The organism is Arsenophonus nasoniae DSM 15247 (assembly GCF_000429565.1).
Taxonomy (GTDB): Bacteria; Pseudomonadota; Gammaproteobacteria; order Enterobacterales; family Enterobacteriaceae; genus Arsenophonus; species Arsenophonus nasoniae.
The window spans coordinates 1-51,101 of record NZ_AUCC01000015.1 but is presented as its reverse complement, the minus strand read 5'-3'; the positions used below and the strand labels follow the sequence as shown (position 1 = coordinate 51,101).

General features: G+C 36.5%; 39 protein-coding genes, 1 tRNA gene and 1 pseudogene. 24 read left to right on the top strand and 17 right to left on the bottom strand.

Annotated elements, in window-relative coordinates:
• Positions 1 to 380: 380 nt before the first annotated feature.
• The 3 genes from ldtD (at position 381) to G468_RS0105525 (ending at position 3,669) form a co-directional block, all read left to right on the top strand.
• On the top strand, positions 381 to 2,072 hold the full coding sequence (ldtD, locus tag G468_RS0105535) for a L,D-transpeptidase (RefSeq protein ID WP_026822282.1): 1,692 nt from the start codon (positions 381 to 383) through the stop codon (positions 2,070 to 2,072).
• A 398-nt stretch (positions 2,073 to 2,470) separates the two neighbouring features.
• A complete protein-coding gene (mepK, locus tag G468_RS0105530; protein WP_026822281.1) occupies positions 2,471 to 2,986 on the top strand; it encodes a peptidoglycan L,D-endopeptidase MepK in 516 nt (171 codons plus the stop codon).
• A 50-nt stretch (positions 2,987 to 3,036) separates the two neighbouring features.
• On the top strand, positions 3,037 to 3,669 hold the full coding sequence (locus G468_RS0105525; RefSeq protein ID WP_026822280.1) for an MBL fold metallo-hydrolase: 633 nt from the start codon (positions 3,037 to 3,039) through the stop codon (positions 3,667 to 3,669).
• 100 nt (positions 3,670 to 3,769) lie between these two features.
• On the opposite strand, the gene G468_RS0105520 is transcribed toward G468_RS0105525, so the two are convergent.
• The 4 genes from G468_RS0105520 to pncB form a co-directional block, all read right to left on the bottom strand.
• Positions 3,770 to 4,960 carry an amino acid aminotransferase gene (locus G468_RS0105520; RefSeq protein WP_026822279.1) on the bottom strand — a complete coding sequence of 397 codons (1,191 nt, stop codon included), beginning with the start codon at positions 4,958 to 4,960 and terminating at the stop codon, positions 3,770 to 3,772.
• A gap of 247 nt (positions 4,961 to 5,207) precedes the next feature.
• The gene (locus G468_RS0105515) at positions 5,208 to 6,347 is read right to left on the bottom strand and encodes a porin (protein ID WP_276324658.1); all 1,140 of its coding nucleotides are present in this window, start codon (positions 6,345 to 6,347) and stop codon (positions 5,208 to 5,210) included.
• Between the two features lie 306 nt (positions 6,348 to 6,653).
• Complete coding sequence (gene asnS / locus G468_RS0105510; RefSeq protein WP_026822277.1) at positions 6,654 to 8,054, bottom strand: asparagine--tRNA ligase; 1,401 nt, start codon at positions 8,052 to 8,054, stop codon at positions 6,654 to 6,656.
• Between the two features lie 196 nt (positions 8,055 to 8,250).
• The gene (pncB, locus tag G468_RS0105505) at positions 8,251 to 9,480 is read right to left on the bottom strand and encodes a nicotinate phosphoribosyltransferase (protein ID WP_026822276.1); all 1,230 of its coding nucleotides are present in this window, start codon (positions 9,478 to 9,480) and stop codon (positions 8,251 to 8,253) included.
• A 335-nt stretch (positions 9,481 to 9,815) separates the two neighbouring features.
• On the opposite strand from pncB, the gene pepN reads away from it, so the two are divergent.
• The 3 genes from pepN (at position 9,816) to G468_RS0105490 (ending at position 14,529) form a co-directional block, all read left to right on the top strand.
• The gene (gene pepN, locus G468_RS0105500; RefSeq protein ID WP_026822275.1) at positions 9,816 to 12,437 is read left to right on the top strand and encodes an aminopeptidase N; all 2,622 of its coding nucleotides are present in this window, start codon (positions 9,816 to 9,818) and stop codon (positions 12,435 to 12,437) included.
• Positions 12,438 to 12,741: 304 nt separating this feature from the next.
• Positions 12,742 to 13,752 carry a quinone-dependent dihydroorotate dehydrogenase gene (pyrD, locus tag G468_RS0105495; protein WP_026822274.1) on the top strand — a complete coding sequence of 337 codons (1,011 nt, stop codon included), beginning with the start codon at positions 12,742 to 12,744 and terminating at the stop codon, positions 13,750 to 13,752.
• A gap of 228 nt (positions 13,753 to 13,980) precedes the next feature.
• On the top strand, positions 13,981 to 14,529 hold the full coding sequence (locus tag G468_RS0105490) for a cell division protein ZapC (protein WP_026822273.1): 549 nt from the start codon (positions 13,981 to 13,983) through the stop codon (positions 14,527 to 14,529).
• A 112-nt stretch (positions 14,530 to 14,641) separates the two neighbouring features.
• Here the strand turns inward: G468_RS0105490 and G468_RS0105485 are convergent, their stop codons facing one another.
• A complete protein-coding gene (locus G468_RS0105485) occupies positions 14,642 to 15,751 on the bottom strand; it encodes a YcbX family protein (protein ID WP_026822272.1) in 1,110 nt (369 codons plus the stop codon).
• A 102-nt stretch (positions 15,752 to 15,853) separates the two neighbouring features.
• Between G468_RS0105485 and rlmKL the strand changes: the two genes are divergently transcribed.
• From rlmKL to pqiC, 5 genes are read left to right on the top strand one after another with little or no spacing between them, the layout of a single operon-like run.
• Entirely contained in the window at positions 15,854 to 17,971 is a 2,118-nt protein-coding gene (gene rlmKL / locus G468_RS0105480; protein WP_026822271.1) for a bifunctional 23S rRNA (guanine(2069)-N(7))-methyltransferase RlmK/23S rRNA (guanine(2445)-N(2))-methyltransferase RlmL, read from the top strand.
• 3 nt (positions 17,972 to 17,974) lie between these two features.
• Complete coding sequence (locus G468_RS0105475) at positions 17,975 to 19,885, top strand: ABC transporter ATP-binding protein (protein WP_026822270.1); 1,911 nt, start codon at positions 17,975 to 17,977, stop codon at positions 19,883 to 19,885.
• A 33-nt stretch (positions 19,886 to 19,918) separates the two neighbouring features.
• Entirely contained in the window at positions 19,919 to 21,211 is a 1,293-nt protein-coding gene (pqiA, locus tag G468_RS0105470; RefSeq protein WP_051296958.1) for a membrane integrity-associated transporter subunit PqiA, read from the top strand.
• Positions 21,204 to 22,841 (top strand): intermembrane transport protein PqiB, encoded by a 1,638-nt coding sequence (gene pqiB / locus G468_RS0105465; RefSeq protein WP_026822268.1) that lies wholly within the window; start codon positions 21,204 to 21,206, stop codon positions 22,839 to 22,841. Before pqiA ends, pqiB begins: the two co-directional genes overlap by 8 nt.
• A complete protein-coding gene (pqiC, locus tag G468_RS0105460) occupies positions 22,841 to 23,398 on the top strand; it encodes a membrane integrity-associated transporter subunit PqiC (protein ID WP_026822267.1) in 558 nt (185 codons plus the stop codon). Before pqiB ends, pqiC begins: the two co-directional genes overlap by 1 nt.
• 76 nt (positions 23,399 to 23,474) lie before the next feature.
• Here pqiC and fabA read toward each other — a convergent pair whose 3' ends face one another.
• Positions 23,475 to 23,993 carry a bifunctional 3-hydroxydecanoyl-ACP dehydratase/trans-2-decenoyl-ACP isomerase gene (gene fabA / locus G468_RS0105455; protein WP_026822266.1) on the bottom strand — a complete coding sequence of 173 codons (519 nt, stop codon included), beginning with the start codon at positions 23,991 to 23,993 and terminating at the stop codon, positions 23,475 to 23,477.
• An 88-nt stretch (positions 23,994 to 24,081) separates the two neighbouring features.
• The gene (locus tag G468_RS0105450) at positions 24,082 to 25,821 is read right to left on the bottom strand and encodes an AAA family ATPase (protein WP_026822265.1); all 1,740 of its coding nucleotides are present in this window, start codon (positions 25,819 to 25,821) and stop codon (positions 24,082 to 24,084) included.
• 546 nt (positions 25,822 to 26,367) lie between these two features.
• Here G468_RS0105450 and matP point away from each other — a divergent pair.
• Positions 26,368 to 26,817 (top strand): macrodomain Ter protein MatP, encoded by a 450-nt coding sequence (gene matP / locus G468_RS0105445; protein ID WP_026822264.1) that lies wholly within the window; start codon positions 26,368 to 26,370, stop codon positions 26,815 to 26,817.
• 121 nt (positions 26,818 to 26,938) lie between these two features.
• Here the strand turns inward: matP and ompA are convergent, their stop codons facing one another.
• Entirely contained in the window at positions 26,939 to 27,982 is a 1,044-nt protein-coding gene (ompA, locus tag G468_RS0105440; protein WP_026822263.1) for a porin OmpA, read from the bottom strand.
• Between the two features lie 378 nt (positions 27,983 to 28,360).
• Positions 28,361 to 28,876, bottom strand: a complete 516-nt coding sequence (gene sulA, locus G468_RS0105435) for an SOS-induced cell division inhibitor SulA (RefSeq protein WP_051296957.1) — start codon at positions 28,874 to 28,876, stop codon at positions 28,361 to 28,363.
• A gap of 484 nt (positions 28,877 to 29,360) precedes the next feature.
• Here sulA and G468_RS0105430 point away from each other — a divergent pair, with 484 nt between their 5' ends.
• Positions 29,361 to 29,960: a TfoX/Sxy family DNA transformation protein gene (locus G468_RS0105430; RefSeq protein WP_026822261.1), complete on the top strand. Its 600-nt coding sequence runs from the start codon at positions 29,361 to 29,363 to the stop codon at positions 29,958 to 29,960.
• A gap of 69 nt (positions 29,961 to 30,029) precedes the next feature.
• Here the strand turns inward: G468_RS0105430 and yccS are convergent, their stop codons facing one another.
• Positions 30,030 to 32,177 (bottom strand): YccS family putative transporter, encoded by a 2,148-nt coding sequence (yccS, locus tag G468_RS0105425; RefSeq protein ID WP_026822260.1) that lies wholly within the window; start codon positions 32,175 to 32,177, stop codon positions 30,030 to 30,032.
• A 128-nt stretch (positions 32,178 to 32,305) separates the two neighbouring features.
• Here yccS and helD point away from each other — a divergent pair, with 128 nt between their 5' ends.
• Positions 32,306 to 34,360, top strand: coding sequence for a DNA helicase IV (gene helD / locus G468_RS0105420; RefSeq protein WP_026822259.1), 2,055 nt, complete (start codon positions 32,306 to 32,308; stop codon positions 34,358 to 34,360).
• 87 nt (positions 34,361 to 34,447) lie between these two features.
• On the opposite strand, the gene G468_RS0105415 is transcribed toward helD, so the two are convergent.
• Positions 34,448 to 34,906, bottom strand: coding sequence for a methylglyoxal synthase (locus G468_RS0105415; RefSeq protein ID WP_026822258.1), 459 nt, complete (start codon positions 34,904 to 34,906; stop codon positions 34,448 to 34,450).
• A gap of 160 nt (positions 34,907 to 35,066) precedes the next feature.
• Between G468_RS0105415 and G468_RS0105410 the strand changes: the two genes are divergently transcribed.
• Entirely contained in the window at positions 35,067 to 35,480 is a 414-nt protein-coding gene (locus G468_RS0105410; protein WP_026822257.1) for a CoA-binding protein, read from the top strand.
• A gap of 51 nt (positions 35,481 to 35,531) precedes the next feature.
• Here G468_RS0105410 and hspQ read toward each other — a convergent pair whose 3' ends face one another.
• Positions 35,532 to 35,852, bottom strand: a complete 321-nt coding sequence (hspQ, locus tag G468_RS0105405) for a heat shock protein HspQ (RefSeq protein ID WP_026822256.1) — start codon at positions 35,850 to 35,852, stop codon at positions 35,532 to 35,534.
• 201 nt (positions 35,853 to 36,053) lie between these two features.
• Here hspQ and yccX point away from each other — a divergent pair, with 201 nt between their 5' ends.
• Positions 36,054 to 36,341 (top strand): acylphosphatase, encoded by a 288-nt coding sequence (gene yccX / locus G468_RS0105400; RefSeq protein WP_026822255.1) that lies wholly within the window; start codon positions 36,054 to 36,056, stop codon positions 36,339 to 36,341.
• Positions 36,342 to 36,344: 3 nt separating this feature from the next.
• Here the strand turns inward: yccX and tusE are convergent, their stop codons facing one another.
• Entirely contained in the window at positions 36,345 to 36,674 is a 330-nt protein-coding gene (gene tusE, locus G468_RS0105395; protein WP_026822254.1) for a sulfurtransferase TusE, read from the bottom strand.
• A 183-nt stretch (positions 36,675 to 36,857) separates the two neighbouring features.
• Between tusE and G468_RS0105390 the strand changes: the two genes are divergently transcribed.
• Positions 36,858 to 36,945, top strand: a tRNA-Ser gene (locus G468_RS0105390).
• A gap of 380 nt (positions 36,946 to 37,325) precedes the next feature.
• On the opposite strand, the gene G468_RS0105385 is transcribed toward G468_RS0105390, so the two are convergent.
• A complete protein-coding gene (locus G468_RS0105385; protein WP_026822253.1) occupies positions 37,326 to 37,742 on the bottom strand; it encodes a hypothetical protein in 417 nt (138 codons plus the stop codon).
• Between the two features lie 1,583 nt (positions 37,743 to 39,325).
• Between G468_RS0105385 and G468_RS19790 the strand changes: the two genes are divergently transcribed.
• From G468_RS19790 to G468_RS22290, 3 genes are all read left to right on the top strand, one after another.
• Entirely contained in the window at positions 39,326 to 41,641 is a 2,316-nt protein-coding gene (locus G468_RS19790) for a LodA/GoxA family CTQ-dependent oxidase (protein WP_081700626.1), read from the top strand.
• Positions 41,614 to 42,723: an NAD(P)/FAD-dependent oxidoreductase gene (locus G468_RS0105375; protein WP_051296956.1), complete on the top strand. Its 1,110-nt coding sequence runs from the start codon at positions 41,614 to 41,616 to the stop codon at positions 42,721 to 42,723. The genes G468_RS19790 and G468_RS0105375 overlap by 28 nt, the downstream gene beginning before the upstream one ends.
• A gap of 129 nt (positions 42,724 to 42,852) precedes the next feature.
• Positions 42,853 to 44,634 (top strand): hypothetical protein, encoded by a 1,782-nt coding sequence (locus G468_RS22290; RefSeq protein WP_051296955.1) that lies wholly within the window; start codon positions 42,853 to 42,855, stop codon positions 44,632 to 44,634.
• A gap of 252 nt (positions 44,635 to 44,886) precedes the next feature.
• Here the strand turns inward: G468_RS22290 and G468_RS0105365 are convergent, their stop codons facing one another.
• Entirely contained in the window at positions 44,887 to 45,105 is a 219-nt protein-coding gene (locus tag G468_RS0105365; protein ID WP_026822251.1) for a hypothetical protein, read from the bottom strand.
• Between the two features lie 161 nt (positions 45,106 to 45,266).
• On the bottom strand, positions 45,267 to 45,578 hold the full coding sequence (locus tag G468_RS0105360) for a hypothetical protein (protein ID WP_026822250.1): 312 nt from the start codon (positions 45,576 to 45,578) through the stop codon (positions 45,267 to 45,269).
• Between the two features lie 456 nt (positions 45,579 to 46,034).
• On the opposite strand from G468_RS0105360, the gene G468_RS0105355 reads away from it, so the two are divergent.
• From G468_RS0105355 to G468_RS0105340, 4 genes are all read left to right on the top strand, one after another.
• Positions 46,035 to 47,015, top strand: coding sequence for a hypothetical protein (locus tag G468_RS0105355; protein ID WP_026822249.1), 981 nt, complete (start codon positions 46,035 to 46,037; stop codon positions 47,013 to 47,015).
• A 197-nt stretch (positions 47,016 to 47,212) separates the two neighbouring features.
• The gene (locus G468_RS0105350; RefSeq protein ID WP_026822248.1) at positions 47,213 to 47,893 is read left to right on the top strand and encodes a hypothetical protein; all 681 of its coding nucleotides are present in this window, start codon (positions 47,213 to 47,215) and stop codon (positions 47,891 to 47,893) included.
• Positions 47,894 to 48,422: 529 nt separating this feature from the next.
• Complete coding sequence (locus G468_RS22285) at positions 48,423 to 50,042, top strand: gp53-like domain-containing protein (RefSeq protein WP_051296954.1); 1,620 nt, start codon at positions 48,423 to 48,425, stop codon at positions 50,040 to 50,042.
• A gap of 2 nt (positions 50,043 to 50,044) precedes the next feature.
• On the top strand, positions 50,045 to 50,482 hold the full coding sequence (locus G468_RS0105340; protein WP_246067362.1) for a tail fiber assembly protein: 438 nt from the start codon (positions 50,045 to 50,047) through the stop codon (positions 50,480 to 50,482).
• 464 nt (positions 50,483 to 50,946) lie between these two features.
• Here the strand turns inward: G468_RS0105340 and G468_RS25270 are convergent.
• Positions 50,947 to 51,101: pseudogene (locus G468_RS25270) on the bottom strand (IS91 family transposase); the annotation flags it as partial.

Here is a 51,101-nt window from a genome sequence, read left to right as displayed (position 1 = left end):
GATTCAATCTGGAATCAGCAACACGCGCAAACCAAATAGCCCCATCACAGGGGCATCCTATTAGCAGCATTGGTGGAAGTTGTTAACCATTAACTGTTAGTTGCGTGTAAGTGGCTTTGTGTGAGATAGCGGTTTTGCTCTAAGCATAATGGTAAAGATAGCACACGGGGGTGAAAAATTAATTTGTACATAACTGTGTATATAAAAATAACTTTAATTACCATAATATTAATTAGTTCATTGATTATTAATATTATTTTTAAACAAAGATTTATTTTTGTATCAAATAAAAGACAACAAATTAGTTAATTTTAACCTGCTAAAGATAAATTTTTTACTCTGCTATTAAAACAATAAAAATGAAATAAAAAGGTGATATTATGGCGAATAAAAGAGTGAACACTTTGCGTGCTTCACTAATATGCTGTGTAATATTAGCAATAACACCAGCATCTGCTGAGTTGGCGCAAATAGACACGATCACAAATACCCAAGTCCCTTTAACAAATTTGGTTTCTGAGCAGAAAAATATCACTGCGCCAGAGATACAAAAAAGCCGTCAGCAACTGCAAGGCTGGTTATCACCTGGTACTAATTTAGTCTACATAGACAGGTTAGCGAAGCTCTATGCTGAAAATAATATGCAACCTTTATGGGATGATGAACCTGCGGTATTAGAATTTAAACAGCAATTAGCAGAATTAGCACTGGCTGGTTTTCAGCCTCAGTTTGGTAAATGGCTATCGTTATTAGTAAAAAATAAACAACTCAATCAGATTGAACGAGATGTTATTTTGTCAGATGCGATGTTAGGTTATTTATATTTTATATGTAATGTAAAATATAATGGCAAAGATTGGTTATATCAAAAAACACCTTTTCAACTCCGCGAGCCAACGATTGGCGGTGTTTCTCAGTGGCAAACGGCAATTAATTCTAAACAATTAGCCAGTTGGATCAAAACATTAGCGCCACAACACGCCTCATATCTACCGATGAGAACGAAAATGTTGGCTTATTTAGCAGATCAACAAATATGGCCAAAAATAAATACGGTGAGTCTATTAAAACCAGGGCAAACAAGCAATGATCTTGTTTCTTTAAGTGAAATTTTAACCCGCAATGGGTTATTAACGCAGGATGCCGATACAGATAATACTCGTCATTATGGTGGCTTATTAGTTGATGCGGTTAAACAATTTCAGCGAATGTATGGATTAGAGCCGGATGGTATTATTGGTAACGCAACATTAAAATGGCTAAATACTTCTCCTACCGATCGTGCTGGTTTACTGGCGATTAATATCCAGCGCTTAAGAATTATTCCTAATGAAGGTGGCTCTGGCATCTTAGTTAATATTCCAGCTTATACTTTACATTTTTACTTAAATAATCAATTGATTATAGATTCTAAAGTCATTGTGGGTCGCCCTGATCGTAAAACCCCGATAATGAGCAGTGAACTTAATAGTGTTGTTATTAATCCACCTTGGAATGTCCCTACCAGCATGGTGCGTAAAGATATTTTGCCTCAAGCTAGAAGGGATCCGGGCTATTTTGCTCGCCGAGGTTTTACGGTTTTATCCGGATGGGAGCGTAATGCCTATCCTATTGATCCTTACTCGATTAATTGGAATGCCATCTCATCTTCCTCCTTTCCCTATCGTGTACGCCAGGCACCCGGTCCATCCAATGCCCTAGGCCGCTATAAATTCAACATGCCAAGTTCTGACGCAATTTACTTACATGATACCCCTAACCATAGTTTATTTAATCGGCAAAATCGTTCAATTAGCTCGGGTTGCGTTAGAGTGAATAAGGCATCAGTTTTAGCATCAATTTTACTTGCGCGTGCCAGTTGGGATCAAAAGCGTATTGACGGTGCACTTCAATTAGGTGAGACACGTTATATTAATATTCCGGGTCGAATACCTATTTATCTTTATTATCAAACTGCCTGGGTTGATAACAAAAATATCGCTAATTTTCGCGATGACATCTATGGCTATGACAATGTTATTTATGGGGCGATGAATTATTTAAATGAAATAAGAACCTCTCTTAACCAATGAATAAAAATAATATAAAAGAGGCAAAAACTTCTTTTATATTAAATGATAATCACAGATTATTTTTTACCCATTAAGTATAGATGCATAAATATCGCTGTTAATGGTAAATTATGCTTTTTTCAAGATAACAGACTAAACGTAGGTCGCTAACAAAATTGATTGATAATCAGCCTAATATAAGTATGATTTGTATAAATATTGAACAATTTGATGTGCTTATCGCAATAATAGATTATAATAATGTTATTTGTATTTATAATTAATATGTATTAATTGTGATATTCTATAGCGTTACATGAATATTTTTTACATAATTATACAAAATTAGTGAAATAAATTCGGTATAATTATCGTACATATTGATTATTATTTTTTCTTTTTATTTGAGTTAAGTGGCTATGGACAATATTGATCAGAATCGACGAAAATGGCTAGGTTATGGCGCGATAACACTAGGTTTTAGCTTATTACCTAGCCATGCCTTTGCGGCATTAACCACCCCGCGACCCAAAATTTTGCGCTTTGAAAATCTTCATACTGGTGAATTTCTTAAGACTGAATTGACCCGATTGAATCACTTATTCCGTGATCATCGTAATAATAAAATTAAAACTATTGATCCGAAATTATTTGATCAGATTTATTTGTTGCAAATGTTAATGGGAACCAATAAACCTGTTCAACTCGTTTCTGGTTATCGTTCTGTCGAAACCAATAATGCACTGCGACGTAAAAGTAGTGGAGTTGCTAAAAATAGCTATCATACCCATGGTCGTGCAATGGATTTTCATATTAAAGGGATCGAACTTAGTCATATCCGTAAAGCAGCATTAAAGATGCGCGCGGGTGGAGTAGGCTATTATCCTAATAGTAATTTTGTCCATATTGATACAGGACCGGTCAGAAAATGGTAATCTATTAGATATTAAATAAATTTTTATTTAAATAATGGATTTACAACTATATGAAATTCAAAATTATTCCTGTAACCGATTTTAGGCAGAATTGTACGCTAATTTGGGATGAAAACAGCTTAGATGCCGTTATTGTTGATCCTGGTGGTGAAGCAGCAAAACTAATTGCTGAAATTGAAAAGCGTTCATTAAATTTACACTATATCTTGTTAACTCATGGTCATTTTGATCACGTAGGTGCTTGTGCCGAGATAGCAGCACATTTTTCGGTGCCCATTTATGGCCCGCAAAAAGAAGATGAATTTTTGATCAAAGGATTGGCAGTGCAAAGTCAAATGTTTGGCGTTGCACAATGCCCTGACTTTACGCCTGATCGCTACTTGCAGGAAGGAGATGAAATTCGTTTTGCTGATATCAAACTGTCGGTCTTACATTGCCCAGGGCATACGCCTGGACATATTATCTTTGTTAATCATGCGGATAAGCTAATTTCGATGGGAGATGTACTTTTCCAGGGCAGCGTTGGGCGCACTGATTTTCCACAAGGTGATCATGCAACATTAATCCATTCAATTAAAACAAAAATTTTGCCCCTCGGTGATGATTATCAATTTATTCCTGGCCATGGAGCAATGTCTAATTTGGCTGCTGAGCGACAATTTAATCCCTTCTTGCAAGACTAGTTTTATCCAGATCCGATAAATTTGATGTTGGCTGTGAATAATAAAAAACCGATTAGGGCATTGGCCTAATCGGTATCTATCTGAATTAAAAGATGTTTCTTTACAATACGTCAATGATAGCTTTGCATAAAGGAACCATATTCTCTAACGTTAAGCCAGCAACATTAATTCGACCTGAACTAATTGCATAAATTGCATGCTTTTCACGTAACTGAGCTACCTGTTCTTCATTAAGTCCACTAAAAGAGAACATGCCGTTTTGTTTGCTAATAAAACTAAAATCTTGCTTAGCGCCTTTTTCTTGTAATGTATTGACAAATAATTGCCGCATCCGTTGGATACGTTGCCGCATAGTTGTTAGCTCTTCGATCCATTCTTTTTTTAGTAATTCATCAGATAAAATCGTAGTAACAATAGCTGCACCGTGGGCGGGGGGATTAGAGTAGTTGGCGCGAATAATCGATTTTATTTGACTAAATGCTCGTTCTGCTTGCTCACTATTATTGGCAATAATTGTACAGGCACCAACCCGTTCATTATATAAACCAAAATTTTTCGAGTAGGAACTGGCAATGATAATTTCAGGATTTTTGTTGGTAAAAATACGTAAACCTTGCGCATCTTCGTCCAAGCCTTTAGCAAAGCCTTGATAGGCAAAATCAAAAACCGGCAGTAAGCTTTTCTCTGCTGCCAGCGTAGAGAGTATTTCCCACTGTTCTGGCGTTGGGTCGATACCGGTAGGGTTATGGCAGCAACCATGCAGTAATAGAACATCACCTGGTTTTGCATCTTCCAAGCTGGTTAACATGCCGGCAAAATCCAGATTGTGCTTTTCAGCGTCATAGTAATGGTAATAACAGCTTGTCAGGCCGGCCGCTTTAAATATATTCTCGTGATTTGGCCACGTTGGTTGGCTGATCCAGACGCGTTGGGCAGTGGTCTGTTTAGCAATAAATTCAGCCGCGATCCGCAATGCTCCGGTTCCGCCTGGTGCCTGTGACGTGCGGGCACGGTTTTCGGCAATAACCGGATGGTTGTTGCCGAAAAGCAATGCTTGCGTAACGGTGGCAAATTCCGCTATCCCACTAATAGCAAGATAATTTTTAGTCACTTCCTGCTCTAACAGATATTTTTCTGCTTTTTTGACGGAAGTAAGAATGGGGGTTTTCCCTGACTCATCCTTGTAAACACCAATACCTAAATTGATTTTTTGTTTACGCGGATCAGCATTAAAACTCTCTGCTAAACCTAAGATAGGATCCGCAGGAGCCGCAATAATATTTTCCAACATATTTATAATTCCAGTAACTCAATTGTTATTTGGTAATCGAGGGATCTCAGGTTAACGCGATGAAAATGATTTGCCAACACTCTGCGATAAAAATAAGGCAAACTTGTGATATTAGTTTAGGTTGGTATTGTCTGATAGGTAACAATATTTTAACAGTTAACATGAACTACTAAAAAAAGCAGCGCTTATGCGCTGCTTTTTAGATTTACGTTTTCACTTTTACTGTTAAATCACCGCTAAGCGATAATTAGAACTGGTAAACTAAGCCTAAACCAACCAGGTTGTCTCTGCCAATACCATATTTATCAGCAAAGCCATTGCTGCCATTGATTAGGTTAATTTTGTAATCAACAACTGCGGTCAGGTTTTTGTTGAAATAGTAGAAAGCACCTAAAGAAACGTATTTCACTAAGTCTTGCTTCTGCGAGTAGGCAGGATCAGTTAAATCTTTACCTTTAGACTGCACATAGGCAATAGATGGTTTCAGACCAATTTCGTCAAACAGATACTGACCAACCAATTCAAAGTTCTCAGTTTTGTTAGCGACGCGAGTTAGACTAAGATCAGTAACAGGATCTACACCTCTACCAAAACGGGTCATATTACGGGTTTCACCGTACATAGCTGCCAGATACAGGTTGTTGGCATCATATTTGATACCGGCGTTCCAACCTTCCGCACTGTTACCGCCAGCCCCACTGTCAGTTTTTTGCTGATCAGTCAGGCCACGATTGGATTTAGCATAACCCGCACCCAGCGCCACGCCCCAGCCGATATCATAGTTAGCAGCCAAACCGAAGCCATCACCGTTATTTTTCAGAACCTCTTTGCTATCTGATTTATTGCTTTCCGTATTTTTGCCTTGGTATTGTAGGGCGAAGTTCAAGCCATCGACCAGACCAAAGAAATCAGTGCTACGGTAAGTTAACAGGTTACGGTTACGGCCAGTCAGATAGCTGTCAGCCTGAGACATAGAGTCTGCACCATAAAGAGGCAGCACGTCAGTCCAAGCGTTGACATCATACAGAACACCGTAGTTGCGACCATAGTCTATTGAACCAAAGTCAGCAATTTTCAAACCGGCATAAGCTAGACGGTTTGTGTTTTCGTTCTCAGCTTCACTTTTGTTGGTTTTAGTTTCCCATTCGAAACGACCAAAACCAGTCAGCTGATCAGAGATTTGAGTATCACCTTTAATACCAAGACGAACACGCGAATCATCGCCTTCATCGCCACCACTGCTTTTGCCAAAGAAGTGACGAACGTCAACTTTACCGTATAGATCCAGTTTGTTGCCGTCTTTGTTATAGATTTCAGCTGCGTTTGCTGTACCAGCTCCAGCTATCAACGCCGGGATAACTATTGCAAGAATATTGCGCTTCATCATTATTATTACCCTCATTGGTGTTATTCGGAGACCTGCCACTGCCAAAAATAAATTCCCAACCATTGGGAACTATCTCTAAGAGTTTAGTGTCGTCTCGTTTCTGCGTCCAGTGTTCCATTGGTAAATATTTTTATCTACCCTGAAAATGATACAAAAATACAATATTTGTAACAAAAAGAAATTATATGTTTCAAAATGTAAATAAAGGGGAACTTTTTGATATTTATCATAAATAGAAATAAAAAGACCAGCGGTATACTGGCCAGTTATGATTAAAATATTTATTCGTTTTATAAGATTAAATATTTAAAAGCTCGCGTTACGTGGAGTGCGCGGGAAGGCGATGGTTTCACGGATATTTTGTACCCCAGTGACATAAGCAACTAGGCGTTCAAATCCAAGACCAAATCCAGCATGGGGTACGGTACCATAGCGACGCAGATCGCGATACCAACTATAATCTTGTTGGTTAAGCCCCATTTCGTCCATGCGAGCATCCAGTTTATGCAATCGCTCTTCACGCTGAGAGCCACCAATAATTTCGCCAATACTTGGCGCTAATACATCCATAGCAGCAACGGTTTTATTATCATCATTCAGACGCATATAAAAAGCTTTGATATCTTTTGGGTAATTTTTAACCACCACGGGGGCTTTGAAGTGTTGTTCTGCTAAATAACGTTCATGTTCCGAAGAGAGATCAATACCCCAAGCCACTGGGTTTTCAAAGGTTTTGCCCGATTGCTCTAGCACTTTAATGGCATCGGTATAGTCGATTTGGGCAAAATCAGAGACAATAAATTTTTCCAACCGGCTGATCACCTCTTTATCAATCCGTTCGGCAAAAAAGGTTAAATCATCATGGCGTTCTTGCAAAACCGATTTGAAGACATACTTTAACATTTTCTCGGCCAGCGACGCGATATCGTTCAAATCGGCAAAAGCCACTTCTGGTTCAACCATCCAGAATTCGGCTAAATGGCGGCTGGTATTTGAGTTTTCTGCCCGAAACGTTGGGCCAAAGGTATAAATTTTGCTTAAGGCACAAGCATAAGCTTCGCCATTTAGCTGACCGGATACGGTTAGAAATGCTTCTCGGCCAAAAAAGTCTTTATCAAAATTAATATCACCTTTTTCAGTTCGAGGAATATTCTGTAAATCTAACGTTGAGACCCGAAACATCTCACCGGCACCTTCGGTATCGGAGGCGGTGATAATGGGGGTTGAGACCCAAAGGTAGCCTTCTTCATGAAAGAAACGGTGAATCGCTTGGGCTAGCGTATTGCGAACACGGGCAATGGCGCCGATAAGATTGGTGCGCGGACGTAAATGTGCCACTTCGCGTAAATATTCAACGCTATGACGCTTGGCAGCCATCGGATAACTATCCGGGTTTTCTACTATACCGACGACGACAACCTGAGTAGCAGATAATTCAAATTGTTGTCCTTGACCTTCCGATGGCTTGACAATGCCGGTTACTTCAACCGAACAGCCGGTGGTCAGGTGTAAAACGTCGTTTTCATAATTATCTAGTTCTTTATTTACAATAGCCTGTAATGGATTAAAGCAGGAACCGTCATAGATAGCGAGGAATGAGAAACCGGCTTTTGAATCTCTCCTTGTACGTACCCAGCCACGAACGGTGACTTCTTCGCCTACCGCTACACGGCCTTGTAGTACTTCGACTACAGGCGCTATGTTCATAAAATACTCTCTTTTGCAATTTAGTTGTTTAAAGTTGTTTGATCCCGTTTGGGAAAGGCTTTATGTTACTTGTCCACACGTAGGAAACAAGTAAAAATAGCAATTTTAAAATGGGAATAACCAGATGAAAAGACCTTTGTAATAAGAATTTAATTTACCTTGACGCGCCAATCAACAAAATAGCTTGCCATAATAATCAGTTAGGTTTGTTATCAACCCGCTTAGTTATATTGGGAATATCAAAGGCTTTTTTCAAGCGATCAATAAATTCATCGTCATCACAGATCGTTTTTCCTGGACTATCAGACAACTTAGCAACTGGCTTACCATTACATTCCACTAATTTAATCACAATATTAAGCGGTTTTACCTGAGGAATGTTGCAGGTTAAACGGGTTCCAATACCAAAAATAAGGTTAATACGTTTATAAAAATGTTTATAAAGGATCAACGCTTTTTGTAGGTCAAGGTTATCTGAAAAAACCAGTGTTTTACTCATCGGATCGATGGCCAGTTTTTTATAATGACGAATTGCCTTTTCACCCCATTCTAATGGATCGCCTGAGTCATGCCGCAATCCTTGATAACGATTAGCAAAGGTAATATCGAAGTCACGCAGGAAAGCATCCATTGTAATGCAATCTGTTAGCGCAATACCTAATTGATCGGGATATTCATCCAGCCAACTTTGCAGCGCAACGCGTTGGCTATTAGCCAAATCCTCACTAATTTGCTGATGAGCTTGAAACCACTCATGAGCTTGAGTACCCACCGGTCTAAGTTGTAGTTGTTCAGCCAACTTATAATTACTTGTACCCGTAAAATAAGGGAAATGGTTTTTGAGCTCATTAACAATAGCGAATTGCACCGTACGAGAAAAACGCCGACGAGTGCCAAAATCCATTAATTTAAAGTTTGCTAAATCGATATTTTGCATTTTTGCGTCTTGGTAAAAATGCTTAATCAATTTGTGTAACTGTTCAATGGCATCTTTGGCTGTTACAGTGGGCGAACGGGAGCGGTGAACCAGTTCGCTGATTAAGGCTAATAGAGGGACTTCCCAAAGAATGACTTCACGCCATGGACCACTAATTCTGAGTGCTAATTGATTTTCTGGCGTGGTATAAACGTTAACCTGCCTGGGATTGAAGCGAAACGCCTTTAACCAATCAAGATAATCAGTTTTAAAAAAAGGCAGACCACGCAGATAGTGGTATTCAGTTGGCGTTAATGCAACGTGCGCCATTAAATCTATTTGTTGGCGTACAGCTTGGGCATAGTTACCAAGTCGTTCATCACTACGGCAACGAAATTCTGCCACTACCGATACATGGTTATAGTGATGAAAAACGGCTTGTTGCATATGCAGTTTATAAGCATCAGTATCTAGTAGTGATGTAATGATAGGTGGTGCATCTAAATTCATAATGCGTTAGCTATCCTCGCGGAAGCATTACTCTCGACTTAAAGATAAAATATGCCAGAGTATACCTGTTGATGCTAGTAAGAGTGAAGGCTGTTGTATATATTTCTGGCGTAGTTATAAAAATTCTAATCATCTATTTGATATTATCAACTTATTTTTATATTGGCAGTGTTTTTTGCCGCAATAAATAACCTATTAATCAGGACTAGCAAGCTTGAATATTAATTACAGGTAAATGATTTATGATCAAAAGAAACAAGTTTTAAGATATCATTATTGCCAAATAATTGACCACATTGAGAAATAACAATAATTAATACAGGTAAAAATTTATTATGACGCAACAGCGACAAGAGAAATATCGTCAGGATTATCAGGCGCCCGATTACACTATTACAGATATTGAATTGGATTTTGAGCTTGATCCAGCAACAACCATCGTTACCGCTATTAGCCAAGTAAAACGATTAAATTCGCAGGCTAATCGGTTGATACTCGATGGTGAAAACTTGATTTTGCGTACGATCCATATTGATGATGAACCGTGGAGCGCCTATCGTGAAGAGGCCGGAAAACTGATTATTGAGTCAGTGCCTGATACTTTTGTTCTTAAGATCGTTAATGAAATAAACCCATTAAAAAATACCGCGCTAGAGGGGCTTTATGTGTCAGCTGATGTGCTTTGCACTCAGTGTGAGGCAGAAGGTTTCCGCCATATTACCTATTATTTAGATCGGCCAGATGTCTTAGCGCGTTTTACAACCTCTATTACTGCCGATAAAACTCGTTATCCTTATTTGCTTTCTAATGGCAATCAAATTGATAAAGGAGAAAAGGAAGATGGCCGTCATTGGGTAAAATGGCAAGATCCGTTCCCTAAGCCAAGCTATCTTTTCGCCCTGGTAGCCGGTGATTTTGATGTTCTATATGATAATTTTGTTAGCCAAAGTGGTCGTAATGTAACGTTAGCCCTTTTTGTCGATAAGGGTAATCTAGATCGTGCCGACTGGGCAATGGTGTCGTTGAAAAATGCCATGCGGTGGGATGAGACACGTTTTGGTTACGAATATGATTTAGATATTTACATGATTGTTGCTGTTGATTTCTTTAATATGGGGGCGATGGAAAATAAAGGACTCAATATTTTTAATGCCAAATATGTGTTAGCAAAAACAGAAACGGCAACGGATAAGGACTATCTAAATATCGAAGCGGTAATCGGTCATGAATATTTTCATAATTGGACGGGTAATCGTATTACTTGCCGTGACTGGTTTCAATTAAGCCTTAAGGAAGGATTAACGGTTTTTCGTGATCAAGAGTTTAGTTCGGATTTGGGTTCTCGTTCAGTAAATCGGATTGAAAATGTCCGGCTGATGCGCGCGCAACAATTTGCTGAAGATGCCAGTCCAATGGCACATCCTATTCGTCCGGAAAAAGTGATTGAAATGAATAACTTCTATACTTTAACCGTTTATGAAAAAGGGGCGGAAGTTATTCGAATGCTGCATACTCTGTTAGGTGAGGAGCTATTTCAGGCGGGTATGAAACTTTATACTGCTCGTCATGATGGTAGTGCAGCAACCTGTGATGATTTTGTCCAAGCTATGCAAGATGCCTCTAATATCGATTTGACGCTATTTCGTCGTTGGTATAGCCAATCGGGTACACCTTTAGTGACGGTCAGAGATGAATATTTAGCGGATAAGCAGCAATATTTACTGCATATTAGCCAAACCACCGCGCCAACGGCAGATCAAGCAGAAAAATTACCTTTGCATATACCATTAGATATCGAGCTGTATGATACAAAAGGTCATGTTATTCCCTTACAGCATAATGGTCACGCTGTGCACTCAGTGCTTAACGTGGTTAAAGCACACCAGACTTTTGTTTTTGATCAAGTTAATTCGCGGCCAATACCTTCATTATTGCGTGAGTTTTCCGCACCGGTGAAATTGGATTATTTATATACCGATGAGCAATTAGCATTCTTGATGCAATATGCTAGTAATGAGTTTGCTCGTTGGGATGCGGTGCAATCACTACTAGCAATTTATATTAAAGACAATGTGGTACGCTTACAGCAAAGGGAAGATTTAATCCTACCGTTGCCTATTATTGATGCATTCCGAGCGGTTTTACTTGATGAAGCCTGTGATCCGGCTTTAAAAGCGCAACTATTTACTTTGCCATCAGAAAATGAAGTTGCCGAGTGGTTTGAGATCATCGATCCAATAGCGATCCATGTTGTTATTAACTTTATTTGCCAAAAATTTGCCACTGAAATGGCGGATGAATTTATTGCCGTTTATCATGCCAATAAAGTCACCAAGTATCGGATCGATCATGGGGATATTGCCAAACGTTCCTTGCGGAATAAATGCTTATTTTATCTGGCTTTTGGTCATGATAAGCAACAGGCTGATAAATATGTATCCGAGCAGTATTATCAGGCTAATAACATGACGGATACAATGGCGGCATTAACTGCTGCTGTGGCGGCACAATTACCGAGTAGTCAACAGCTGATGGCAGCGTTTGAACAACGCTGGCGCCATGATGGTTTGACAATGGATAAATGGTTTATGCTGCAAGCTAGCAGTCCGGCTAAAAATGTTCTGACAACGGTACGTTCTTTGCTTACTCATCCAACATTTAGCATGGAAAATCCTAATCGAGTACGTGCACTGATAGGGGCTTTTGTTGCCCAAAACCCCTCGGCGTTTCATGCAGCAGAGGGTACTGGCTATCAATTTTTAGTGGAAATGTTAACTATTTTAAATAGTAGTAATCCGCAAGTTGCTTCGCGTTTAATCGAACCATTGATTCGTCTAAAGCGCTATGATGAAACACGGCAAAATCAGATGTATCTAGCGTTAAAACAGTTACAAGGATTAAGCGATCTTAGCGCGGATCTATTTGAAAAAATTACTAAGGCGTTGGAAAACCAATAGCATTTTATTTTTACTAAATTGCTAGTCTTTTCCTTAAACAAAACGATTAGTCAAATAAGATATCCCTTCTTTTGCAAGAGTATCTGGGGGGATATCTATTAATTTGCTTTTACCTATTATTTTTAAAAACTTAAATGACAAAAAGCAGTGTCATATTAGGCATATTTAAATTATCATGATCATCTGTACATACCATTTGAGTTTACTGATAAATTTAGCAGTAGACTGTTTTATAGAGTAAAAAGCGGCAAATGGTTTCTACGACTAAATAATTTACATTATCTATCAAAATAAGGTACAGCTAATGTTTTATTCCCTTATCCGCAAGGCGTTATTTCGTTTAAATCCAGAACAAGCCCATGAAATTACCTTCCGGCAGCTTAAATACATCATGCACTCACCGCTCCAGTTTATGATCCGGCAGTCGGTCAATTTTAAACCAACGACTTGCATGGGACTAACATTTAAGAATCCATTGGGATTAGCGGCCGGTCTTGATAAAGATGGTGAATGTATAGATGCTTTTGGTGCGATGGGATTTGGTTTCGTCGAGATAGGAACGGTCACACCTCGCCCACAGCCAGGTAATGAGAAACCTCGGCTATTTCGCTTGGTTGAAGCTGAGGGCCTAATCAATCGCATGGGTTTTAATAATCTAGGTGTGGATAATTTAGTTGAGAATGTTAAAAAAGCAAAATACGACGGCATTATTGGTATTAACATTGGTAAAAATAAAGATACGCCGATTGAACAGGGTAAAGAGGATTATTTAATTTGCATGGAAAAAATTTATTCCTATGCAGGTTATATTGCGGTCAATATTTCTTCACCTAATACGCCAGATTTAAGGTTATTACAATATGGCGAGGCATTGGATGATTTATTGCAGTCAATTAAAAATAAACAACACTTATTAGCAGAACAACAGCAAAAGTATGTTCCTGTGGTAGTAAAAATTGCGCCTGATTTAACGGAAGAAGAGATTATCCAAATTAGCGATAGTTTAATTCGTCACCAGATTGATGGTGTTGTGGCGACAAATACCACTTTAGATCGGAATTTAGTCAAAGGATTAAGATATTCAGAGGAAGCGGGTGGTTTAAGCGGCCGTCCTGTGCAATTGAAAAGTACTGAAATCGTTCGTTTATTGGCAAAAGAATTAAAAGGGCAATTGCCAATCATTGGCGCGGGCGGAATTGATTCTTTGATTGCAGCTAGAGAAAAATTGGTAGCAGGAGCATCATTATTACAAGTTTATTCAGGATTTATTTATCATGGACCTAAATTAATTAAAAATATTGTTAATTATATTTAATCTTAATTTAGATCATAAAAAAGTAGGCAGCTTTTTTTATTCATTAATATTTATTTTGTAATCTAATAATTTATTAAATTCAGGATCTTCTTTGAATATCTTTACATAAAAACTCGAAATTTTTTTTATTATTTCTATTATTTATATATAGCAATACTTTTTTATCTTAATTTTAATTAGTATGGATTTTAAGTTAATAAATAGAGTGATCAGATTGAGGGGTAATAAATGAAAATAAAACCCAATAATCAGTGGCGCTGGTATTACGATGATGAACATGAAAGGATGATGTTAGATTTAGCTAATGGAATGTTATTCCGTTCTTGTTTTCCAGCAAAAATGTTGGTTGCATCTGCTTATGGCGAAATGATTTTCAATATTGATGATGCGGGGTTATATCATTGTATTGAAGAACAGGTGCAAAAATTATCACTTTCTAATGAGCATAGTGCGGAATTGATTTTAAATGCATTGGTTGCTTTTCGTTTTTTAAAGCCGCAGATGCCTAGGAGTTGGTACTTTTTACCAGTACATTGCCACGATGATTTGGTGTTAGGGGATGTTGTTCAGGTTCATATTGAAGATAGCGAACAGCAAGCGTTATTTTTAGTGGCAGAAGCAGGAAAATATGCCAGCTTATGTTTATTAATTGAGCCTAAATTAGTATTGAAAGATCGGGTAATGCGGTTTTGTGACCCGATTAAGATTATGAATAATCGTTTAATGATTTATCAACCACCAGCTAGTAGTTTACTCTATGAAAGGGCTGTTTCATAAAACATAACCTGAATTAATCAATATTCAAGGTTTATATAATAACTAAATTGCAAAGCATCTTTTAACCAACAGTAATATCCATCATTCATTGATGACGAATGATGGATAAGGATTAGTTTAATAATAATTTAATATTTGTTTTCGGAATGCAGCTACAACTTAAGATAATTCCATCTTCTTTGATTGCTGTTTTTGTCAATGGGATCACCTCTCCCTCTATTAGTTCCATTTTACAACAACCACAAATTCCCGCTCGACATGAATAAGGAATTTTTAAGCCATGTTTTTCCAATTGTTCCAAAATAACCATTTGGTTATTAGCTAAAAATTCTGTGCCATTAACATTGATTAATAATGTTGTTTCCTGTTCTGGATTAACTACTAGCGCCTTGCTATTTTTTACGGTCTTATACTGTTTTGGCTGTTTTTTAGTTAAGATTTTTACCGCATCACCAATCCGCATAAGACCGCTATTTTTGGCAATGGCATTTTGGCCAAAATCAATTTCTCCATTCTCGTCAGTGCGGAAATTTTGTAGTGTGGTCAATGGCTCCCCAGTTGGATGTTGTGCGCCATTATCAATATCAACGGTCGTCAAAATGCAGCGGCTACAAGGTTTGACCAGTTCGAAAATAACCTCACCAATTTGTATCCTTTGCCAGCTATCTTCAGAGAAAGCCTCTGCACCTGTGATGATCAAATTGCCTCTAAATTGTTCTATGTTGATTTTAGCAGGGCATAATTGTTGAACTGCTTTAAATGACGCTTGATTAATAAGAAGATAAGGATAGCCATCAGCAAATGAGAGTGGAATGGTTGGAAATCTTTTTATTCGGCGGCTGGGTATGTTACCTAACCATCTTAATTGAACGGCAAAATTAAAATATTGCGACAGCCATTGATTAATCTTTGTTGGAGCGGCTAAGGCGGTAAAATGATTTCCCCACACTTCTGTTGGCAACGGATCATTAATAAAATCTTTATATAAAATAGTTGCTGTTTGATTATCAGGTGCCTGTATTTGGATACCATTATCAAGTATTATTGGCTTAAATAACAGCATTTGTGGATATTGCCGCGCCGTAATGAACCCACCTTGATCATTGGTTAGCATAAAATTGCGATCGAAAACCAGGCCACTATTTTCTGCATAAGCCTGTGACAAACGAATGCCTTTCATTGATTTAACGGGATAGATATAAAGACGAGATAACCGGATCATTCTTAACTCCTGTTTAAGCGCAATAATTTTGCTAGTAACTTTATGATATGTGCGCAGGGTTAGCTATAATGTGCAGCAATTTTTTATTTAGGTGACAGCGATATGAAAGCTCTGTTTGCTACTACAGCATTTGGACTGGAAGAATTACTTAAAAGTGAACTGGAAGTATTAGGCGCAAAGCAGTGTCATATTGCACCCGGTGGCGTGCATTTTCAAATTGACGAACTTGGCATGTATTTGAGTTTGTTATGGAGTCGTTTAGCCTCGAGAATTTTATTACCCTTAACTCGCTGCCCGATTTTGAGTGATCTTGATCTCTACCTTGACGCACAAACCATCGATTGGCCGGATTTATTTACCGTTAATGATACTTTTGCCGTTTATTTTAATGGCACTAACCAAGTTATCCGCAATAGCCAGTATGGCGCTCTACGAGTGAAAGACGCTATAGTTGATAGCTTTCAGCGTAAAATGAACAAGCGGCCTAATATTGCTAAACAGCAACCCGATATACGCATTCATGTCCATTTATATAAAGATAATGCCACAATATCATTAGATCTAAGCGGGGATCCGCTCCATATTCGTGGATATCGGAGTTTGGCTGGGCAAGCGCCTATCAAAGAGAATTTAGCCGCGGCCATTGTTTTACGCTCAGGTTGGCAGCCTGGCTCGCCAATGATTGATCCAATGTGTGGTTCCGGCACACTATTAATTGAAGCAGCAATGATGGCTTGTGATCGTGCACCTGGTTTAGCGCGTCAAGTTTGGGGATTTCAGCGTTGGTCAGCTTATAATCCAACGCTTTGGGCTAGGGTAATTGCTGAAGCGGAAAAACGTTTTCAAACGGGTATCCAGCAAGCTCCTGCGCTTTTCTATGGCTTAGATATTGATCGCCACATTTTAGAACTCGCCAAAAAAAATGCTAAACAAGCGGGTGTTCAATCCTTAATAAACTTCCAACATGGTGATGCGGCTAAGTTAGAAAATCCATTTACCTTAGCCCAACAGGGTTTTATCATCAGCAATCCACCCTATGGTGAGCGTTTGGAAAGTGAACCGGCATTAATCGCACTTTATAGTCTATTAGGCAGGGTAGTAAAAAGTCAGTTTCCTGGTTGGCGCTTGTCACTATTTAGTGGTTCGCCAGAACTATTAGCCTGTTTAGGACTGCGAGCTGAACGTGAGTTTAAAGCCAAAAATGGAGCGTTAAATTGCCTGCAGAAAAATTATCTTTTATCCGCTAAATCGGTTGATGTTCAGGCCATGGTTGGCGAAGATTTTGCTAATAGGCTGAAAAAAAATGAGAAAAAACTTAATAAATGGGCGAAGCAACAGGGGATTGATTGTTATCGAATTTATGATGCTGATTTACCTGAATATAATGTTGCCGTTGATCGTTATGGCGAACATATTGTTATTCAAGAGTATGCTCCACCAAAGAGTATAGATAGCCATAAGGCTCAACAACGTTTGTATGATGTGATCAGTGCAACTATGCAGGTTTTGGCGTTAACTTCCACACAATTAGTGTTAAAAACACGCCAGCGCCAATCAGGTAAGCAACAATATGAGAAATTATCCCAACAGGGTAAGTTTTTATTAGTCCATGAATATAATGCTCAATTATGGCTAAACTTGACCGATTATTTAGATACAGGTTTGTTTTTAGACCATCGTTTGGTGCGTAAAATGTTAGCCAACATGAGTAAAGGAAAAGATTTCTTAAATTTGTTTGCTTACACGGCATCGGCATCAGTACACGCCGGTCTCGGTGGTGCTCGTTCAACCACCAGTGTTGATATGTCGCGCACCTATTTAGAATGGGCAGAAAAAAATTTACAGACTAATCAATTAACCGGACAGCAACATCGGCTTATTCAGGCCGATTGTTTAGCTTGGTTAGCACAGACGTCAGATAAATTTGATTTGATTTTCATTGATCCACCCACTTTCTCCAATTCAAAACGCATGAATACTACCTTTGATGTGCAACGCGATCATATCAACTTAATGATGCAGATTAAGCGTTTGTTGCGTCCTGATGGTACAGTTGTATTTTCTAATAATAAGCGTGGATTTAAAATGGATATGGCAGGCATTACTCAATTAGGATTAACCGCTAAGGAAATCACTCAGCAAACGATTTCACTTGATTTTACACGTAATCGCCAGATCCATAACTGCTGGCTGATTGGTCATGCAGATGAGGAAAAGTAATTTATGTCATTAATTAATATGTCAGCTGCCTATCTGGCTTTTAGTGATGTACCATTATTGGATAATACAGAGTTGCATATTGAAGATGGTGAAAGGGTCTGCTTGGTTGGTCGTAATGGTGCTGGCAAATCAACTTTAATGCGCGTATTGACCAAAGAACAACCACTTGATGATGGACAGGTAATTTATCAACAGGACTTACAAGTTGCCCGTTTGCAACAAGATCCACCGCGTGATATCGGTGGTACGGTTTTTGATTTTGTCGCTGAAGGTGCTAAGGAGCAGGCAAATTATATTAAGTCCTTTCATAAAATTGCCAAAATGGTCGAGCAAGATCCCAGTGAAAAGAATCTTAATAAGTTAGCGGAATTGCAAGAGGTATTAGATCGCGATAATTTGTGGTTACTTGATACACAAATTAATGATGTGATTAAGCAATTGCAGCTACCAGCTGATAGTCTGTTATCTGCTTTGTCCGGCGGTTGGTTACGCAAAGCTGCGTTGGCGCGTGCCTTAGTTTGTGGGCCACGCGTTCTTTTTCTTGATGAACCAACCAATCATCTGGATATTACCACTATTTTGTGGTTAGAAAATTTTCTTAAAGATTTCCAAGGTAGTATCGTGTTTGTCTCTCATGATCGCTCTTTTATTCGCCATATGGCAACGCGCATCATTGATCTTGATCGGGGTAAATTAGCTTCCTGGCCCGGTGATTATGACGATTATCTGACCAGCAAGGAAGAAACATTGCGGGTAGAAGAGCAACAGAATGCTGAATTTGATCGCAAATTGGCGCAGGAAGAAGTTTGGATCCGCCAGGGAATAAAAGCACGCCGTACCCGTAATGAAGGCAGAGTAAGAGCATTGAAATCCTTACGACAAGAACGTTCGCAACGGCGTGAGGTACTTGGCACAGCCAAGATGCAGGTTTCTGATGCCAGTCGTTCTGGCAAGCTTGTGTTTGAGCTTGAAAATGTCAATTATTGCATAGGTAAGAAAGTGTTAATTGATAATTTTAGTGTACAAGTACAACGGGGTGATAAAATTGCGTTAATTGGCCCTAATGGCTGTGGCAAGACGACATTGCTCAAATTAATGTTAGGCCAACTTGAGGCGGATAGTGGCAATATTTATCGCGGTACCAAACTTGAGATTGCTTATTTTGATCAACATAGATTAACGTTAGATCCCTATAAAACAGTGATGGATAATTTAGCTGAAGGTAAACAGGAAGTGATAGTTAATGGACGGTCGCGTCATGTCCTTGGCTATTTACAAGATTTCTTATTTCATCCTAAACGGGCAATGACACCGGTACGAGCCCTTTCCGGTGGAGAGAAAAATCGATTATTATTGGCACGTTTATTTTTAAAACCTAGTAACTTATTAATTCTTGATGAACCAACCAACGATTTGGATATTGAAACACTTGAACTATTGGAAGAGCTCGTTGATAGTTATAAAGGGACAGTCTTATTGGTTAGCCATGATCGTCAATTTGTTGATAATACCGTAACCGAATGCTGGATGTTTGAAGATCATGGTAAAGTTGAGCGCTATGTAGGTGGTTTTTATGACGCCTCTTTGCAGCGTGAACAAAAAGTTTCTTTATCGCATTCGACTACGAATAAAACCAATATTAAGGACATAGAAACAACTAAAGAACAGCCAAAACGAAAAAGTAATAAAATTAGTTATCATTTATTGCGGGAACTAGAAGAATTACCGGTACGGCTAGAAGCCTTAGAAGCTGAAATTGCCATATTGCAATCTCAAGTTAGTGCTCCTGAATTTTTTAATCAGCCCCATGTTGTCACAGAATCAGTATTAAAAGCGTTAGCCGAGAAAGAAGCAGAAATGGAAATGACCTTTGAGCGTTGGCAAGAATTAGAATCACTGAAGGATAGCCAATAATTTTGCATTATGACTGTATAGAGGAGAGAAAAGTTGTGCTCTCATAATCATCTTAATGAAAGTTGTCATAATAAGATACTCTGCCCGCAATGTGATTTATTGGTGGCATTACCGGTTTTAGAGCAAGGCACTAAAGCTAGTTGCCCACGTTGTCATACGGTTTTATCTGCCAAGTGGAAGTATCCAGCTAATCAACCAACAGCAATTGCGATTAGCGCCTTAGTAATGTTAGTTATTGCTGGTTTATTTCCTTACGTAAAAATGAGTGTCATGGGTATTGAAAGTCAAATTTCATTGTTGAATATTGCCCATGCCATGTTTGACGTAAATTATGCTAGTCTTGGCTGGTTTTTTATCCTTTTTGTTGTTGCGGTACCCGCTTTTTGCATGGTTGCCATTATTTTATTATGTCAAAAAGTTAATCTCCCGCTTTGGTTAAAAATAAATCTTGCCAGGACGTTATTTCAGATGAAAACCTGGTGCATGGTAGAAATTTTTCTAGCCGGTGTGTTGGTTAGCTTTGTCAAACTAATGGCCTATGGTGATATTACTTTGGGTATCAGTTTTGTTCCTTATTGTTTTTTTTGTTTGTTGCAAGTAAGGGCATTTCAATGTTTAGATCGTTATTGGTTATGGCAGCAGATAGGTGAAATACCAAAGCTAGAGACCCCGCTACAAGAAGGCAAAAGTGGTATTAGTCAAGGCGTCAGATCCTGTCATATCTGTATGGCCATTTTACCAGCCGAACGCAAATACTGTCCTCGTTGTCATGCCAAAGGCTATGTGAGGCGCCCTAATAGTCTACAAAATACGGTGGCGTTATTAATCTCTTCTTTAATTCTCTATGTTCCCGCAAACGTTTTACCTGTTATGGTCACCAATACATTAGGCAGTCGACTAGACTCTACTATTATGTCCGGTGTTATTTTATTATGGGGTGATGGTTCTTATCCGGTCGCCATTATTATTTTCATTGCTAGCATTATGGTACCAAGCTTAAAAATACTAGCTGTAGGCTGGTTATGTCTTGATGCTAAAGGTTATGGCAATCGGGACCCGGCGAGGATGCACTTTATTTATGAACTTGTTGAATGGGTTGGGCGTTGGTCAATGATTGATGTTTTTGTGATTGCTGTATTATCGTCACTGGTGCAAATGGGTCGATTAATGAGCGTTTCACCAGCAATTGGGGCGATTTTGTTTGCTGCTGTTGTAATTTTAACCATGTTTGCAGCCATGACTTTTGATCCGCGTTTAACTTGGGATCGTTGTAATGTTGTATCGCAGAGTAGAATTCGGTTAGAAAAGGGGTTGCAAGGTGGCTAATAAAGATAACACTGATGTGCAAGCAAAGATCAGTAAACTAAAAAGCTGGTCACCGATTTGGATTATTCCCATTATCACCATATTTATTGGTGCCTGGATATTAATTTATCATTTTAGCCATTTAGGCCCTCAAGTTACATTGATCACTTACAATGCAGAAGGCGTAGAAGCAGGAAAAACCAAACTTAAAAGTCGTAGCGTGGATATAGGATTGGTGGAGAATGTTTCCCTTGATAAGAACTTCAAGCGTGTAATTATTAAAGCACGCTTAAATGACGGCATGAGTGATTTATTAAAGAAAGATACCGCATTTTGGATTGTTAAACCCGCTATTGGCAAAGAGGGAATAACCGGATTAGGCACGCTATTTTCTGGTGTTTTTATTGAAGTACAACCTGGCAATAGTGAAGAGCATGCCGATAAATTTGACTTATTGGGTTCGCCGCCATTAGCTTCACCTGATGCTAAAGGCATTCGAGTGATTTTAACCAGTGATCAGGCTGGTAGGCTAAATATGGGAGCACCAGTACTGTTTCATGGTTATCGTGTTGGTTCGGTAGAAGCGAGTTCGTTTGATATTAAAAGCCGCAATATGCATTATCAGCTTTTTATTAATGCGCCTTACGATGGACTGGTAACGGAAAATGTTCGCTTTTGGCGAGATAGCGGTATTGCTTTGGATTTGTCAGCGCAAGGTGTTCGTTTGGAGATGGGCTCTTTAACCACACTATTTAGCGGTGGTGTTAGTTTTGATGTTGTGGAAGGCTGGCAACCTGGTAAGCGAGTAGAAGATAAAAGCCTATTCAGACTTTATGAAGATCAAAAAAGTATTCAGAATTCTTTATATACGGTGCATAAAGATTTTGTCTTGTTTTTCACTGACTCAGTTCGTAGATTACAACCTGGAGCGCCAGTCGAATTCAGAGGAATTCGTTTAGGAACAGTGATGGAGGTGCCCTTTGATTCTGAAAAATTGCGGCAAAAATTGGATAATGAATTTCGTATTCCAGTTTTAATTCATATTGAACCAGGTCGTGTCAGTGCCGATATTGATCTAGAAAAAGAGTTTGCTGTGGCATTGAGACAAGGATTAAGAGCGGCTTTAAAATCGGCTAACCTAATCACCGGAGCCCTATATATCGATTTAGATTTCTATCCCGAAAAAGGCCAATGGAAAGGACCATTAAAAGTTGCTGATTACGATATTATCCCAACGGTTAGTGCAGGATTATCACAAATCCAGCAAAAAGTGGTTGAAGCATTGGATAAAATTAATCGTATGCCGATTGAGCCTATGATAAGTCAAGCCACAAATACACTAGCAGAAAGTCAGAAAACTATCCGTGAAGCACAACGAACCTTATCTGAATTGAATAAACTGATGACTAGCAAGGACTTTCAGAATATTCCTGCTGATCTGCAACAGACGCTATTTGAATTGAATCGAGTCATGCAAGGTTTGCAACCTGGTTCTCCAGCCTATAATAGAATGCTCGATAATATGCAGCGTCTTGATCAGGTATTAAGAGATATTCAACCCGTGATCAAGACATTAAACAATAAGAGTAATGCCCTTATTTTTGAAGCAAAACCGATGAAGGATCCAGAACCGAAGAAGGTGACGAAATAATGAGATATTTGGCATGGATTTTTTGTTTTTTACTTATTGGTTGCAGTAGTGGGATTGAAAAATCTTATTATCAATTACCAACGACAGCGAGCTTAATGACTAAAAAAAGTAATTTACTAACGCAAAAACAGCTATGGATACAGACAGTACAGTTGTCTGGAATATTGGCGGCTAACGGTATTACTTATCAAACTAGTGACGTTAATTACGTTAATGCAGCCAATCATCTATGGGCAAGTCCGTTGGAACAACAGTTGATGCAGAATTTAGTCAATGAATTATCGATGGCGTTACCCAATCGATTAGTATCGGCTCAACCATTGGAAAATAGACTTGATAGTCTTAATGTTATCTTAACCGCTTTTCATGGCCGCTATGATGGTAAAGTGATTATCCAAGGAAACTGGATTTATAAAAGTGATAAAGGCATTATCAAGCGAGATTTTAGTTTGCTACTTGATCAAGATGAAAATGGTTATCCAGCATTAGTTAGAACATTAGCAAGAGGTTGGACGCAGGTTGGGCAATCAATAGCCAACCAATTACCAAAATCTTAACTGTATAAAAGATAACAATAATAGATTTACCCCTTCAGCTAGATAACAGAAGGGGTTATGATAAAGAAGTTTGGCTTTAGAAGTTGCTAGTATCTTGAAATAAACCGACTTTCAAATCTTTTGCTGTGTAAATACACTTATCATCAACCAAGACTTCACCATCAGCTACACCCATAATTAACTTCCGATTAATAACCCGTTTTAAATGGATACGGTAGGTTACTTTTTTGGCGGTTGGTAAAACTTGCCCAGTAAATTTGACCTCACCTACACCCAATGCTCGGCCTTTACCTTTACCACCAAGCCATCCCAGATAGAAACCGACCAGTTGCCACATTGCATCGAGGCCTAAACAACCTGGCATAACAGGATCATTAGTAAAGTGGCAGCTAAAAAACCACAAATCAGGTTTGATATCAAATTCGGCTTCAATAAAACCTTTATCAAACTTGCCGCCGGTTTCGCTCATTTTTATGATGCGATCCATCATCAGCATATTACCGCTAGGTAATGGCGGCCCATTTTCGCCAAAAAGTTCGCCTCTACCGGAAGCATCCAAATCTTCTTTACTATAGGAGCTATGTTTATCAACCATAATACTAAATAGCCTTATTATAAATAATAAGGCTAAAGAATAGCGTACACTTGTAAGCCGAACAAGTCCGATCAGCTAATTTTTTTATTTAATTTAACCACTTTAGAAGTCCCATAAATTTCGGTCTTTCTTGATTATTAACTTGAGTAATTCGTTCTTGTATTAAAGCTAACAGATGTAAATTATTTGTATCATACTGTTGCTTGTAATAAGCATGCTTTGTTAAAATTGAAATTGCTTCAGAAACGTGTTCAACTGGCCAGATATGAAATACGCCAGATTTGACTGCTTCAATAAGATCGGCTTTTAAACATAAATGACGAATATTAGCCATAGGAATGATAACACCTTGCTGACCAGTTAATTCGCGTTGGAAACAGACATCAAAAAAACTTTCGATTTTTTGGTTGATCCCACCAATAGGTTGTACATAGCCGAACTGATCTACTGCACCAGTAACAGCAATTTGCTGATCGATAGGCTGAAGAGAAAGTGCACTAATTAATGCACAAAGTTCAGCTAAGGATGCACTATCACCATCAACTTCATTGTAAGACTGCTCAAATACAATTGAGACAGAAAAGGGTTGTGGCTGTTCAAGTTTTAATTCGTAATTAAGATAGGCTTGCATAATCATCATGCCTTTAGCGTGAATATTACCGCCTAGCTCAGCTTTACGTTCTACATCCGTAAATTCACCATCGCCGAAGTGAGCAACACAGGTAATTCGTGATGGTTCACCGATTAGTTCTGGATGCCCGGGATACTGCATAACAGATAATCCATTAATTTGGCCAATCATTTCACCTTCAGTTTTTATAAAAACTTGTTTTTGCAGAATATCATCTAGATTACGTATAGCTCGGTAACTGTGTTGCCATTGGCGTTGCCTGATTGCTGTTTGGAACGACTTTGCAGTTAGCTGATTATCTTGTTGAAATTGGTTTGCTTCAGTTAAACAACGAGTGAGCCATATTATATCTAATGGTAGGGTAGATTTATCTTCAGTATATCGAATTGCTTGAGTAATGAAGATTGGCCATGCATCAGCTGTTAAAGCAGGCAGTTGGTAATCAGTAATAATTTGTTTCACAAATTGCATCCATAGCGATAATTGACCACTATGTTCAAAATTCAATTCAAATTCATATTCGCCATAAGTAGCTTGAGCAAAAAGTTCAGGCTCTTTTGCTTGAAGTTGCTCAAGACTAAAATCATCGCCGACCAAAATAAGTTTAATATCCAGTGGCATTGAATCAATTGGATAGGGTAAAAATTGATTATCATTAGCTGGCAGCCACTCAAACCGTTTTTGCATTATCATCTGTTTTAAACGCTGCCACATCAATGGCTGTGCCAATAATGCACCAACGGAAAGTAATAATACTCCGCCATTAATTTTATGTAATAGCCCAGGCTCAATGTGCACACTATTTTGCTGCTGGTGGACACTACCAAATAATTGAGGCATTTCTATCCAATTACAGAAATAGACTGAGTGGCAAGGTGTAAATACGCCTTTAGTGCTTTCTTGCCAATGAAATCTTCCATTTGATTGTTGATAATCGCCATTTATAGGTACTGAGGATGGCGTAATATTTTTAATGCATTTTGCCAATTCAGATAAGTAGCTATGGCATTCTACTGCTCTAATGACAGCAAAAGGGGAATAGGTTGATGTTGATAAAAACCTTTCGAGACTATTATATAATCTCGGTTGAATGCTGGCCAGAGTGGCATTATCTAGTTTATCGGCAGAAGCAAAAAGATTAAGATAAGGTTCATAGTCAGGTGCTAAATTTTGCCATATTAATTCGTTACTAATCACGCTATTTTTCAACTTATAATTTAGATAAAAAGTTTATAAATTATCCTCAATGTCCTGATTATATAGAGTCAAGATAGAAGATATTTTAGCAACACTATTGTTGTTAGAGAAACAGGGTACATTTTATTCTGAAAATAAGATATCTGTTTCCAACATTATAAAATTTTTATGGTGAATCATTATATTAACGTTTGTTTAAATTTATGCCACTATTAATTTTGTATATTTTTAATATAATTTTATTTTCAAGTAGTAAGCTAATGACTAATGCTCAAAAACCCCTAATAGAGTAGATACAATCTATCATTTCAATTCAGAATACAGTGGAAATTACAGGCTATAAATGTGAAAAATTATATTCTATCGCATTAATTATGATTTTTTGTTAATTGACTTGCATAAATAGGAAAAATTATATTTTTTGCTAACATTTCAATATAAGTGTGATTTCTTACTAAGATTTTACTAAATTGATTAAATAAACCAAACGTTTTTATATTTATATGTTGTTATAATTACATAAGTTACGTTGTCACAGAGATGATTATGAAATATCAACAGCTTGAGAATCTTGAATGTGGTTGGAAATGGGATTACCTGGTTAAAAGGTATCGGGAAGGTGAAAATATCACTAAGCATATTGAAAAAAGCGCTGCTCAGGATGCGATTGAACAACTGTTGAAATTAGAAAATACGCCAACAAAAGTGATAAACTGGATAAAAAATCATATGTCGCCAGATTTATCTAATCGAATGAAGCAAACCATTAGAGCTCGCAGAAAGCGACATTTTAATGCCGAGCATCAACACTCGTGCAAAAAATCTATCGATTTAGATTTCCTCGTGTGGCAAAGACTCTCTATTCTAGCAAGAAAACAAGGCTGTACATTGTCTGAAACTATTGTGCATTTAATTGAAGATGCAGAAAGAAAAGACCAGTATGCTAACCAAATGTCAACATTTAAACAGGATTTACAGAATATACTGGGTGACTAGTACAAAAGGTATAATTTTAAATGCGAATTTTTAGTTACCCTGGTAATAAATTTTAAGCAAAAAAATAACCCTAAAAGTAAGGGTTATTTTATTTGGAAATAAATAATCTTTTAAAGCAATACTAAGGTTGTGGAGTTACCTCTGTAGTACCTTGGATCTCGATCTCAACTCGGCGATCTGGTGCTAAGCAATTAATTAGCGCCGCGCGTGGTTTTACGTTATTACAAGTACTACCGGTTACTGGATTTTCTTCTCCACGGCCTTGTGAACTAATTGCATTTGCTGGGATACCTTTAGAAATCAAATAGCTCATAACTTCATGTGCGCGTTTTTGAGATAAAGGTTTGTTGTAGGATGGTGAACCAATACGGTCGGTATAGCCAAGAACCATAACACGACCTTGAGTTGGATCAAGATTAGTTAGTTCACTATACAACTTATCTAGTTCAACTTTACCTGCTGGTTTCAATGTATGCTTATTGAATTCAAACAAAACATCAGAACGTAAAGTAAAACGTTTGTTTTCGATTGGTGCTGGTGCTGGTACAATTACAGGAGCAGGCTCTTGATTGAATCGATATGCAACACCAACGCTCAACATTCCATTATCTGGACGAACAGACAGTGAATCTTTATCGCCAATATGGCTAACCCATTGATAATCTAAACGAGTTGCCCATTCTGGGGTAATAGCATATTCAAATCCTAGGGCATAAACTGGAGAAACACCAGTGTCATGCTCTTTAAAAGAGGGTTGATTTTCTACGTTTGCTTTTGCGTCAGTACGCCATACCATACCACCGAGACGAGTATAGACATCTAATTCGTCTGTCAGTGGATAGCTTAGACGAGCGGTTAATTGAACACCCATCGATTTCAGGCTACCGTTATTTGGTTGACCAGAATATCTCATTCTGCCAAACCAGTCATAACCTAATTCGAAACCGAGATATTGATTATGTTGGTAACCAAGATAGGCACCAGCGCCGAGTTGATCGCGCTTAGTTTTACCACTTCCAACATTATCACCGTAAGGGTGAAAGCCGGTATCTTCAAAGTGTGACCAACCTAATTTAGCACCGGTATACCAGGTATTATCTTTGGGTGCTGCCTGGGCTGCAGTTGCGAAAGCTGCCACTGCTACTGCGATAGCTATCTTTTTCATTTTACGCCTCGTTATCATCCAATATAGGCATCAGCTTCTTGAGCTTTTTTATAAGCCGTATGGTTTAAAATACTTGTTAAGTTATTACGCTCTACTATCTTCGTCTCTACTTTATCTGTTAAGGAGTTATTCAAATAAAAAGTAGAATCAAAGCACTACCTTAACGTTGTAAAGTCTACAACGAACTTCGAAAGTTACAAGTAGAGGAAACATTAATCTCGTTAACTTTTTAAAAGGCAATCGGTTAATTATAGATATAATTTATAACTAGATTGCCATGATTAATCAATTAACCAAATGATTTATATTATTTTTTTTTGTTTTTGTCTATTGTGGTTTACAATCCATTAAACAGATTAGGAATAATCCTAATCTAGACTAGTGATAATAATTAGAATGAATTTTTAGTTGATTAGGATGTCTGCCGGGGCAATTGGTTTTTTCAGGCCGCATAACAAAACCAATACTGTTTCCTATCTGTGCTGCGTGCTCTAAATGCTGTAAACATGATTGTGATAAAATGGGTAACCATCCTAAGACAATACTACAGTTGCCGCTAGATAATGCTTTTATCATGGCAGCAGCGCTCATTTCTGGGCTTAGTGAATTTATTTGTATTGTTTTATTTAATGGTAGCGCTGAATTAATCAACCAATTACGGCTTAATTTTCGGTTAGGATTTAACCATAATAACCAACGAGATTCATCGCTAAATCGTTGTAAAAGTGATGTTAGAAGTACTTCAACCATAGGATTATTTTCATTATATATCCATTCATTAACTGCGCCGTTTGGATAAATTGATCTATTTCTATAATTTGGTAATAGTATATTTTGAACATTATTACGTTGATTTTCTATTTTTATTGGGTAATTACATGAGTCGTTATTCATATTGACCTCAGCTTGATGCTGTATATGTATACAGTAATCGTGTGTTCATATAATATCAAGCCAATTTTTACAAAGCGCTTCGCAAAAAATTAACTTTTTCGTTTAATTGAACACTTAATTGTTGCAGTTTGGATAAGATGGCGTATTTTTCTATTTTACCTGTTAAGTAGAATATTTTTATTAACTATTAATGATTTAAGTGGTTATAGGATACGATTTATTTATTATAAATATTAAATATAAACGGTAGTAGCTAAGTTATGTTTTGTAATTGGTAATATACTTTTTTGGCTATATTAATTTAATATTAAACGATGCTTAAGGCTTTGTTCGTCGCCTTTTGTGTATGAGACTTTGCAATAACATAGAGGTTTTTAAAGGGGGTGAAATAACTTAATAAATTTTCTTGCTATTTTAACTGATTAAAATATGGAGAAGTATAAAAATATTAAATTTGTGTGCGTTCACATGGAGAGTGGCAATTATGCTTTTATTTGATTCTTGTTTTTCTTGTTTGCAAGGGCTAATGGAAAATTATGGCCATATAAAACAAAAACCGCATTTTGGTGGTTATCGTATTCTAGTCAATCATGTCATTATTGGTCAGGTATTGGACGGCAAGTTTTATCTACGAGGTTGTCTATTTGCTGAACTTCAATTTGAAGTATCTGGATTGCAAAAATTAGTTTATACCAAGAAAGGTGTTCCTCTTATATTAAAATATTTTTTTATCAATGAGATGCTTTGGAATGATAATTTACTTTTATGTTATTACATTGATCTCGCTTATAAAGCAGCAGTAGAAGAATTATCTCAAAAACAGCTTTTACATATCAGGATCAAAGACTTACCTAATATGAATATGTCGATAGAAAGAGCATTAGGAAAAGTAGGAATTACCGATGTAGGCTATTTGAAAATGTTAGGTGCTAAAGCTTGCTATTTAAAATTAAGACAGAAGAAAGTGAATTTGAGTATTAAGTTATTATTTGAATTAGCTGGTGCTATCGAAGGTTATCATATAGCAGTACTTCCTGAGTCAATAAAAATTGAATTAATTACTTGGTTCAATAGCCTAACGTAAAGAAATACACCAAGGAAATGATTTTATGGCCAGTTTTACGGTTAAAAAAATTTGCTAATTAAAACTATTTTAATCTGGCTCTTGTTGGTTAATAAAAACAATTAGAGAGGTGATTTCTGGCAATAGGTTAATTAATAATAATAATTGCTCAACAATAAGTTGTTCTTTGTTATTTTTTCCTAATTGTATTGTTTGGAAGCGTTGAATTAATGGGTTATTTAACTCTTTGACTATTTGATTATTCAATAAGGCAAAGTTCAACGCCGATTCAATATAGGCGATTGTATTATCAAGAATAGATAAAATAGTTTGATTATTAAGTTGTTCCCTATGTGCTCCCAGGGCTGAAATATAACTTAACATACTGTGATTAAGACAGAGTAATCTAAAAATTTTTTCAGGGGAAATACTATTAGTTTTCGTTCTGGCAAGCATATCGGATAATACAGAAACCAGTTCTGCGTCATTTATATGGGCGTCGCGACGAGCAATGCGATAATCAACACTGTTATTTCTACCTTGATGATATTGAAATAAAATAGCGGCAAGATAACGGCAATTACTGTGTAATGTTTGTTGTAGAACTTTAGGTAGTTGTCGAAATTTCCAATCGGGCCAAATATAATTTACTGCAATCCAGGCAATGCCACAGCCAATGATTGTATTCATTATTCGGGGAAGCATAACGTTGAAACCTTCGCCTAATAAATTAAAACTAAGCAAAACCAACAAAGTAATAAATAAGGTAGCTTGGGCATATTGACTATTACGGCAAGCAAAGAAAAAAACGCCACTAATAATAATGAGTAAGAGTTGCCCCTCTATCGAGGGTACGAAATAGAGTAAGGGTAAGCCAATTAGAATAGCGGCAATGGTTCCAAGAATACGCAATATTAAGCAATTCTTAGTTGCAATATAATTTGGTTGGCATACAAATAAACTGGTGAGTAATATCCAATAACCCTGAGGTAAAAAGCATTGAACAATAATATAACCTGTACACAATACTACTGACATTCTAATCGCATGTCGAAATAGGGTTGAATTAAGTGTTAAGTTACTAGTAATTGTGAGCCAAAAATCGTTAATGTTAGATAATGAATTGTCAGAAAGTTGTGTTTCAGCCAATGCTTGGCCATATGGAATTTCTATTTGCTCGACGGCAATACTATTGAGTTGCGTATCTATCTCTTTGAGATTAATTAATAGATTATAAAGGGTGCTTATTTGTTTGTTATTGGAATATTGTTGTGTAAGGTATTGTAACGACTTTTCCAGCTTGATAAATGCGTCTTTAAATTTTGCATTATGCTGATACCTGGTGTGCGATAAAATGGAGTGAGCAACCAATTGGCATGCTTCAGCTTGCATCGATAGTAATTTCTGGAATCGGAAAAGAATATCACTATGTGGAAAATCTTGACTTAAGTTTTGATATTTAATATGTGATGAACTTGCTCGTTCATGTATATCTTGCACAATAAAATAGTAATTTAGACTATTGTTAGTGCCTGATTGGCTTTTATTATTTTTTAAGCGGCTTAGTAATATTACTTTCATTTGGTTCATCGTATTGACCAACTTGCTATTGGCCATAGCAAGGTCGAAGATTGATTGTTGATAATTTTCTTCAATCTCAGGGTTAAATAGATTGGCTTTATTAGCCAGGTAGATAGCAAGCTGTTGGTAACATTGGGCTAATTTATTATGCAAAGGCTGAATAGGAAGAAAAATATGGCTGATAAGTGTTAACAAATAGTACCAAATAGCCCCTATAAGTAACAGTATCGGTTGTTGATACCAAATTGAAAAAATAGCTGTTCCAAGCATAGTGTAGATTGCTACCAGAAGTGCGCCAAAGGCAATTGTGCCATAGGGGAGGCCCAAAACACTAAGAAATGTGAAACTGAAAGACGATAACGCTAATCCAATAAAAAATAACCAGGGATAGGGAAATAGTAACTCAACTGAGACAGAGGCAATCAGGAATGATAATAACGTGATGGCAATATTACGCAGCTTACCAATAAATCGATCATCAAGATCAGTTAATGCAGCGGCAACAACACCCAGAGTTAAAGGAATAGTTATTTTAAGTTGCTCACCTAAAATCCAAGGAATTAATGCTGTTCCTGAGAGCGCAATTAGTATTCGGATATAATAAAGGATGTTGCTATTATAAAATACATGACGAAAGCCAGAGAACATAGTAAGCACAATAACCTCTAATTTGTCAGTGCACTAATTAATATTATAAAAGTATCCATAATAACCTATAAGGTTTAGTAAAGAGAAAAAACTTTTTCTTGCCATGACCTAACATATTTTAGCTAAGGTAGTGTGTAATGGAATTGAAATCGACACATGTAGGTCAGCGTTTAGCTCAACATCCTTATAATCGAGTTCGTCTATTAAATGCGGGTGTTGAAGTGAGTGGTGAAAAACATCAGTATCTCATTCCTTTTAATCAACTTGTTGATATACGTTGCAAGCGAGGTATTGTTTGGGGAGAGCTTGAATTTGAATTACCAAACAACCAAGTGGTTCGTTTACACGGTACTGAATGGAAGGAAACCCAATATTTTTTTCATTATCTTATGGATATTTGGAAAAAATGGAGTCAAGAAATGAGTTTGATTTGTGCAGATATTTTATCTGAACAAGTACAAGAAATAGAAAAATACTTAATCCAGGATAGTTGGTTTACCCAAGCACAACTTAATCAGTTGCAAAACCAAATTAACAGCAGATTAAATACACTTCCTATGCCACTTGTCCGTTTATATGAATTTGTAAACTGTCGCCAAAATTTTGCTGTTTGCCAGCATTGGCTTAATTTGAACCATCAGTCATTGGACGATATTAATCAATATTGGGTTGCTCGTTTGCTTAAGCAGTACTCTAAATTTTTTCAGCAATTTACTATTACTCAGTTAAACCTATCTCAAGTTAATTGTGTAGTTAACAGCGAAGAAAATATTTTAGTATTGGGCGGGCCAGGAAGTGGTAAAACCTCTATTTTAATAGCAAAAATGGGTTGGCTTTTACTCAGGCAGCTGGCTATTACTGAACAGATTTTATTACTTGCTTTTGATGATAAAACTGCCAAAAAAATGGATGGACTTGTTCAAACTAATTTAGGACAGCAAGCATTTTACACAAAAACCTTTCATAGCTTGGTATTGCATATTATTCAAACTAGCAGTAATAAAAATGTCACGATTAGTGAATTAGAAGTAAATGAACAGAAAAGATATAAGTTGCTGATTAATGAATGGCAAAAGCAGTGTCATGAAAAAAAATCGCAGGCAAAAGGGTGGCGTGAATTTTTAACACGAGAATTAGCTTGGGATATTGCTAACGGTGAGTTTTGGCATGACAAACAATTAGCAGAAAGAGTAGTGGTTCGTTTAGATAATTGGCTTAATTTGCTACGTAGACATGGCGGAAGTCAGAAAACAATAAGTGAATTAGCAACGCCAGTAGAAAATAAGCAACTGCAAATGGAGCTACGATTAGTCGCACCTATCATTAAAATATGGAAATCGACGCTAAAAGCTGAAGGGGCAGTAGATAGCTTAGGGCTTATACATCAAGCAATTAATTTATTACATAAAGGAAAATTTATAAGCCCATGGAAATACATTTTGATTGATGAATTTCAAGATCTATCGCCATTAGAAATGCAGTTACTACAGTTATTACGAGCACAGAATAGACAAACTCATTTGTTTGCTGTTGGTGATGATGAGCAAGCAATTTATCGTTTTCCGGCAGCAAAATTAAATTTAATGGCTTCTTTTGAATATTATTTTGCTAGCGGAGCTTACTATACACTTGAAACAACTTACCGTTTTAACGATTACATTGCTAAAATTGCTAACCAATTTATACAAAAGGATCGTGATCAGCAGATTAGGCCATTAAAAAGCGTTGTTAAAGCAAATAAAAAATCGATAGTTTTATTACCCGATGAACAACTGGAAAATTTACTTAATAAAATGAGTGGTTATGTTACTGAGGAAGAAACAATTCTCGTTTTATCGCGTTATTTTTATTTGCAACCAGCGGTAATTAAAAAAGCTAATATTCGTTGGCCAAAATTGAAGATTAATTTTATGCCTATCCAAGCTGCGAAAGGGTGTCAGGCCGATTATGTTGTCATTTTAGGTTTACAACAGGGAATAGATGGTTTTCCTGTTTGTGAGCCTCAGTCTGCAATAGAAAAAGTATTATTAACAAAGTTTGATATTTTTCCCGATCAACGAGATAGCCGCTTATTGTATGTTGCTTTGACTCGAGCTAAAAAGCGAGTTTATTTATTGTATGACAAATTAACACCGTCTATTTTTGTTGAGCAATTGAAAAAATTAGGTGTATCGCAACTGAAAAGACCATAATTCTTATTTATTATAGTTTTTTTACTGTCTTAACTAAATTTATGCCATCTTTACTAAAAATGTATTATTAATAATAAGTTAAATTTATTAGTTAATGCGAGTTTCAAGGTATTGTTGATAATTAGGCATCTCAATTTCAGTTTCATGATCAAAAGCAGGTGAGGTGATAATAAAATCAGCACTTGCTATATTAGTGGCAACAGGAATGTTCCATACAGTAGCGAGACGAAGAAGTGCTTTTACGTCTGGATCATGTGGAACTGCATTTAATGGATCCCAAAAAAAGATCAAAATATCGATTTTTTGTTCGGCAATCATCGCACCAAGTTGTTGATCTCCTCCCATCGGGCCGCTGAGCATACTAATAATCTTTAATCCGGTATGCTGGTGGATCAAATTACCGGTGGTACCAGTGGCAAATAATTTGTGTGCTTTTAGCACAGAAATATGTTTTTGAACCCAGGTTAATAGTGATAATTTACGGTGATCATGGGCAACAAGCGCAATATTTTTATTTTTTTTTAATCGACGAATAACAGATTCCATAAAGTTCCTTACATTGATAGATTTTTGCTAACATAGCAACTAAATCACTATGCTAATATTCATTGAGTTAACTCAACAGATTCCACAAGTTTAGTAGCACTTTGTTGCCATTTATATCATAGTTTAGGTGATTATTTTTAAATTATGGAGTTGTCATAAAATGCTTGAGAAAAAACTGACAAATATTTTAACAAACGTAAAATATATAGCATTAGTTGGCGCCAGTGATAAAGTTGAGCGCCCAAGTTATAAAGTTATGAAATATCTTATAAATCAAGGATATAATGTGACTCCTGTTAGTCCAAAACTAGCCGGAAAAGAATTACTTGGACAAAAAGTTTATGCCCAATTAGCTGATATTCCATATCCAATTGATATGGTTCAAGTTTTTAGGAATTCCGCGGCAGCGTTAGAGGTTAGCCAACAGGCAATCGCAATTAATGCAAAAGTACTATGGTTACAATTAGGTGTTATTAATGAAGAAGCTAAAGAAATGGCAGAGCAAGCTGGATTAGCGGTTGTGATGAACGCTTGCCCCAAAATAGAGATACCTCGCTTAGGTTTAGAAAAATAGATCAAGGAAGATGATAAACTAATCATCCCCATTGATTATATTTAAAATTAGTTAATTACGTAATTGTGGTGCTCTAAGTTGAATTTTGATCGATTCCGACAACTCATCTAAAGACGACTGTTCTGGGTGTTCATCGGAAGTTTCATAAGTAATCTGTGCTTCAGCAAGATACGTGTGAATAGGTTCACCATTATCATCTTCCATAACGACATGGTACCAGGGAGCTGAGCGTAGAGCTGCATTAGCTGCAATATCGTCATCCTGTGGTTTATCCAGTGAGTATTCGGCGTCAACGTCGACTATTACTCCGAGATAACCGAGGAGTTTGTGCCTTACTTGTTGCCCAATACTAAATTTACTGGTAGTCATCATAGCTACCTCCTAGAAGCCTTGCATATTCTATAGGTAATGATATGTGGGTAATAATATAAATTTCAAGCAGGTCACTCTGTTACGCTAGTTTCTTAATCGCTCTAATCTATGTAGATTAAAAACTCTATACTATGAGAGTATCTGTTGTTTACACAAAAAACAATATGTTGAAGTTATTATTTATTATAAGAGAGCACTAAAATGCGAAAGATAGGTAGAAATTACTATATATATGGGCGAGTTCAAGGTGTAGGGTTTCGCTATCATACCTTAGATTGGGGGAAAAAACATGGGCTATATGGTTATGTTTATAATCGCTATGATGGTAGTGTCAATATAAAAGCTTTCGGTACGTTAGAGCAAATGCAGCAATTAGAGGATTGGTTAAAAGCAGGTGGGCCAGCAGGCGCTAAAATTGAATATTATAAAAGTGAAGAGTGTCATGTTGAAAAAGAGGTAGTCGATTTTCATATTCGACACTCATTGTAATAGTTAAATACATTTTACTGGCTTAGGTAAACCGGCAAGTTTTGTTGCTTGCTTCGCCGGGCCTTTTGGAAAAAGGCGATAAAGATAGCGGCTATTACCAATATCCTCACCATATTTTCTAGCAATGGCCTTTACTAACATACGAATAGACGGCGAAGTGTTGAATTCGAGATAAAATTCACGAATGAAGCGAATTATTTCCCAATGTTGTTCTGTTAATATAATATTCTCTTGTTTAGCTAATAGAGATACCATGGATTCACACCATTCGTGGCTATTTTTAAGGTAACCATCAGCATCTGTTTTAATTTCACGACCTTCAAATATAAACATATGATATTTCTAAGCTCAAATAAAATGTATGGCTAATTTAGCAAAATGGAACATTTTACCCAAGTATATTCGTAAAATGTCGATAAATTAAGCAAATAATTACTTATTAGCATAAATATAAAGCGATTAAATTATATAAGGCTTTACAACCTCTCAAGCTGTGTTTATAGTTTTGAACATTGCGGAGGGGTGGCCGAGCGGCTGAAGGCAGCGGTCTTGAAAACCGCCGATGGGAAACCATCCGAGAGTTCGAATCTCTCCTCCTCCGCCATTTTTGTTCTAGTCAAGTTTTTTATACGCAGACAAATCTTTATATTCAGCAAATTAATAAATTTTATTGTAATACACGAGTGTTGTAATCCTGCCATTTTTATCCAATAGATCTATAAAACGGTTTGTTATAGCTAGTAAGCTTATCAAGTCGATGTGATTTTTGCGCCAGCCCGAACTAAATAGATGAGGATAAACCGCTAAGGTATTAGTAAAAATTTGATCAGTCCAATTTTATTTGATAGAAAGCTCAATTATCTTTTTGGGGAGAAAATTTTTGCATAAAGTTTAACCTGACAGATACCATATAAATAACGGAAAACTGTCAGGTTGATTAAGTTCAGTTAGCAATTTCAACTTGTTTAAATTGTGATTAAAATGTTAACGATTTAATTTTGAGCAAAGAGAGCCAGTAGCACGAATAAGTTGCAGATTAAAATAAGGATTTTTTGAATCATCTAATTTTAAAGCAATGCCTTCCATGTTTTTTTGTTGGAAGTCTAAAACATGTAGTTTTCTGGTGATATCATCGTATTTAATTTTTGCCTCTCCTTGGGATACAACCATAGCGTTATCATTGCGCTGAATAACGTAAGTTAATATTATTGGTGCCGCCGAATCACTAATTTCAATTGTCGCATATTTATCATCGGGATCAACAGGACTCACTGAATCAATTTTTATTAGTTTGCCAGTGGAACTGGTAATATTTACTCTAAATCTATTATTTGTTTTAAAGATGTGATCAGTGAGTCGGAAAAAAACAAAAAAACCATCACCCATTGTATTTGTGCTCATAGTTAAATTCCTATAGTTAATAGTTGGAAATATTTGCTTTAATTACCATGTTTTATTGTTCTTATTGACCGATAAGAACATTCAAAGAATTAGTTTTCGATGATATAAATCTGGCTAAAAATAAAATATATAAAATAATCAAATAGTATTTAAATTAAAAAAATAATATTTTCTACTTACTTTTATGAGATATTTTTATGTTTGCATAGTTTTTGGTTTTTTTCTATTTAATTTGAAATAAAAATTATGAATCACTTATTAATAAGATTAATTTAATATTTTTTGTGAAAATTAATATTCAGGATAAAAATAAAATAAGCACATATTTATTTAAGTTAGATAAAAATATTTTATTTTTATGTAATAATTTCACCCTATTATAAAAATAACTCTGAATTGAAATATTTTTGTGATTGATCAAATTCTTTTTTTATAAGAAGAAGCTGACAATTAAATAAAAATTTTTATACTTAATCGAAAACAATATAAAAATTAGGATTATTTTTTAAGCCAGTAGCTATCAAAAAATCTGCCTCATAATGGGAATATGGAAAAAATAACAGTAAACACAAGGCTGGTTTATAGCATTACCAAAAAATGATATTAGCTTGAGCTAAGTTAAAAAATATAACCATGGCAAAATGTTACTGCAGGAAATAAAAATTCTTTCAATATTAAGTCAATAGCAAATTTTTTTACATGGTTAAATAGTTTGAACAGACAAATGTATTTTATATTTTGGCTGTAATAAAAATTCATCATTCTTAATTCAAAAGAACTATTTGAAATATAAAATAAACTATGAAAAATAAAAATTTCAAATTTAATTTTTTAGTAAAACAGTAAAACAGTAAAACAGTAAAACAGTAAAACAGTAAAACAGTAAAACAGTAAAACAGTAAAACAGTAAAACAGTAAAACAGTAAAAAATAAATAAGTTTCATTAAAAAAAACAATAAAATTATGACTAAAATAAAAATGCAATAAAAAAAGATATAATTAAAAAATTACTCTTGATTAATAACATTCAATTAATTATATATATCATCATGTTAATCAAGTAATATTTTTATAATAGTATAACCAGAGAAAGCACTAGTTTGTTGATAGAAGTATTAAAAGGGAATAGAAAGTGAAAGATTTATTTAATACATGTGAATAGTGGGTAGGTTTTTGGAGAGGATTATAGATTTGATATGAATGTTAATATTGTTTCCGGTAAATAGGTAACAATTAACTTAGTTTAATTTACTAAACTGAGTATATAACAAATTTATATTTGCTGTTCGAGCATTAATAACAGTTTTTAATTTTGTTTTATAACATAAAAATATATAGCTAAACAATGTTATAAAATAAATATGACTATTTGTTCGCGCTGATTTATTTAAAAGTGCTAGGCAGAGTCATAAGAGTATTTATTGAGTAAAAATTTATAGCTAAACGATCTAATAATGGCCACCACAAATTTTTATAACTACTTAATAAAATTAATAAATATTTATTTAAGGTAATAAAATGTAGATATTTAATTATGGCTATGAAGATCAACATGAATAACAATATCAATATGGGAAAGTTTTATGAATAAAGATATTAAAATAAATAAGAATAAGCCCGCACCCGAAGTCGCAGGAGCTTTGGATGGTATGCTTACCGATGGCACCAGCCAGATAACGGTAATTATTCCGGAATCTGCAAACCTTAAAAATTATGATCTATTAACGATACACTGGGCAAGTCTTTCGGAGGAAAGCATAGGTAAAAGCTATCCACTCCCTATTACTAAAGAAAAGGCAGGAAAAAGCTATTCGTATATCATTTCTGCAGAGGAAATTAAGAAAATTAATAGTACCTCAGCTAAAATTTGGTATTCAGTTCAGCAGGCCGGCTCTATTCAGACACAGATCTCCGATATTTTAACTTTGATAATTCCAAGTTCTCTAGCCATAGATAAAAGAATAGCTTACGCTAAAATTCATCCAGGCATTGGAGTCGGGCGAGTCGGAAACAGTAAAAATGAATTTTATATTGGTCCAGAATATCCGAATGCAGCACCGCTAGCATTTGGAGCAACCCGAGATAAGACTGGTGCAATTAAACGGCAAGCTGCTCGGTTCAGAATTTACGGCTACAACAAGCAAGGTGTTGTAGTTGCGGAACTGACGCCAGATATGGCCGATATCGAATGGAAGGTTGAACTTGCGAACAAAAAATCATCTTGGTATGAATTTTATGCCGCTATGGATCAACCAAAGACTAAGCCAGTTAAACGTAGAAATCCATTAATTACTGGTGAGCAACGCAAACAGCTGGAAATTAGACCCTCAGCTAAAACAATAACGGGTAAGAACAGCAGTGGTGTGCAATTTGATGATGGCAAATTTAAAGATGTAACTGTTAATCTTGGGGAACTACGCACTGATGATAAAGGACGCTTGCTGGTACTTGGTGGGCATGGTAAATCAGCATCACCGAGTGGCGCTCCACTGTTAGTCATTGATGAAGACGGAACAGAACATAATTTCAATAATTCAGTTGACTGGTATGATGATATTTCTGATGGTCCTGTTTCAGCAAAGGTAAAAATTGAAGGTAAAGAAATTCCTGTTACCGAAGCTTGGGTTATTATGGGGCCTCCAGACTATGCCCCAGGGCTAATTCCATTTCGTTCAATGTACGATATGATCAAGCATTCAGCCATGGATGCGGGCAAAATTCCACCTGAAGAAAAAACGTCTTATGCTAAGGATATTTTGCCGCTGCTACAACGTCTCTCCAATCTGCAGTGGGCTAATCTAGGCTTTGCACAAACATTTGGCCCGGGTGGCACATTTCAGCTAGATGCAAATCTCATTAATGAATTATCTAAACCAGGAAATGATACTAAACGTTTTAACGTTTATGAGCGATTCCGTTCCCCAGATGATGAAAGTGTTGAGGGAGGAGATAAGATGAAATGGCCTCAGCTGTATGGCGATGGATATGCTGCTGAATATCCTTCTGGTAAAGGTGATCTTCTGGCTGTTGATCGACAAAATTATAAGCATTTGGAAAATTTCGTATCAGCGAAATTTAACGCCGATATGACGTGCAATAGATATGTTAATGGTATTTCCTTCCCCGATCCGTGTTATGACAAACCTGTAGATGAAATGCCGATTGCAGAACAGCCGGCCATTTTGGATAAGGGGCCATTATCCTATTGCCTCGCAGATGCATTTCATCCGGGTTGTGAACTGACATGGCCGATGCGCCATACCACATTATATAGTGATAGTGACTTTTTACGTATCAAGCGCCGTAAGGATGGTGTTTTGGAACAGGATTATGGTGATGTATTAACACCCGAGCAAGCTCTGGCGGTTGATGGTCCTCTTCATGCTCAAGGTCCTGGTGATCTAACACGTTGGATGGCGATGCCATGGCAAGGTGACACCGCTCGCTGCCGCTCAGGTTATGACAAAGAATTCCATCTTTATATGCCATCTTATTGGCCGGCAAGAGTACCGAATGAAATTTTGAGTGAGAAAAATTATAAAATATTTATTGATAGTGAGCTGAGTGCCGAAGAGCGCGACAATGCGTTTCAACAGCGTGACAGTTGGCTACGGGCATTTTTGTTAGAAGGTCATGACAATGAGACCGTAATGCAAGCAGTTGTATCCCGTTTCGATGAATTAGGTATTGTACAACGTATGCCTGCCCCAGAGGATTATTCGTCGTGTATTGAAAGCGTATTTGTTGAACAACTTAAGCCCGGTCAACCCCCTTTGCCTGAAGCGGCTTCTGCTTTTAGTGGACGTGTTGATGGCAAGCCAATTGATAACCAAGCGGATTTATTAAAACAAGCAGGATGGACTGAAGAAAAATGGGACAAATTTCGTCGTACTCGTTAACGCCTTTGACATGTGATGTCCTTATTGCAGGCGCCGGCCCAGCCGGTGCTGTAGCGGCTCGTTTGCTGGCGCTTGCTGGAATACAGGTCGTATTAGTGGATAGTGTCAATATTGAACAACAAAAAATAGGTGAAAGCTTGCCGGGAGCAGCCCGGCCTATGCTTGATAGGCTAGGGCTACTTCCTTGGGTTGAAAAAAGTTCTTCAATCACAAATATGGGTAACTTATCTTGTTGGGGCGGGACACAGTTAGTAGCCACAGATTTTATTCGTGACCCATATGGTTGTGGATGGCATCTTGATCGACAACAGTTCGACCAGAATCTGAGAGATGCTGCTGAAGATGCGGGTGCTTTAATGGTTAAGGGGCGTATATCTTCTATCGCTGAAACTAATGATGGTATACAGGCAAAAGTTGGTGAACAAAGTATTAACGCGGATTGGGTAATTGATGCAAGTGGCAATTCACGCGTTGTTGCTAGTGTGTTTGGTGTTTCAAGACACAGAGATGCGCCTTTGTTTGCGCTTTACGCTTGGTGCAGTAATAACACCGTTGATACACGCAGTGTGGTTGAGGCTGTTCCAACAGGATGGTGGTATACAGCTGGGTTGCCTGACAAACAACGAGTACTGGCATTTTTTTCCCTACCCGATCAAATCAAAATTCTTCGTGATAAGGATCATTTTATATCTGCATTGAAAGAAACGATACATATAGGTCACTGGTGTTGTCCTGAAAGTATCTCCTCAAGTTCGTTACAAGTTACTGATGCGACAGGTAGCTACCTGGATAAAGTTTTTGGCTCACGTTGGTTAGCTGTTGGTAATGCAGCTCTGTCACTTGACCCGTTATCTTCCCAAGGAATTTACAACGCAATTTATACTGGTTTACGTGGTGCTGAAGCGGTTAAAGCCGCTAAAGCCGCTTTGATAGCTAATGATCGTTCTTTGCTTATCCAGTATGGTGAACGGATTAAGTCTATACGTGCTGCCTACTGTAGCGGAGCAAGTGGCTATTACCAGCAAGAACCGAGATGGGCAAAACAACCGTTCTGGATAGCACATCAAAATGAAAGACAGTAACAAGTTTTCGATAGTTTGTTATCGGCAAATTTGTTGGATTTGAATTAAAAATTTTACGAGTTGACTTTATTTATATTCTTTAAAAAAAGTTAACGATTATGATCTTATGTTATGGAGGCGGGTAGTAATATGAGTAAAGATAATATGAAAGATTCTTCCGCAATGCATGCTCCTCCGACACCAGAATGTCAAGAGATGGAAGCGGCAATAGAAGGGATCCGTAAGATGTTTGTCGATAAAGTACAGCATGATCACATCGTTAATAACAGACAGACGCCAGCACGCCGCGTAGCCTTTATTAAACAGCATGGTAGTGCTTACGGAATTTTTCAGGTAAATAATAATCTTCCAGCTCAATATCAAGTAGGCATATTTAAACCAGGTGCTAGTTATAAAGCGTGGCTGCGTTATTCAAGTGATACACCTCACACACTTCCAGATAAAAATACTACGGTCGGTATCGGTATTAAACTGTTCGGTGTAGCGGGTCATAAAGCGCTTGAAGAGGATGTTAATGCGACGACCCTAGATTTTATTCTGCAAAATACGCAAGTGTTCTTTGCCGCAGATGCGATTGAAATGTGTGAGTTTAAGGCAGCAGCATTGAATGGCACTTTAGACGAATGGCTTAAAACACATCCGGAGACGGCTCGCATTTTAGCTGAGATGGGTAGTCGTACTGTTAAGAGTGTTTTAACGGAGCCACTCTGGAGTTGCGTGCCATTTAAGTTTGGTGACTATGATTATTGTAAATACAAACTGGCAGTCCAGACAGTTGCAGACCCTATTCGAACGGTAGATATCAACGCTCCAGGTTATTTAGGTAGAGATATGCAAGAGCGTCTGATACAGCAAGAAGCCAGACTGGATTTCTATGTTCAACTACGCAATAACCCTCACAAACAGTCTATTACTAGCGCTCGTAGTCTGTGGGAGGAAGAAGAGGCTGTTCCGGTTAAGGTGGCAACGTTGATTATTCCGCAGCAGAATATCATGGCACGTGGACAGGCTGATTATGGCGAGTCTTTGTCTTATAATATTTGGCGGACATTGCCCGAGATGGCGCCGGTAGGTAGTATCGCTGAGGCGCGAAAAGTGGTGTACCGATCATCAGCTCAAGTCCGGCGAAATGTCAATGGTCAGACGATTGGCGAGCCAACTGAGCCACGGCCATCAAGTGCGCCGGTGCCTCCTTATAATCCCAGCCTTGAAGTGCCATGGCCATCAGGAACAGTTGGTGATGTCATAGAAGACTTTCAAAGCTTCGGAGAATATGAAATTCGACCCGGCTTTTATTACACTTATGGCCCTCTAACCATTAGCGCTCGTGATATGATGCACAGTGTTTGGATTACTAAAGCACAACAGGACGTGGCTGGGGTTGTTGATGGCATGGTTATTCAGTACATTAATGAAGAGGGAAGGCCTGTCCCTGGCGAGGATGGTGAGGTTGAGCATAGGGTGCAGATTCTGCGAATTTTGTTAGAAAAAATACCGGCAGAACGTATCCGATTTGGATTGAGTATGAAGTCTAACAGCAACGACGCAACGTTAAAAATTACCGCTTATCAACGGGACAAGGAAGACGAGAAGAAGAATAAGTTAGTTGCTGATCCTGTTATCGTTTCACAAGGAAATGCAGTGATCTATCTTGAAGCGAATAAAGATGAAAAAATAGATCTTTTGACATTAAAATTCACTGAAGAAACCGAAAGTTTTGAATTGGATAATTTTGTCGTGACATATGCCGCTGAAAAGACTACTGACTATCCACTTTGGCAGGCAAATAAATTATATCATTATGGTGATAGAGTAAGCTGGAAAAACAAAAATTGGCAACTGATAAGTTCCGCAAACCAGGGATGGGAGCCAGGTGCTCCAGGTTCATCACACTTTTGGGCAGAAATTTAGATATCTAACTGTAGGGATCTGATTTAATTATTGATAAATTACTTTATCTGAATCTGATCCTTGAACCTAAGTCGTTGTTCGGTAGCTAAACTTAATATTAATCAGCTAAGAATAAGACTAGCTGATTAGTATTATTTTCATCGTTATTCCATTTGGATATTGTTCCTTTTTTATTATGCTCAATATAAACTTTTTGCTGTAACGACGATGATGGAGTGGTTAATATTTAACAACAAGGATAATAATTTGGTATTAAAGTCTAGGACAAATATTTATTTTTTGACCATTTTCAGTTGTAGAACCTAGTGGTTCACCATATCCAAACTGAGTGTCGCATGCCATTTCGGTTGCTGTTTTTTCATCTGAAGAATTATCTTTATCAGCATCTGATAAATTATTTTTATCAGCCAAAGTCAGAAAGCTGATAGCTAAAACAGATGTAATAGTAAATATTTTAACGGCTTGTTTCATAATTTGTTCTCTTTAAATGGTTAAAACTATATTCGATAATAATTTTATTTTCAGCGATATTGCGTTGTATTATTTTGGCGCCAATTTTTTGCTGGATGGTTATTTTTTAGCAAAATCTAGCATTTGCTGCCGTTTAGGCAGCAAATGAGTTAGAGAGCCTTCTATTGATAATTATTTTCAGAATCACAAAGATTAATCTCGTATTGAGCATCATGGCAAGGGGTTATAGAGTTAGTAAATTGCGAATAAAAAGAGGGGTCTGGGCTACTAAGATTTGCATGTTCCTGTTGTTCGCCGTGGCCTTCGTGATGACTATACTCACCATGTGTACCAGTATGCTCACCATGACTGCCATGACCACCGCCATGACCCCCACGATAATTTTGCACATAATTATCAACTTTTGCTGAACTATTAAAAGTAACGAAAGAGAATAGTACAGTCATAAATAGAAATTTAGATAATATTTTCATAATATACTCAGCTAAATTGTTTGTTTATCTATTTTCATATCGGTTAATTCTCAGTAATAAAAATTAGTCAAAGATTAATAATATGTAAAATAATATATAATTATGCTAAATATATGAAAAATTAATATTTAAAATATTTGCATTTTTATCTGTTGTACTTTTTAATAAAGTCCGAAAGAGTTAGATGTTTTTTTATATTTTAAATTATCGACTTTAAGTCATTGTTTTATAATTTTACTATTAACAATCAATTCCTTACATTGTCGTTTGTTATTACCATTGAGATGTAACGTGCAAGTCAAAATGAGTAATGGCGGATATTATTAATACCTAAATTGGCAACTTATCAGTGTAAATATAAAAGCTAGCATTCTGCCACTTTGTGCGGCGAAAAATGTTAGCAGGTATATTTTGTCTATAATAATAATTAACAGCTTGAAGTATAAGATAGGAAAAATGATAAAGAAAAAACAGCTATGGTTTTTTTTCGTTGCTTTAATTAGTCATCTGTTTCTTTTTATTTCCTCTGCTATTTCTAATGAAAACAATGACATAAAGTCACGGGAATTTATTGTCAATTTGGCTTATGGTAATGGTTGGGCTAGTCAAGGTGGCGAAATGAATTGGGGAAGTTATCAGGTAAGCTTTGGTGAAAAGATAGCAGATAACTTTTTCGCCTCAGTGGTTTATTTAAATGAAGGACATCCAAATAATAATCACCGCGATGGCTTTGCCGTCATTGGTACTGGCGTAGTTGATTTCAATCAACGAGTAAAGTTAGATTTTTCCCTTGGCCCCTATTTTAGTATGAATACAACTCACCGTAATAAACAAATATATAATGATAAACGGGTTGGCATTTACGGTTCAGTCGCGTTTATTTATTACCTTATTCCAGATGGATTCTTTCTAAAAGCCCAATATAATCATGTGCAAATGCTTAATTCTTTTACAACAGATTCAGTCATGGTTGGTATTGGTGCAAACTTTCAAAATGAGTTGCCATCTTCGTTTTCTGCTAAAGACATGCAGATAAGTTATTGGTTAGGAACTTCGCAAACTAATCGCTCAAAATTACCATTAAAAATGGGTCACCAACTAGAGTTTAAGCATTTTATCAATGATGCTGCTGCTTATTCAGTGAGTTATCTTTATGAAGGGGATAATGGTCTCGTTAATAGGCAAGGAGTTGTTGGGCAAATTTGGTATCTGATGCCGATATCAACTGACTGGGAGCTTAGTGCAGGGATTGGTCCTTATTATAACTATGATAGGCATGAGCCAAAGAACAAGAATGATTTTGCCGGTGTCATTAGCTTACAAATAAATTATCAATTAGTTAAGCATTTAAGTACTAATTTTCGCTTTAATCGTGTTGTTTCATTTAATGATAAAGATCAAGATATGTTTATGGCAGGCATTGCTTGGAACTTTTAATGGCATAAGTTGATTATTTTTTGCTGTTAATTACTGATAGACTATGATGAGTAGACATCTTTAACAGTTGTTTAATCAATTATACAGCCTATATTATTAAAATATACTTACCAAATATGTTTTATATCACTTGTTTTTATTAATTTAGTTTATTTATTACCGTAAAACAAGTTGAAAAAGGCATAGATAGAGGATGTATGCATAAAGAAAAGTTTTATGTTTTTATATTAATGTTATTATTTCCTACTGTTGGATTAGCAGCGAGTTGCACCATGTCGAATAAAAAAGGTTTTCACCTTTATGGAAATAATTTATGTCTCTCAACGTTAAACTATATTGATAGTATAGCATCACAAAAACAATTGAATATTAACAGTTTTCGTATATTAGATAATAAAACAGTTATCTTTGCTGCTAACGCTAAGGCAGGTTCATTTTTAATGTTGGCAACGCCCAATAGGATCGTCAAGATTTTAGCGGAAATACCCAATAAAGATGTCAAAAAAAATATTGAAAGTATCAGACAAGTTGATGTCTTTTTAATAAAAAAAGATATTTATTTCTTATCCAGTGCCTGGGCTACGTCGGGAGCAATACATAAAATAACTTGGAATAAGATAATCAATGCGGTTAATAATATACCTATAACTATTGATGATATAAAGTTTGTAACAAACGGTAATTCATTTTATATTATTCAAAGCGGTAAATATCAGGGTTATATAATTGCTAATAAACATAAATATAGAGCTGGTGGTGGTTCTTATGATATCTATGTTCTGGTTTCTCCTTTGGGTAAAGAAATAAAAGAAATTGGACTAGAAAAACAAAGCGTCAATAATTTTCTATCGTTATCGGAGAGTGACGAAACATTATAGTAAAAGAACGAGTGAACATTGATATATTAAAGCTAATATTTATTAGCCAGCTAAACAAGTCTGAAGAGAGGTTTTTCACTATTGATAAAATAATACATAATGGCAAAATTTTCCTAAAGCGACCAATCAAAATCATAAAATTTAGCAATACTAGTCACTATCCCTTATTAAATTAATGACTGCTAATAACATTTTATTTCTCTTTAATATTACTATCAAATATAACATTTCTAATAATATATTATTGCTATCTCATTGATATCTATTAAAAGCAAATGGTCATAATGAACTCATCAATGAATTTAGCATAAAGATATTAATAACGGTATTACACCTGGGTTTGATTATTTCCTAAAAGATTTATTGTGGTTATCATCTATATTGACTAGAACAAAGATAGTAACAAAGATCCTAAGCACTGTGGTTAACTAAAGAAGTAGATTGGTGATAATTGTAGGGTGCATAGGGTTATTACTGTATGTGATTTATTATCGCTTTTGCATTATTGGTTACAGGGAGGATAGCAATAATGACGGTAGTTACTGAGGTTAGTGCCAACCAATATATTGGCGATTGCGCTACAACTGAATTTGATTATGAATTTAAAATATTTAATGAGCATCATTTAGTTGTCATTATGACTGATGGCAATGGTGATCATGCGCAAAGATTGACATTAAATAAGGATTATACAGTAACAGGTGTTAATTGTGACGAAGGAGGGAAAATCATCTTATCATCACCTTTATTTAATGGAAATCATTTATTGATTGAGAGACATTTACCAGCAAAACAAGAGATCGCATTTGAAAAATGTAAACAGTTTCATGCCAAACAACATGAAAATGCATTTGATTATCTCACGATGTTAGTGCAACAAGTGTTAGGAAATGCATCGTTATTATTGCAGCAGCCCAGTAGGCTAGGAAATTATTTTGATGCTAAGAATTATCGTATATCTAATATTAGTCAACCCAAAAATGATAATGATGCGGTTAACTTAGCGGTGATGCAATCCGCTATAAGAGATTTGGATATCAGATCGATACGAGTTAATGACATTGATATAGCTACATTACCTGATGCCGAAAGCCGTAAAAATAAGCAGCTTGGTTTTGATAACGATGGTCAACCGACCTTGTTTGATCTTAATGAATTGGGCGTGTTTGATTACATTTTAGTTGATTCATTTGAAAAAGGGTTCGAAATAACCAGCCGTTATCACGCATTGCATTATGAGAAAGAAAATCGTTATTACCGCTGGGCAGGTAAATTACCAAAACAAGTTTTTGAAAATTCTACACCTGAGTTGACAGGTGGAATAAAAGCTGATGCCTGGATACAAACCACGGTCAACTCATACACAAAAAAGGAAATTGATAACCAATTTGTTAAAATTAAAGATAGCAGGGCTGTGCAATTTTCTACATTAGATTTAGTGAGAACAGATAATTATGCTGGGATGTCAATGAAGAATAATGTCCAGCATGTAGCATTATATGTTTCTGGTAATAGTGCTTATACCGTAGTAGCTCGAAATAGTGATAACACCATAAAGTATGCAATATCATTTCCCACTCATTCAAGTACATTAGCTACGACCAATACTTTAGATTATATAACTGCTTATGGATTTAATGCTATCCATCCTAGCAGCGACACTGTTATTAAATTAGGTACTGACAAAGGAGACTATGACTTAGTTTGTGCAAGAAATAACCATAAATTTTTTATCCGAAACAATAACACGAATCAAATTATTTATTTGCCAGAGAAACAAGGAACATTTGCTGTTCAAGAGGATAATTATAATAGACAGCAGATTGATGCTAAATTAGTTGCTACTCATTGGAGCGCTAAAAAAGCGGTAAATGGCTGGATGAAAGAGCCTTATACCGGCATAATTATTCAATGGGGACGTGTCCCTAGAAAAAATACTTCCAGAAATTTCTTTCCTATTGCTTTTCCTGATACCTTAGCCAGCATGGGAGTTGCTAATTTCAATTCTAATTCAAATCTAACAGAATTGTATTCACCTAATATACAAGATGCTAATAATAGTGGATTTACAATGCGCCAAACTAAGGTAACTAATGGTAGTAATGCTTCTCCATTAGTTGATATGAGATGGATTGCAATAGGATGGTAAGGATGAAAAAAGATGATGTTTATTATTTTAGTGCAACAAAGTTATGTTGGTTATCTGAATCGTTGAAAGAGAGTTATATCAGTGCAGGTACTTGGGATGATGAAGCGACTAAAGTTTCTTTTAATATATATAAAGAGTATGCACTTTGTGCGCCGCTGGAGGGAAAAATGTTAGGTGCAGATAAAAATGGCGCACCGATTTGGATTGATATTCCACCTAAAACTAAAAATGAATTAATCAAAGAGGCAGAAAATACAAAAATTGAATTAATGCAAAATGCAGCAGCAATTATCACACCCTTACAGGATGCCATTGATTTGAATATGGCAACCGATGAAGAATGTAAAAATTTAATGGAATGGAAAACCTATCGCGTGCTATTAAGTCGTATAGATATATCAATTGCACCTAATATCGAATGGCCAAAATTGCCCAAATAAAAAAGTTATTTGCTGTGTTATAGAATAAAATCCTCATAATTAATTTATAAAATACTATCTTTAATTATGATGCAATTAGTTAATTAACATAGTACAGATAAAATATAGTAAAAAATAAATTACCATTGATCTAACAGCTGTTTTGTAATAATTTAACGTCTGTTAGATCAGATTAAAATCGCCTATTTTAGAGAATAAAAAAACAGACGGTGATTGGAATTTATTTTACAATTCTTTATTAACAATCTTTTATTTTTCTCCAGGGAAATTCGCCACTATCGGGCTCTGGGTAGCCTGGTTCATGGTTAGGAAATTGAATCGCTTTTAAAGTGAGTAGCAAAAGCCATCCCTTATTGCAAAAAGGAGATGGGGATCGATTTATTGTGTTTAGTGCCAGTTAACATTTCCTCAGAGAGTGTAATTTCTAACCTGATTTCCTTATTTTAGACACATTGATCCTGCGTTTAGCTGCGTAACCATCGCTTTTTCTCCAGGTTATGCAGTCTTTCTGACAACAATTCCGTTGCTTTTTTACCCATTTGCGCCCCGGTGAAAAGCAGCCTGTCGCCACACAGAATACATTTGTACGGATCGGTACGCAGAAATCCTTTCATCAGCA

Coding starts and splice junctions, on each gene's coding strand:
- ldtD (WP_026822282.1), top strand. CDS start 381: ATGGCGAATAAAAGAGTGAACACTTTGCGTGCTTCACTAATATGCTGT.
- mepK (WP_026822281.1), top strand. CDS start 2,471: ATGGACAATATTGATCAGAATCGACGAAAATGGCTAGGTTATGGCGCG.
- G468_RS0105525 (WP_026822280.1), top strand. CDS start 3,037: ATGAAATTCAAAATTATTCCTGTAACCGATTTTAGGCAGAATTGTACG.
- G468_RS0105520 (WP_026822279.1), bottom strand. CDS start 4,960: ATGTTGGAAAATATTATTGCGGCTCCTGCGGATCCTATCTTAGGTTTA.
- G468_RS0105515 (WP_276324658.1), bottom strand. CDS start 6,347: ATGATGAAGCGCAATATTCTTGCAATAGTTATCCCGGCGTTGATAGCT.
- asnS (WP_026822277.1), bottom strand. CDS start 8,054: ATGAACATAGCGCCTGTAGTCGAAGTACTACAAGGCCGTGTAGCGGTA.
- pncB (WP_026822276.1), bottom strand. CDS start 9,480: ATGAATTTAGATGCACCACCTATCATTACATCACTACTAGATACTGAT.
- pepN (WP_026822275.1), top strand. CDS start 9,816: ATGACGCAACAGCGACAAGAGAAATATCGTCAGGATTATCAGGCGCCC.
- pyrD (WP_026822274.1), top strand. CDS start 12,742: ATGTTTTATTCCCTTATCCGCAAGGCGTTATTTCGTTTAAATCCAGAA.
- G468_RS0105490 (WP_026822273.1), top strand. CDS start 13,981: ATGAAAATAAAACCCAATAATCAGTGGCGCTGGTATTACGATGATGAA.
- G468_RS0105485 (WP_026822272.1), bottom strand. CDS start 15,751: ATGATCCGGTTATCTCGTCTTTATATCTATCCCGTTAAATCAATGAAA.
- rlmKL (WP_026822271.1), top strand. CDS start 15,854: ATGAAAGCTCTGTTTGCTACTACAGCATTTGGACTGGAAGAATTACTT.
- G468_RS0105475 (WP_026822270.1), top strand. CDS start 17,975: ATGTCATTAATTAATATGTCAGCTGCCTATCTGGCTTTTAGTGATGTA.
- pqiC (WP_026822267.1), top strand. CDS start 22,841: ATGAGATATTTGGCATGGATTTTTTGTTTTTTACTTATTGGTTGCAGT.
- fabA (WP_026822266.1), bottom strand. CDS start 23,993: ATGGTTGATAAACATAGCTCCTATAGTAAAGAAGATTTGGATGCTTCC.
- matP (WP_026822264.1), top strand. CDS start 26,368: ATGAAATATCAACAGCTTGAGAATCTTGAATGTGGTTGGAAATGGGAT.
- ompA (WP_026822263.1), bottom strand. CDS start 27,982: ATGAAAAAGATAGCTATCGCAGTAGCAGTGGCAGCTTTCGCAACTGCA.
- sulA (WP_051296957.1), bottom strand. CDS start 28,876: ATGAATAACGACTCATGTAATTACCCAATAAAAATAGAAAATCAACGT.
- G468_RS0105430 (WP_026822261.1), top strand. CDS start 29,361: ATGCTTTTATTTGATTCTTGTTTTTCTTGTTTGCAAGGGCTAATGGAA.
- helD (WP_026822259.1), top strand. CDS start 32,306: ATGGAATTGAAATCGACACATGTAGGTCAGCGTTTAGCTCAACATCCT.
- G468_RS0105415 (WP_026822258.1), bottom strand. CDS start 34,906: ATGGAATCTGTTATTCGTCGATTAAAAAAAAATAAAAATATTGCGCTT.
- G468_RS0105410 (WP_026822257.1), top strand. CDS start 35,067: ATGCTTGAGAAAAAACTGACAAATATTTTAACAAACGTAAAATATATA.
- hspQ (WP_026822256.1), bottom strand. CDS start 35,852: ATGATGACTACCAGTAAATTTAGTATTGGGCAACAAGTAAGGCACAAA.
- yccX (WP_026822255.1), top strand. CDS start 36,054: ATGCGAAAGATAGGTAGAAATTACTATATATATGGGCGAGTTCAAGGT.
- tusE (WP_026822254.1), bottom strand. CDS start 36,674: ATGTTTATATTTGAAGGTCGTGAAATTAAAACAGATGCTGATGGTTAC.
- G468_RS0105385 (WP_026822253.1), bottom strand. CDS start 37,742: ATGAGCACAAATACAATGGGTGATGGTTTTTTTGTTTTTTTCCGACTC.
- G468_RS19790 (WP_081700626.1), top strand. CDS start 39,326: ATGAATAAAGATATTAAAATAAATAAGAATAAGCCCGCACCCGAAGTC.
- G468_RS0105375 (WP_051296956.1), top strand. CDS start 41,614: ATGGGACAAATTTCGTCGTACTCGTTAACGCCTTTGACATGTGATGTC.
- G468_RS22290 (WP_051296955.1), top strand. CDS start 42,853: ATGAGTAAAGATAATATGAAAGATTCTTCCGCAATGCATGCTCCTCCG.
- G468_RS0105365 (WP_026822251.1), bottom strand. CDS start 45,105: ATGAAACAAGCCGTTAAAATATTTACTATTACATCTGTTTTAGCTATC.
- G468_RS0105360 (WP_026822250.1), bottom strand. CDS start 45,578: ATGAAAATATTATCTAAATTTCTATTTATGACTGTACTATTCTCTTTC.
- G468_RS0105355 (WP_026822249.1), top strand. CDS start 46,035: ATGATAAAGAAAAAACAGCTATGGTTTTTTTTCGTTGCTTTAATTAGT.
- G468_RS0105350 (WP_026822248.1), top strand. CDS start 47,213: ATGCATAAAGAAAAGTTTTATGTTTTTATATTAATGTTATTATTTCCT.
- G468_RS22285 (WP_051296954.1), top strand. CDS start 48,423: ATGACGGTAGTTACTGAGGTTAGTGCCAACCAATATATTGGCGATTGC.
- G468_RS0105340 (WP_246067362.1), top strand. CDS start 50,045: ATGAAAAAAGATGATGTTTATTATTTTAGTGCAACAAAGTTATGTTGG.